49 protein-coding genes and 1 riboswitch (1 of these 50 running past the window's edge) are annotated in these 56,489 nt (G+C 73.8%); of the genes, 20 read left to right on the top strand and 29 right to left on the bottom strand.

The window, feature by feature from the left end; all coding sequences use genetic code 11:
* On the top strand, positions 1-611 hold the 3' portion of the coding sequence (locus AC1Q5D_RS07855) for a gamma-glutamyl-gamma-aminobutyrate hydrolase family protein (RefSeq protein WP_481738024.1). It extends 208 nt beyond the left edge of the window; 611 of the gene's 819 nt are visible here — the last part of the coding sequence; the start codon falls outside the window, past its left edge; it ends in the stop codon at positions 609-611.
* A gap of 93 nt (positions 612-704) precedes the next feature.
* Here the strand turns inward: AC1Q5D_RS07855 and AC1Q5D_RS07850 are convergent, their stop codons facing one another.
* Complete coding sequence (locus AC1Q5D_RS07850) at positions 705-1,427, bottom strand: cache domain-containing protein (RefSeq protein WP_481738023.1); 723 nt, start codon at positions 1,425-1,427, stop codon at positions 705-707.
* A complete protein-coding gene (locus tag AC1Q5D_RS07845; protein WP_481738022.1) occupies positions 1,424-2,188 on the bottom strand; it encodes a FadR/GntR family transcriptional regulator in 765 nt (254 codons plus the stop codon). The genes AC1Q5D_RS07850 and AC1Q5D_RS07845 overlap by 4 nt, the downstream gene beginning before the upstream one ends.
* Before the next feature lie 383 nt (positions 2,189-2,571).
* On the opposite strand from AC1Q5D_RS07845, the gene AC1Q5D_RS07840 reads away from it, so the two are divergent.
* Positions 2,572-3,987, top strand: a complete 1,416-nt coding sequence (locus AC1Q5D_RS07840) for an APC family permease (protein ID WP_481738021.1) — start codon at positions 2,572-2,574, stop codon at positions 3,985-3,987.
* Between the two features lie 61 nt (positions 3,988-4,048).
* Here AC1Q5D_RS07840 and AC1Q5D_RS07835 read toward each other — a convergent pair whose 3' ends face one another.
* Entirely contained in the window at positions 4,049-5,689 is a 1,641-nt protein-coding gene (locus AC1Q5D_RS07835; RefSeq protein ID WP_481738020.1) for a helix-turn-helix domain-containing protein, read from the bottom strand.
* A 139-nt stretch (positions 5,690-5,828) separates the two neighbouring features.
* Between AC1Q5D_RS07835 and AC1Q5D_RS07830 the strand changes: the two genes are divergently transcribed.
* The 3 genes from AC1Q5D_RS07830 (at position 5,829) to AC1Q5D_RS07820 (ending at position 11,259) form a co-directional block, all read left to right on the top strand.
* Complete coding sequence (locus AC1Q5D_RS07830) at positions 5,829-7,883, top strand: hydantoinase/oxoprolinase family protein (protein ID WP_481738019.1); 2,055 nt, start codon at positions 5,829-5,831, stop codon at positions 7,881-7,883.
* 1 nt (position 7,884) lies between these two features.
* Positions 7,885-9,885 (top strand): hydantoinase B/oxoprolinase family protein, encoded by a 2,001-nt coding sequence (locus tag AC1Q5D_RS07825; RefSeq protein WP_481738018.1) that lies wholly within the window; start codon positions 7,885-7,887, stop codon positions 9,883-9,885.
* A 189-nt stretch (positions 9,886-10,074) separates the two neighbouring features.
* Positions 10,075-11,259, top strand: a complete 1,185-nt coding sequence (locus AC1Q5D_RS07820; protein ID WP_481738017.1) for a CaiB/BaiF CoA transferase family protein — start codon at positions 10,075-10,077, stop codon at positions 11,257-11,259.
* Between the two features lie 197 nt (positions 11,260-11,456).
* Here AC1Q5D_RS07820 and AC1Q5D_RS07815 read toward each other — a convergent pair whose 3' ends face one another.
* Positions 11,457-13,091 carry a PucR family transcriptional regulator ligand-binding domain-containing protein gene (locus AC1Q5D_RS07815; protein ID WP_481738016.1) on the bottom strand — a complete coding sequence of 545 codons (1,635 nt, stop codon included), beginning with the start codon at positions 13,089-13,091 and terminating at the stop codon, positions 11,457-11,459.
* Between the two features lie 81 nt (positions 13,092-13,172).
* Here AC1Q5D_RS07815 and AC1Q5D_RS07810 point away from each other — a divergent pair, with 81 nt between their 5' ends.
* The 5 genes from AC1Q5D_RS07810 (at position 13,173) to AC1Q5D_RS07790 (ending at position 20,681) form a co-directional block, all read left to right on the top strand.
* Positions 13,173-14,609 carry an aminotransferase class III-fold pyridoxal phosphate-dependent enzyme gene (locus AC1Q5D_RS07810; RefSeq protein WP_481738015.1) on the top strand — a complete coding sequence of 479 codons (1,437 nt, stop codon included), beginning with the start codon at positions 13,173-13,175 and terminating at the stop codon, positions 14,607-14,609.
* A gap of 175 nt (positions 14,610-14,784) precedes the next feature.
* A complete protein-coding gene (locus AC1Q5D_RS07805; protein ID WP_481738014.1) occupies positions 14,785-15,969 on the top strand; it encodes an acyl-CoA dehydrogenase family protein in 1,185 nt (394 codons plus the stop codon).
* An 18-nt stretch (positions 15,970-15,987) separates the two neighbouring features.
* Positions 15,988-17,628: an aldehyde dehydrogenase family protein gene (locus tag AC1Q5D_RS07800; protein ID WP_481738013.1), complete on the top strand. Its 1,641-nt coding sequence runs from the start codon at positions 15,988-15,990 to the stop codon at positions 17,626-17,628.
* Entirely contained in the window at positions 17,625-18,497 is an 873-nt protein-coding gene (locus tag AC1Q5D_RS07795; protein ID WP_481738012.1) for a 3-hydroxyacyl-CoA dehydrogenase family protein, read from the top strand. The genes AC1Q5D_RS07800 and AC1Q5D_RS07795 overlap by 4 nt, the downstream gene beginning before the upstream one ends.
* A gap of 255 nt (positions 18,498-18,752) precedes the next feature.
* On the top strand, positions 18,753-20,681 hold the full coding sequence (locus tag AC1Q5D_RS07790; RefSeq protein ID WP_481738011.1) for a thiamine pyrophosphate-requiring protein: 1,929 nt from the start codon (positions 18,753-18,755) through the stop codon (positions 20,679-20,681).
* Between the two features lie 7 nt (positions 20,682-20,688).
* On the opposite strand, the gene AC1Q5D_RS07785 is transcribed toward AC1Q5D_RS07790, so the two are convergent.
* From AC1Q5D_RS07785 to AC1Q5D_RS07775, 3 genes are all read right to left on the bottom strand, one after another.
* Positions 20,689-22,821 carry an HNH endonuclease signature motif containing protein gene (locus AC1Q5D_RS07785; RefSeq protein ID WP_481738010.1) on the bottom strand — a complete coding sequence of 711 codons (2,133 nt, stop codon included), beginning with the start codon at positions 22,819-22,821 and terminating at the stop codon, positions 20,689-20,691.
* 537 nt (positions 22,822-23,358) lie between these two features.
* Positions 23,359-23,799: a pyridoxamine 5'-phosphate oxidase family protein gene (locus tag AC1Q5D_RS07780; RefSeq protein WP_481738009.1), complete on the bottom strand. Its 441-nt coding sequence runs from the start codon at positions 23,797-23,799 to the stop codon at positions 23,359-23,361.
* A 32-nt stretch (positions 23,800-23,831) separates the two neighbouring features.
* Positions 23,832-24,347, bottom strand: coding sequence for a very short patch repair endonuclease (locus AC1Q5D_RS07775; protein WP_481738008.1), 516 nt, complete (start codon positions 24,345-24,347; stop codon positions 23,832-23,834).
* A 46-nt stretch (positions 24,348-24,393) separates the two neighbouring features.
* Here AC1Q5D_RS07775 and AC1Q5D_RS07770 point away from each other — a divergent pair, with 46 nt between their 5' ends.
* The 4 genes from AC1Q5D_RS07770 to AC1Q5D_RS07755 all read left to right on the top strand — a co-directional run bounded on the left by AC1Q5D_RS07770 (position 24,394) and on the right by AC1Q5D_RS07755 (position 28,380).
* The gene (locus AC1Q5D_RS07770) at positions 24,394-25,557 is read left to right on the top strand and encodes an App1 family protein (RefSeq protein WP_481738007.1); all 1,164 of its coding nucleotides are present in this window, start codon (positions 24,394-24,396) and stop codon (positions 25,555-25,557) included.
* Between the two features lie 45 nt (positions 25,558-25,602).
* Complete coding sequence (locus AC1Q5D_RS07765; RefSeq protein WP_481738066.1) at positions 25,603-26,034, top strand: acyl-CoA thioesterase; 432 nt, start codon at positions 25,603-25,605, stop codon at positions 26,032-26,034.
* A 362-nt stretch (positions 26,035-26,396) separates the two neighbouring features.
* Entirely contained in the window at positions 26,397-26,966 is a 570-nt protein-coding gene (locus AC1Q5D_RS07760) for a DUF2306 domain-containing protein (RefSeq protein WP_481738006.1), read from the top strand.
* A 327-nt stretch (positions 26,967-27,293) separates the two neighbouring features.
* Positions 27,294-27,409, bottom strand: a riboswitch (SAM riboswitch).
* Between the two features lie 134 nt (positions 27,410-27,543).
* A complete protein-coding gene (locus AC1Q5D_RS07755; protein ID WP_481738005.1) occupies positions 27,544-28,380 on the top strand; it encodes a siderophore-interacting protein in 837 nt (278 codons plus the stop codon).
* 22 nt (positions 28,381-28,402) lie between these two features.
* Here AC1Q5D_RS07755 and AC1Q5D_RS07750 read toward each other — a convergent pair whose 3' ends face one another.
* The 12 genes from AC1Q5D_RS07750 to AC1Q5D_RS07695 all read right to left on the bottom strand — a co-directional run bounded on the left by AC1Q5D_RS07750 (position 28,403) and on the right by AC1Q5D_RS07695 (position 41,214).
* A complete protein-coding gene (locus tag AC1Q5D_RS07750) occupies positions 28,403-29,293 on the bottom strand; it encodes a DNA-3-methyladenine glycosylase family protein (RefSeq protein ID WP_481738004.1) in 891 nt (296 codons plus the stop codon).
* Positions 29,290-30,009, bottom strand: a complete 720-nt coding sequence (locus AC1Q5D_RS07745) for a DNA-3-methyladenine glycosylase I (protein WP_481738003.1) — start codon at positions 30,007-30,009, stop codon at positions 29,290-29,292. The genes AC1Q5D_RS07750 and AC1Q5D_RS07745 overlap by 4 nt, the downstream gene beginning before the upstream one ends.
* Positions 30,006-30,710 carry an alpha-ketoglutarate-dependent dioxygenase AlkB family protein gene (locus AC1Q5D_RS07740; protein WP_481738002.1) on the bottom strand — a complete coding sequence of 235 codons (705 nt, stop codon included), beginning with the start codon at positions 30,708-30,710 and terminating at the stop codon, positions 30,006-30,008. Before AC1Q5D_RS07740 ends, AC1Q5D_RS07745 begins: the two co-directional genes overlap by 4 nt.
* A complete protein-coding gene (locus AC1Q5D_RS07735; RefSeq protein WP_481738001.1) occupies positions 30,707-31,333 on the bottom strand; it encodes a methylated-DNA--[protein]-cysteine S-methyltransferase in 627 nt (208 codons plus the stop codon). Before AC1Q5D_RS07735 ends, AC1Q5D_RS07740 begins: the two co-directional genes overlap by 4 nt.
* The gene (locus tag AC1Q5D_RS07730; protein WP_481738000.1) at positions 31,330-31,836 is read right to left on the bottom strand and encodes an RNA polymerase sigma factor; all 507 of its coding nucleotides are present in this window, start codon (positions 31,834-31,836) and stop codon (positions 31,330-31,332) included. The genes AC1Q5D_RS07735 and AC1Q5D_RS07730 overlap by 4 nt, the downstream gene beginning before the upstream one ends.
* An 85-nt stretch (positions 31,837-31,921) precedes the next feature.
* On the bottom strand, positions 31,922-35,236 hold the full coding sequence (locus AC1Q5D_RS07725; RefSeq protein ID WP_481737999.1) for an ATP-binding protein: 3,315 nt from the start codon (positions 35,234-35,236) through the stop codon (positions 31,922-31,924).
* On the bottom strand, positions 35,233-35,931 hold the full coding sequence (locus AC1Q5D_RS07720; RefSeq protein WP_481737998.1) for a DUF4194 domain-containing protein: 699 nt from the start codon (positions 35,929-35,931) through the stop codon (positions 35,233-35,235). The genes AC1Q5D_RS07725 and AC1Q5D_RS07720 overlap by 4 nt, the downstream gene beginning before the upstream one ends.
* Complete coding sequence (locus AC1Q5D_RS07715) at positions 35,928-37,385, bottom strand: DUF3375 domain-containing protein (RefSeq protein ID WP_481737997.1); 1,458 nt, start codon at positions 37,383-37,385, stop codon at positions 35,928-35,930. The genes AC1Q5D_RS07720 and AC1Q5D_RS07715 overlap by 4 nt, the downstream gene beginning before the upstream one ends.
* Positions 37,386-37,486: 101 nt before the next feature.
* Positions 37,487-38,044, bottom strand: coding sequence for a PKD domain-containing protein (locus tag AC1Q5D_RS07710; protein ID WP_481737996.1), 558 nt, complete (start codon positions 38,042-38,044; stop codon positions 37,487-37,489).
* Positions 38,045-38,509: 465 nt separating this feature from the next.
* Positions 38,510-39,169 carry a DUF6318 family protein gene (locus AC1Q5D_RS07705; RefSeq protein WP_481737995.1) on the bottom strand — a complete coding sequence of 220 codons (660 nt, stop codon included), beginning with the start codon at positions 39,167-39,169 and terminating at the stop codon, positions 38,510-38,512.
* Positions 39,170-39,280: 111 nt separating this feature from the next.
* On the bottom strand, positions 39,281-40,276 hold the full coding sequence (locus AC1Q5D_RS07700) for an aldo/keto reductase (RefSeq protein WP_481737994.1): 996 nt from the start codon (positions 40,274-40,276) through the stop codon (positions 39,281-39,283).
* Between the two features lie 35 nt (positions 40,277-40,311).
* Positions 40,312-41,214 carry a dihydrodipicolinate synthase family protein gene (locus AC1Q5D_RS07695; RefSeq protein WP_481737993.1) on the bottom strand — a complete coding sequence of 301 codons (903 nt, stop codon included), beginning with the start codon at positions 41,212-41,214 and terminating at the stop codon, positions 40,312-40,314.
* Positions 41,215-41,279: 65 nt separating this feature from the next.
* Between AC1Q5D_RS07695 and AC1Q5D_RS07690 the strand changes: the two genes are divergently transcribed.
* Together AC1Q5D_RS07690 and AC1Q5D_RS07685 are read left to right on the top strand one after the other, a co-directional pair.
* Complete coding sequence (locus AC1Q5D_RS07690; protein WP_481737992.1) at positions 41,280-41,741, top strand: MarR family winged helix-turn-helix transcriptional regulator; 462 nt, start codon at positions 41,280-41,282, stop codon at positions 41,739-41,741.
* Between the two features lie 68 nt (positions 41,742-41,809).
* On the top strand, positions 41,810-43,057 hold the full coding sequence (locus tag AC1Q5D_RS07685) for an MFS transporter (RefSeq protein ID WP_481738065.1): 1,248 nt from the start codon (positions 41,810-41,812) through the stop codon (positions 43,055-43,057).
* Here the strand turns inward: AC1Q5D_RS07685 and AC1Q5D_RS07680 are convergent.
* From AC1Q5D_RS07680 to AC1Q5D_RS07665, 4 genes are all read right to left on the bottom strand, one after another.
* The gene (locus tag AC1Q5D_RS07680) at positions 43,054-43,515 is read right to left on the bottom strand and encodes a DoxX family protein (protein ID WP_481737991.1); all 462 of its coding nucleotides are present in this window, start codon (positions 43,513-43,515) and stop codon (positions 43,054-43,056) included. The two genes, AC1Q5D_RS07685 and AC1Q5D_RS07680, sit on opposite strands and share 4 nt — an antisense overlap.
* A gap of 218 nt (positions 43,516-43,733) precedes the next feature.
* A complete protein-coding gene (locus tag AC1Q5D_RS07675; RefSeq protein WP_481737990.1) occupies positions 43,734-44,195 on the bottom strand; it encodes a DoxX family protein in 462 nt (153 codons plus the stop codon).
* A gap of 139 nt (positions 44,196-44,334) precedes the next feature.
* Positions 44,335-46,143, bottom strand: coding sequence for a glutaminase A (gene glsA / locus AC1Q5D_RS07670; RefSeq protein ID WP_481737989.1), 1,809 nt, complete (start codon positions 46,141-46,143; stop codon positions 44,335-44,337).
* 338 nt (positions 46,144-46,481) lie between these two features.
* A complete protein-coding gene (locus AC1Q5D_RS07665; protein ID WP_481737988.1) occupies positions 46,482-46,784 on the bottom strand; it encodes a hypothetical protein in 303 nt (100 codons plus the stop codon).
* 102 nt (positions 46,785-46,886) lie between these two features.
* Here AC1Q5D_RS07665 and AC1Q5D_RS07660 point away from each other — a divergent pair, with 102 nt between their 5' ends.
* The gene (locus AC1Q5D_RS07660) at positions 46,887-48,299 is read left to right on the top strand and encodes a sugar porter family MFS transporter (protein WP_481737987.1); all 1,413 of its coding nucleotides are present in this window, start codon (positions 46,887-46,889) and stop codon (positions 48,297-48,299) included.
* 2 nt (positions 48,300-48,301) lie between these two features.
* Here AC1Q5D_RS07660 and AC1Q5D_RS07655 read toward each other — a convergent pair whose 3' ends face one another.
* The 4 genes from AC1Q5D_RS07655 to AC1Q5D_RS07640 form a co-directional block, all read right to left on the bottom strand.
* The gene (locus tag AC1Q5D_RS07655; protein WP_481737986.1) at positions 48,302-49,090 is read right to left on the bottom strand and encodes an SGNH/GDSL hydrolase family protein; all 789 of its coding nucleotides are present in this window, start codon (positions 49,088-49,090) and stop codon (positions 48,302-48,304) included.
* A 164-nt stretch (positions 49,091-49,254) separates the two neighbouring features.
* A complete protein-coding gene (locus tag AC1Q5D_RS07650; protein ID WP_481737985.1) occupies positions 49,255-49,902 on the bottom strand; it encodes a DUF3105 domain-containing protein in 648 nt (215 codons plus the stop codon).
* Between the two features lie 60 nt (positions 49,903-49,962).
* Positions 49,963-50,664 (bottom strand): DUF305 domain-containing protein, encoded by a 702-nt coding sequence (locus tag AC1Q5D_RS07645; protein ID WP_481737984.1) that lies wholly within the window; start codon positions 50,662-50,664, stop codon positions 49,963-49,965.
* 66 nt (positions 50,665-50,730) lie between these two features.
* A complete protein-coding gene (locus AC1Q5D_RS07640) occupies positions 50,731-51,177 on the bottom strand; it encodes a hypothetical protein (protein WP_481737983.1) in 447 nt (148 codons plus the stop codon).
* Positions 51,178-51,286: 109 nt separating this feature from the next.
* Between AC1Q5D_RS07640 and AC1Q5D_RS07635 the strand changes: the two genes are divergently transcribed.
* On the top strand, positions 51,287-52,012 hold the full coding sequence (locus AC1Q5D_RS07635) for a M50 family metallopeptidase (RefSeq protein ID WP_481737982.1): 726 nt from the start codon (positions 51,287-51,289) through the stop codon (positions 52,010-52,012).
* Between the two features lie 177 nt (positions 52,013-52,189).
* A complete protein-coding gene (locus AC1Q5D_RS07630; protein WP_481737981.1) occupies positions 52,190-53,737 on the top strand; it encodes an SDR family oxidoreductase in 1,548 nt (515 codons plus the stop codon).
* Here AC1Q5D_RS07630 and AC1Q5D_RS07625 read toward each other — a convergent pair.
* The gene (locus AC1Q5D_RS07625) at positions 53,734-54,846 is read right to left on the bottom strand and encodes a cation diffusion facilitator family transporter (protein ID WP_481737980.1); all 1,113 of its coding nucleotides are present in this window, start codon (positions 54,844-54,846) and stop codon (positions 53,734-53,736) included. The genes AC1Q5D_RS07630 and AC1Q5D_RS07625 overlap by 4 nt on opposite strands.
* The gene (locus AC1Q5D_RS07620) at positions 54,843-55,340 is read right to left on the bottom strand and encodes a hypothetical protein (protein WP_481737979.1); all 498 of its coding nucleotides are present in this window, start codon (positions 55,338-55,340) and stop codon (positions 54,843-54,845) included. The genes AC1Q5D_RS07625 and AC1Q5D_RS07620 overlap by 4 nt, the downstream gene beginning before the upstream one ends.
* A 390-nt stretch (positions 55,341-55,730) precedes the next feature.
* Here AC1Q5D_RS07620 and AC1Q5D_RS07615 point away from each other — a divergent pair, with 390 nt between their 5' ends.
* On the top strand, positions 55,731-56,423 hold the full coding sequence (locus tag AC1Q5D_RS07615; RefSeq protein ID WP_481737978.1) for a transglycosylase family protein: 693 nt from the start codon (positions 55,731-55,733) through the stop codon (positions 56,421-56,423).
* The last annotated feature ends 66 nt before the right edge of the window (positions 56,424-56,489 follow it).

The following is a 56,489-nucleotide window of genomic DNA, read 5'->3' as shown; positions in this document are numbered from 1 at the left end:
ACAGCGCGGCCGCCGACGCGGCCGTCGCGCCCGCGGTCGCCGCGGCCGACGGCGTGTTGTTCCTGGGCGGCGGCGACGTCGACGCCCGGCTCTACGGGCACACGGGACCCGTGCCCAACGAGTACGGGATGGACCGGGCGGCCGACGACTACTGCCTCGGCCTGCTCGGGCGCTCCCTCGAGGTGGACCAGCCCGTCCTCGCGGTCTGCCGGGGGTCCCAGCTGCTCAACGTGGCGCTGGGCGGGACGCTGATCCCCGACCTGCAGCCCGCCGACGGGCACAAGGGCGGGCCGGGAGAGCCGCTGTTCACCGACGAAGCGGTGACGCTCGAGGCGGACTCCAAGGTCGCGGCGGCGTACGGGCGCACGCGGGTCACGGTCCGCTCCGGCCACCACCAGGCCGTCGCCCGGGTCGGCGAGGGGCTGCGCGTCACCGCGCGGGCCGACGACGGCGTCGTCGAGGGCACGGAACACACCGGGAAGACGTGGGTCGTCGGCCTGCAGTGGCACCCCGAGGACCGGGACGGGTCCGAGGGGGACCGGGCGCTGATCTTCGGCGCCCTCGTCGCCCAGGCCGCGCTCCGGCGCGGGCACACCGCCCAGCGCGCGTAGCGTCGGCGCGTGCGCCCAGCGCGCGGAGTGTCGGCGCGTGCGCCCAGCACGCGGGGCGTGGGCGCGGCTGCCGCCCCTGCGGGGCGGCCGCCGTCAGCGCATCGAGTCGGCGCCGCCGGCGCCACCCGCGACCAGCAGGGACAAACCCAGGTGCGGGACCGGCAGGGGATGCAGTCCCTGCACGTCGTCCCGGACGCGCTCGCCGACCAGGTACCGGCCGGAGTTGCCGAGGATCACCCGACGGCTGGCGTTGAGGAGCGCCGCGTCGCCGGGAAGCCGGCGCAGCGCGGGCATCAGGAGGGTCTCGAGGTCCTCCACGCGGATGTCGTAGCCGGCGACCCCGGCGAACGCGCCGTCGACCACGAGGGCGGCGGCGTGCGTCAGGATGTAGTCGTCCGCCCCCAGGTAGTCGACGTAGGGCCCCCACAGGGCCTGGCCGCCGCGGGTCGCCGGTCCCGTGAAGTAGGGGAGCCGCTGGTAGTCGTAGAACCGGTCGCTGCCGGGCGTCAGGTCGATGTTGAGCGGCACCGCGCCCTGGGGCGAGCGCACCCACCACGGGAGCGTGTCGGTGCCCTCCTCGAACCGCTGGGTCAACAGCGTCGCGCCGGCCCCCACGGCATACGGGTGCCCGTCCAGGAACCGCGCCGCGCAGGGGCGGACGGAGTCGGTCGACTCCGCCGCGAGGAGGGAGCCGCGGCGGGGCGCGGCCTGGAGCACGGCGCCGACCTCGGCCGCCAACTCGGCGAGCGCGGAGACGGCCGCGGCGAACCAGTCGCGGATCTCGGTGGCCGCGGGGGGCAGGGGACCGGCGGTCATGGGCGCGCCTCCTCGGGGGCGGGGCCGTACCGAAGCACCAGCTTGGTGTCGATGAGGTGGTGGGTGTTGCGGCGGACGTGCTGGAGGACGATTTCCCTCGCCCGGTCGGCCTGTCCGGACGAGATCGCGTGGACCAGCGCCAGATGCTCGGCGGCGACCTGCTCGGGGTCCATGGCGGGCCCGAGCGGGGCCCACAGGACCTGGCCGAGCTCGGCCTGGAGCCGGATCTCGGCATTGGTCAGGCGCGGCGACTGCGCGGCGATCGCCAGCTCGATGTGGAAGCGGCTGTCGGCCGTGGCCCGCGCCTCCGGCGTCTCGGCGAGCAGGATCTCCCGCCCGCGGTCGCCCAGGCGCTCGATCTCCTGCGCCTCGGCCCGCTCGGAGGCCAGACGGACCGTCGCGGCCGCGATGGCGGAGTGCTCGTCCCCGATGTCCCGCAGCTCGGCGATGGACTTGTGGTCGAGCCACTCGCGCAGGGGGTCCAGACCCTGGGTGGGGCGGGCGGTGATGAAAGTGCCGCCGTTGCGCCCGCGGCGGGTCTCGGCGATCCCCTCGTCCCGCAGGGTGGCCAGGGCTTCCCGGACCGTGGCGGGCGAGACCCCGAAAAGCTCGGCCATGGCCGCCTCGCTGGGCAGCCGCTCGCCGACGTGCAGGAGCCCCAGGGAGAGGGAGGTCTTGAGGCGGTGGACGATGGCGTCGGCGCGCTCCACGGCGGGCAGGGACCGGTAGACCTGCGACTGAAACGCGGTGACGATCTCCACCCGGCACTCCCTCCCGCGGGACGGGCGCCCGCACGCTCCATCGTAGGCGCTGGCCCCGCGCGGCCCCGGCGCGAACCGCCCGGGCGCCGAGGCGCGCCGCCCGGCGCATTGGCCGATCCGTCCACCGCACTGGACGCCGCGCACAAGGTGACCCGGGACACGGGGGAGATAGCGTGAGCGCCGACACATTCAGTGAAAGGCTCACCATGGCAGAACCACGCACCGCGGCCGGCGCCGCCCACCCGACGCCGGCTGCCGGTCACGCACACCCCGCGCCGCCGGCCGGCCCGGCCCACCCGTCGCCCGCCCCCAGCGCCGGGGGTTCGTCCAGCGCCGATGGCGCGCTACGGGACCAGCGCCCCGCGGGCGAGGGCGCCCCGCGCTTGAAGAAGGTCCTCGGCCGCTGGGACACCCTGGCCATCGGAGTCGGCGCGATGATCGGCTTCGGCTGGGTCGTGCTCACCGGCGGCTGGGTCTCGACGGCCGGGCCGCTCGGCGCGGCCGCCGCGATGCTGGCCGGCGGCGGGATCATGGCCATCGTGGGCCTGACCTACGCCGAACTCGTCGCCGCGATGCCCAAGGCCGGCGGCGAGCACAACTACCTGCTCCGCTCGATGGGCGCCCGCTGGTCGTTCATCGGCTCGTGGGGCATCACCGGCGGCTACATCACCATCGTCGCGTTCGAGGCCGTCGCGCTGCCGAAGACCGCCCTCTACCTCTTCCCGGACCTCAACCGCGTCCTGCTGTGGGAGATCGCCGGATCGGAGGTCTACCTGACGTGGGCGCTGGTCGGCGTGGCCGCCGCCGTCGTCATCACCTGGATCAACGTCATCGGCGTCAAGGTCGCCGGCGTGGTCCAGACGTTCGTCGTCCTGTTCCTGTTCGCGATCGGCGCCCTCCTGCTCCTCGGCACCTTCACGGGCGGCTCGACGGCGAACCTGGAGCCCCTGTTCAACCACGGCGCCGCCGGCTTCTTCGGCGTGATGATCGTCGTGCCGTTCATGTTCGTGGGCTTCGACGTCATCCCCCAGTCGGCCGAGGAGTGCGACATCCCGCCGCGGCGCATCGGCCGCTACGTCGTCATCGCGGTGCTCATCGCGGCGGCCTGGTACGTCATGGTCGTCCTCGCGACCGCCTCCTCCATGCCCGTCGGCGCGCTCGCCGGCAGCGAGCTGGCGACGGCGGACGCGATGGGCGCGCTGTTCGGCTCGGACCTCATGGCCAAGGTGCTCATCGCCGGCGGCATCGCGGGCATCCTCACGTCCTGGAACTCGCTGCTCATGGGCGCCTCCCGCCTGCTCTACGCGATGGCCTGCTCCGGCATGCTGCCCGCGTGGTTCGGCCGGCTGCACCCGAAGTACCACACGCCCGCCAACGCGCTCCTGTTCATCGGCGGCCTGTCGATGCTGGCGCCGTTCTTCGGCTCGGCCATGCTCGGCTGGCTGGTCGACTCCGGGTCGCCGAGCATCGTCGTCGCCTACCTCATGGTGGGGCTGGCGTTCGTGATCCTGCGCCGCCGCGAGCCGGGCATGGACCGGCCGCTGCGCATCGGCGGGCGCGGCCGCGCCGGCGAGGCCGTCGGCATCGCGTCCGCCGTCCTGTGCGCCGGCCTGCTCTCGCTCTACCTGCCGGGCATGCCCGCCGCCATCGGCCTGGCGCCGTGGGTGCTGTTCGGGCTCTGGTGGGCGCTCGGCGCCTGGTTCACGGCGCGGATCCCGCGCGGGATCAAGCCCGGCCCGGACGCGGAGCACGAGCTCCTCGCCCGGCTGGCGGCCCGCCGCGCCGAGCGCTGGGGGTAGCGCCGGGCGCTGGGGGTGGCGCCGGGGCACCAGGCCCGCGCACCTCGGCGTGCGCGGGCCGTCAGCCCGCCCGGCGGGCCCGGCCGATCTCCGCGTGCAGCGCCAGGTACAGGTTGGCCACGGCCGCCGCCGACCCGATGGATTCCCCGAGCAGCTCGCCGGCCTTCTGGAGGCGGTACCGGATGGTGTTCGGGTGGACGAACAGGCGCGCCGCCGTGGCGTTCACGTCCAGATCCGCCGCGAGGTGGGCCACGACGGTCTCCAGCAGGTCCGGCCGCGCCGCGAGCGGGGCCGCGTAGCGCTCGAGACGGTCGGCGTCAGAGCCGTGGCCACGGCGGGCCAGCAGCCAGCTCGCGGGATCGATGTCCTCCACGTGGACGACGGCGGGGCCGCCGTCGCCCATCCCGTCCCGCGCCAACCGCGCAGCCGTCGCGGCCGACCGCAGCATCCGGGGCGCGGCCGTGAGCGTCTCCCACGCGTCCGAGACCCCGACCGCGAGTCCCTCGCCCGCCGCCGCCTCGAGCCACGCGTCCGCCGCGGCGGCGTCGGCGGCCACCGCCCGGAATCCGGGTGGCGCCGCCGGCCCGCGCCCCGACTCGGCGAACAGCAGGGGCAGGCCGAGTCCGGCGGCCGCGTCGACGAGGCGCGTCGCGGCGGCCCCACCGAGCGGGCTGCCGTCCCGGGTGTCCGCCACGACGGCCCGAAGCCAGCCGTAGGGCTCGAACCCGAAGGGCCGCATCCGCTCCCACGTCCGCGGCTCCCGGGCGGTGTCGATGCCGTCGGCCAGGGCGAGCAGCAGCTCGGCATTCTCGTGGCGGAGGCTTCCCGCAGCGAAACGGGTGATGCCGCTGATGGCCCCGAGGATCCGCAGCGTCGTGTCCAAGAGGTGGGGGCCGGAGTCCTGGATGGCCCCGGCGCCGATCCCGGCCAGGGCGATCACGTAGCCGCGCCCGTCGAGCACCGCCTGGCGCGCGAGCACGGTCCAGCGGCCCACCTGGAACGGCCCTGGAGCGGCGTGGCGCTGCCACTCGGTCCAGACGAGCCGGGTCGGGCCGGCGCCGGTCGACTCGACGAGGCGGCCGCCCTCCTCGTACAGCATGGCGGAGCCGCGACCCAGGCTGCCGAGCCGGTGGACGACGGCGGCGACGGGGTCGTCGGCGGACATAGCCGCGACGAGCGCCTGGGTGGCCCGCTCGGCCCTGACCGACCGGTGCAGCCGCGCGGCGGCCCAGCGCTCGGCGATGTGCGCCTCGATCCGCTGGAAGGGCACCCCCGCCGCCACCGTGAGCAGTGGCAGCCGCCGCGTGGCGCAGGCGTCCGCCAGTGGCTGCGGCACCCGGTCGTGCACTGGCCCCAGGCCCCACAGCAGGGCCGGTACGCCCGCGCGCACGAGCGAGGCGACGAGCGAGTCGGCCCGGGTGCGGCTCGGCCCGTCCGGGGAGAAACCGAGGCCGGTCGTGAGGAGCGCGCAGCCACGGGGCAGCCACGGCGCGGGGTCGGGCAGGTCGCACGAGTGCGCCGCGGCGACCGGCGTGTCCGCCGGCCCGGGGACGACGGCACGCAGCCCCAGTTCGTCGGCGGCCAGTAGCCCGCCGAGCGTCGCGGCCGCGGAGGCGGGGGCACGGCCGTCGTCGAGCGGGCCAACCGCGGGGCCGCCGCCGCGCGACCCGCCGGTGGCCTGCTCGTCCAGCTCTTCGCCCATCGAGAGTCCCTTCCGCCGTTTTGGAGATTCCACAAAGGCTAGCGCGCAGGCTTTCGTTCCCGCCAGAGACGCCGCCCCGCTCCGGCCGGGAGAGTGGGGTGCATCACATCCCTTCCCTTCCTGTCCGGAGGTAGTCCCGATGACTTCAGTCCGAGTCGCCGTCGACGTCGGCGGGACGTTCACCGACGTCTGCGTTTTCGACGAGACGACGCGCGCCATGCGCGTCACCAAGGTCCCCTCGACCCCCGACGATCCCATGCTGGCCGTGCTCGCCGGCGTGGAGCGCGCCCAGGTGGACCTGTCCACGGTGTCCTTGTTCTCCCACGGCACCACCGTGGCCACGAACGCCCTGATCACCCGGCGCTTCCCGAAGGCGGCCATGGTCACGACGCGCGGGTTCCGCGACGTGCTCGAGATCCGCGACGGCACCAAGGACGACCTTTGGGACGCCTACAACGACGTGTCCGGTCCCTACATCCGCCGGCGCGACCGGTTCGAGGTCACCGAGCGGATCGACTTCGCGGGCAACGTCGTCGAGCCGCTCGACGAGGACGAGGCGCGCCGCCTGGCCGCCCTGCTCCGCAAACGCGGAGCGACGACGATCGCCGTCTGCTTCCTGAACTCCTACGCGAACGCCGCCCACGAGGTGCGCATGCGCCAGATCCTCGAGGAGGAGCTGCCGGACGCGACCGTGTGCACGTCGGCGGAGGTCCTGCCGGAGATCTTCGAACACGACCGCTTCAACACGGCCGTCTCCAACGCGGTCCTCGCCCCGCTGGTCACCGGCTACGTGGACCGGCTCGCGGACCGGCTGCGCGACGGCGGCTACCGCGGGGACCTGCTCCTGCTCCACAGTGGCGGCGGGTCGATGACCCCGCCCATGGTGAAGCGGTACCCCGTGCGGCTGGCCGCCTCCGGGATCGCGGCCGGCGCCATCGCCGCCAAGCACGTGGCCCAGCAGTGCGGGTACGACAACGCCGTCGGCCTGGACATGGGCGGAACGTCCACGGACATCGCGCTCGTCTCCGGCGGCGAACTGCGCGTCACCAAGGAGTGGCAGGTCGAATACGGGCACCCGATCGTCTTCCCGAGCATCGAGGTGCTCACGATCGGGGCCGGCGGCGGATCGCTGGCCCACATCGACATCGCGGGGTCCCTCCGCAACGGCCCGCAATCGGCCGGCGCGGACCCGGGACCGGCCTGCTACGGCACGGGCGGCGACCAGCCGACCAACTGCGACGCCAACGTCGCCCTGAACCGGCTCGGCACCAGCCTGGCCGGCGGCGTCAAGACCCTGGACCGGGACCGGGCCCGCGAGGCCGTCCACCGCGCCGTCGCCGCGCCCCTGGGGCTGGCCGACGACGAAGCGGCCCACGCCATCCTGCAGGTGGCCAACGCAAACATGGCCGACGCCGTCCGGCTGATCTCCATCCGTCGTGGCTACGATCCGCGCGACTTCGCCCTGGTGGCCTTCGGCGGGGCCGGCGCCCTGCACGGCGCCGAGGTGGCCCGCGAGCTGAGCATCCCGACCGTCGTCGTCCCCGTCAGCCCCGGCGTCACCTCCGCCCTCGGCTGCCTGCTCGTCGACATCCGGCACGACCTGTCGACGATGTTCACCGCCAAGGCCGCCGACGTCGACCCCGACGACGTCGAGCGGAGCTATGCGGCGCTCGAGGCTGACGCCAGCGAGCGCCTGCGCCACGAGGGCGTCGCCGACGAGAACGCCGTCCTGCAGCGCGTGATCTCCATGCGCTACGAGGGCCAGTGGCGCTCCCTCTCCGTGCCCATGGGCTCCGGGCACGGCGCGCTGGAGGCGGCCGTGCAGACGTTCCACCAGGAGCACGAGCGCGAGTTCAGCTTCCGGCAGGACGACCAGCCGGTCGAGATCTACCAGCTGCAACTGACGGCCGTCGGCAAGACCCCCAAGCCCTCGTTCGCCCCTGCGGAACGGCGCGACGACGCACCGGGAGTGCCGGTGGAGCGGCGCAGCGTCTACTTCGCCGAGACGGGCTGGACCGAAACGCCCGTCTACGAGCGGTCCTCGCTGCCGGCCGGCACCGCGTTCGAGGGCCCGGCCATCGTCGACCAGCTTGACTCGACCACCGTCGTCCCGCCCGGATCCCGGGCCGAGATCGACGAGTGGCTGAACATCCGCATCCACCTGGACCCGACCCCCGCCGCCAAGGAGCGCTGAGATGACCGAGACCCTGCTGACCCGCCCCGGCCGCCCCGGCCCGGCCGCGGCCCCCGCCGCCCTGGACCCGGTGACGTTCGAGGTCCTCAAGAACGCGTTCGCCACGAGCGTCGACCTCATGAGCGAGCAGATCCTGCGCACCTGCTACTCGTTCGTCATCTACTCCCGCGACTTCTCCTCAGCCCTCTGCGACGCCCGCGGTAACACCGTGATGCAGGGCTCGGGGGACATCGCGGTGCACGTGGGCACGCTCCACTTCCAGTGCAAGGCCGTCCTCGAGGAGTTCGGCTCCGACATCCGCCCCGGCGACGTCTTCGCGATCAACGACCCCTACCGGGGCGGGACCCACTTCAACGACGTGTCCTTCATCCGCCCGATCTTCGCCGAGGGCGAGATCATCGGCTTCGCCCAGAACAAGGGGCACTGGGCCGACATCGGCGGCAACGTGCCCGGGTCCTTCGACGTCAACGCCAGCGAGCACTTCGGCGAGGGCCTGCGCATCACCCCGGTGCGCATCTGGTCCCGCGGCGTCTTCCTTCACGACGTGGCGCAGCTGCTGGTCTCCAACACCAGGGCGCCGGAACAGGCCATGGGCGACCTGCACGCCCAATCCGAGGCCACTGCCGTGTGCGAGCGGGAGGTCCTGCGCCTGGTCGAGAAGTACTCCAAGGACACGGTCGTGGAGGCCATGCAGGAGACGCAGGACTACGTCGAGCGCACGGTCCGGCGCAAGCTGGCGTCCCTGCCGCACGGCGAGTGGGAGACCACCGACTTCCTCGATCTCGACCCCGGCCGCGGCGAGGGACTGGTGCCCATCCACATCCGGCTGCGGCTCGACGGCTCCGGGATCCACTACGACCTCACCGGGTCCGCCCCGGCCGTGGAGACCTTCCTGAACTCCGGCTACGGGACCACGTTCTCGGCCATCTACGCGGGCACCAAGACATTCTTCCCGGACGTGCCGTTGAACTCGGGCTTCTACGCCGCCGTGACCGCGGAGATCGGGCCGGAGGGGACCGTCGTCAACGCCGGCTGGCCGCATGCCGTGACCGGGTTCTGTTCCGGCCCGTACGAGAAGGTCATGAACGGGATCTTCGAATTGTGGTCCCGGGTGATGCCGGAGCGCGCCATGGCGTGCGCGTTCAACCTCGAGTACCTGCTGATCGGCGGGAAGGACGCGCGCACCGAAAAGCAGCCCTACTTCATGTGGTACGACTGGATGGCCGGCGGCTGGGGCGGCCGCGCCTCGAAGGACGGGGCGACGGCGACGGCGCCCGTGTTCGGCCCCGGCCTGGCCGTGCAGCCCGTCGAGGGCCAGGAGCGGCTCTCACCCGTGCTCACCACCTGCCACCAGATCGCCGTCGACTCGGGCGGCCCCGGCCGGTTCCGCGGCGGACTGGGCATCGAGAAGGGCGGCACCCTGACGGACGCGGCCGGCACCGTGATGAGCTACTGCTGCGACCGTGCCCGCTCCGTCACCTGGGGCATCGAGGGCGGGCTGCCGTCCATCCCGCACGGGGTGTGGCTCAACCGCGGCACCGACGGCGAGCGGTTCCTGGGCGCGAACTTCTCCTCGGTCCCGGTCGGCCCCGGCGACTCGTTCATCCGCCCCTCCGCCGGCGGCGGCGGGTTCGGCGACCCGCTGGAGCGGCCGGCGGCCGAGGTCCTGGAGGACGTCATCGACGGCTACGTCTCCCTCGAGCGGGCCGCAGCGGACTACGGCGTCGTGATCCGGGCGGTCGACCCCGAGCTCGACGACTACGAGCTCGACGACGCCCAGACCGCGGAGCTGCGGGAGCGGATCCGTGGCGAACGCGCCGGCTGGCTGGAGGCCGACGCCGAGTCGGTCGCCGCGGCCTACCGGGCCGGGGAGATCGGGCACCTCGACGTGATCCGGCGCCACGGCGTCATCCTGGACTGGGGCACGGGCGAACTGCACCCGAACACGACCGAGCAGTACCGGGAGACGATGCGCCGCCGCAGCGCCGCCCACTGGCGGTAAGCGACGGGCGGGGCCGGCGGGCCGACCCCAGTCCCGCCGGTTGCGGCGCCGCCCCGAACGGCCGCGACCCGCACCCCGGCGCGGCCACGGGTTTGGACGAAACGTCCAAGCCCGTGGCCGTTTCCGCCCATCCCTTCCCGCGAGGCGATCCGTAGCGTGGGCCACACCCGACCGAAAGGCACCAGACCCGTGAGCGCACCCACCCCGAACCCCCGCCCGCTCGAGGGCATCCTCGTCGCGGACTTCTCCCGGGTCCTGGCCGGCCCGCTCGCGACCATGACGCTGGCCGACCTCGGCGCCCGCGTCATCAAGGTCGAGCGCCCCGGCGCCGGCGACGACACCCGCCACTGGGGCCCACCCTTCTCTGCTACGGGCGCCACGTACTTCGAGTCCGTGAACCGCAACAAGGAGTCCGTCTGCCTCGACCTGGCGGACCCCGAGGCGCTGGCCGCGGCCCGCGAGCTGGCCCGCCGGGCCGACGTCCTGGTCGAGAACTTCAAGCCCGGGGGACTGGAGAAGCTCGGCCTGGGGTACGCCGACCTCACCGCCGACAACCCCGGGCTCGTGTACGCCTCGATCTCGGGCTTCGGCGACCGCGACGGGGCAGCCCTGCCCGGCTACGACTTCGTCGTCCAGGCCCTCGGCGGGCTCATGGACATCACCGGCGAGGCCGACGGCGAGCCGATGAAGGCCGGCGTCGCCCTCGTCGACGTGCTCACCGCCAAGGACGCGACCGTCGGCATCCTCGCCGCGTTGAACGCGCGCCACGCCCACGGCCGCGGCGCCCACGTAAAGGTCAACCTGCTCTCCAGCCTGCAGGGCGCCCTCGCCAACCAGGCCCAGGCGTACCTCGGGGCCGGGGTCGTGCCCCGGCGCAAGGGCAACGTCCACCCCTCGATCGCCCCCTACCAGTCGCTGCGCACGGCCGACGCCCCGTTGGCCGTCGCCTGCGGGAATGACGGGCAGTTCGGGCGACTGTGCGCCGAGCTGGGCATCCCGGACGCCGCCTCCGACCCGCGCTTCGCCAGCAACCGCGCCCGCGTCGAGCACCAGCCCGAGCTGGAGCAGCTGCTGGAGGACGCCCTGGCCGCGGACACCGCCGCCGGCTGGCAGCGGCGCCTCACCGCGGCCGGCGTGCCCGCCGGCAAGGTCGCCGACATCGGCGAGGGCCTCGGGTTCGCCGAGTCCCTCGGGCTGGAGCCCGTCCTGGAGGTCCACGACGGCGCAGGCGCCGCCGTCGGCCGCCAGGTCCGCCACCCGATCACGTGGGAGCCGGCGTTCCAAGCCCCCGCGGCGGCGCCGCCGGCCCTGGGCCAGCACACCGACGACGTGCTCGCCTGGCTCGGCGCCGCGGTCCCCGGCGCCGTCCGGTAGCGCGCCGCCCGGTAGCGCGTCGAGCGGTAGGCCGTCGACGTGGCAGTGCGCCGCCGCGTAGCGCCTCTCCCGAGCGAGCCGCAGGCGCTTGCGGACGCCGCAGGCCGTTGCGGCGGCCTGCGCCGTTTGTAGGAGCCTGCGGGCCGTGGCGGAGCGCGCCTGCGGGCTGTGGCGGGGCGCGCCTGCGGGCTGGCGCCTCAGTAGCCCGCCCGGCGGAGGGCCAGCCAGAGGTGCGCGGCGACGTCGGGGTTGTCGAGGTCGACGCCCAGCGCCTGACCCGCCACCGCCATGCGGTGCCGCACCGAGTTGCGGTGCACGCCCAGTTCGCGCGCCGCGTCCTCCCAGTGCCCGCGGCGGCGCAGGTACGCCGCGACGGTCCCGGCCAGATCCGCACGGGGGTAGGCCCGCAGCGCCGCGACCCAACCCTCGGCCCGGGCGTCGCCGGACGATTCCGCGGCCACGAGCAGCCCGGCCGGGGCCTGCAACGCCGCCTGCCGCACGCCCGCGACGGCGGAGGACACCAGCGACAACGGCACCTCGCCCGAGGCCGCCCCGCCGGCCCACTCCGGCGCTGCGGCCCGGGGAGGCGCGTCCCCGCCGCCGTCGGGCGCTTCCCGCGTCGTCTCCCCCCGGGTCGCCGCGTCCCGCGTCGCCTCCCCCCGCGCCACCTCGCGCGGCTCCGCGGACTCCAGGCCCAGCAGGGCGGCCTCCGCCGCTCCCTCCTCGGGCGCGGGCGAGGGTGCGGGGGCCGACGCCGGCGGACTGGCATTGACGACGGCCAGCAGCACGTCCCCGTCGACCCGGTGCAGGGCGGCGGCGAGCGGCCCGGGGGCCGCGACGCCCTCGGCGCAGCGGAGCGACCCGGCGCTGCGCAGGGCGGCCGGCGCCTCGCCGTCGGGTCCCAGGCGCAGGGCCACGAGGCGCACCCGCTCCGGCAGCACGCCCAGCCCCACCTCGTCCGCGAGCAGCCGCGCCGCCTCGGTCTGCCCGGCCAGCAGCAGGCGGACCACGGCCGAGCCGAGCGTCGCCGTCGTCCCCGAAACCAATTCGCGCTGCCGCGCCCGGAGCGCCAGCAGCGTGCACACCGTGGAGATGACCTGCCGGTCCGCGGTGCCGAGCGTGCGGCCGGACCCGATGGCGAGGAACCCGTGGGTGCGGTCCGTGCCGGCGATCGGATAGGCGACGACGGCCTGCCCGTGCAGCTCGAACGTCGCCGCCGAGTGCGTGCCCGCGCGGTTCAGGCGCAGCGCCTCCCGGCGCAGGTGCGGCAGCAGCGGCTCGGCGCTCGCCGGCCACACGGTGGGGCGGGTGCCGTCGTCGGCCACGTACGCGGCCCACCCGCCCAGCGCTTGGGCGAGGCCGCGGACGACGGCGGCGGCCGCGTCCGGGCGCATCGCCGCGCGGGTCAGGGACGCCTGCGTGCCCAGGAAGTCGCGCAGGCCGGCGGTGTCGTCGCGCAGCGACAGCCGCCAGTACGCCCGGGAGACGTTCTGGAACGGGACCCCGTCGGGGACGAGGACCATGTCCAGGCCGCCGGCGTCGCACGCTTCCACGAGGCCGGGTGGGACGTCGCGCCCCCAGGGGCCGAGCCCGAGCCCCAGAGCGTGGACGCCGCGGCCGGCGAGCCGGCGCACGTACGCGCGCATCCGCTCCGCTGATCCCGCGAACGGCATGCCGGTGGTGAGCAGCAGTTCGCCGCCGTCGAGGTACGGCGTGGGGTCGTCCAGCTCGGAGACGTGGACGCCGCTGAGGGGCCGGGCCGACGGCGGGGCCCCCGAGGCCGTGGCGAGCTCGGCGCCGAGCTCCGTGGTGAGTTGCAGGAGGGAGATCACCAGCAAATGATCCAACATCCGGACCCGAATTGGATAGATCGTCCAATGACGTGGGCCACGGGGGGACCATAGGTTGGCCGCATGACCACCACCGCCTCGCGCCCCGCCACCGCGGCGGGCACCCCGCTTGCCCAGTCCCGCCACCTCGCCACCGAGGTCCCCGGCCCCGAGTCCCGCCGCCTCCACGAGCAGCGCCGCGAGCACGTGACCGACGGCTTCGGCATCACGCTGCCGGTGTTCGTGGCCCGGGCCGACGGCGGGATCCTCGAGGACGTCGACGGCAACCGGCTCATCGACTTCGCCTCCGGCATCGCCGTCACGAGCGTCGGCGCCGCCCACGCCGGCGTCCGCGAGCGCGTGGCCGCCCAGCTGGAGCGCTTCACGCACACCTGCTTCATGGTCACCGAGTACGAGTCCTTCACCCGCGTCGCGGCCTGGCTCAACGAGCACACGCCCGGGGACTTCGCCAAGCGCACGGCCCTGTTCTCCACCGGTGCCGAGGCCGTCGAGAACGCGGTCAAGATCGCCCGCTCCGCCACCGGACGCCCCAACGTGCTGGTCTTCGACGAGGCCTACCACGGCCGCACCCTGCTGACGATGGCCATGACGGCGAAGGAGAACCCGTACCGCAAGAACTTCGGGCCGCTGCCGTCGGCCCAGGTGATCCGCGCCGCGGGCGCGAACCCGCTGCGGCCCTCGGCGGGGGCGCACGACGGCGGCGCCGCCGGCGCGCCCACCCCGACCGGCGACTCCGCGACCGCGGGGACCTCGGACGTCGCCGCGGCCGCGCTGGCCTCCGTGGAGGCGACACTCGCCGACCACGGCGCGGACACGTTCGCCGCCATGGTGATCGAGCCGATCCAGGGCGAGGGCGGCTTCGTCGTCCCGGCCCCGGGCTTCCTGGCCGGACTGCGGCGCATCGCCGACGAGCACGGGATCGTCCTGGTCATCGACGAGATCCAGGCCGGCATGGGGCGCACGGGCACGCTGTTCGCCTCCGAGCACGAGGGCATCGCCGGCGACATCACGCTCTCCGCCAAGGCCCTGGCCGGCGGGCTGCCGCTGTCCGCCGTGACCGGCCGCGCCGAGCTGATGAACGCGGTCCACGCGGGCGGACTTGGCGGCACGTACGCCGGGAACCCGCTCGCCTGCGAGGCCGCCCTGGCCGTGTTCGAGGCCTTCGGGGACGGGACGCTCCTCGAGGGGGCGCGCCGGATCGAGGCGACCGTCCGCGAGGTCCTCGGGGACCTGCCCGAGACCGTCGCGACGGTGGCCGACCTGCGCGGCCGCGGCGCCATGCTGGCCCTGGAGTTCGCCGAACCTGGGACGCTCGACCCGCGACCGGACCTCGCCGCGGCCGTGTCGGCCCGCTGCCACGCCGCCGGCGTCGTCACCCTGACGTGCGGCACGCACGGCAACGTGCTGCGCCTGCTGCCCCCGCTCGTCATCGGGGACGACCTGCTGCGCGACGGCCTGGCCGTCCTCCGCGGGGCCATCCTCGCCGAAACCGGCGCCTAGCGCCGCACGACCCTGGCGGGCGCCGGCCCCGGCAGTCCCCGCCCGCCGCTCCGGCGGGGCCGGCCCCGGCCGCCGCCCCGGCCGCCGCGCCGGAGTCCGCCCTTCGCTTCGGCGCCGCCCCGCCACCGCCCGCCGGACGCCCACCGACCGCCACCACCCCACCGAGGAGCCACCCATGACCGCCACCGCGCTTCCCACCGGCACCAGCCCGGCCGACCTGATCGACTTCGACGCCCTGCTCACCGGGGAGGAGCTCGCGCTGCGCGCCCGCGTGCGCTCGTTCGTCGACGACGCCATCCGCCCGAACATCGCCCGCTGGTACGAGGACGCACACTTCCCGCTGGAGATCGTCCCGGAGATGGGCAAGCTGGGCCTGCTGGGCATGCACCTGCACGGCTACGGGTGCGGCGGCCGCTCTGCCGTGGAGTACGGCCTGGCCGGCGCCGAGCTGGAGGCCGGGGACTCGGGCCTGCGCACGTTCGTCTCGGTCCAGGGTTCGCTGGCGATGTCCGCGATCCACAAGCACGGCTCCGAGGAGCAGAAGCAGCAGTGGCTGCCGAGGATGGCCGCCGGCGAGGCGATCGGCTGCTTCGGCCTGACCGAGCCCACCGCCGGCTCCGACCCGGCCGGGATGCGCACCTTCGCCCGCCGCGACGGCGGCGACTGGGTCATCAACGGGTCCAAGCGCTGGATCGGCCTGGCCTCGGTGGCGCAGGTCGCCGTGATCTGGGCCCAGACCGACGAGGGCATCCGCGGGTTCGTCGTCCCGACCGACACCCCCGGCTTCACCGCGACCCCGATCGAGCCGAAGCTGTCCATGCGCGCCTCTATCCAGTGCGACATCGAGATGGTGGACGTCCGCCTGCCCGCCGACGCGGTCCTGCCGGACGTCGTCGGGCTCAAGGGCCCGTTCTCCTGCCTGAACGAGGCCCGCTACGGGATCATCTGGGGCTCCATGGGGGCGGCCCGCGACGCCTTCGAGGACGCCCTGGCCTACTCGACGGAGCGCCTGCAGTTCGACAAGCCGCTCTCCGGCTACCAGCTCACCCAGCGCAAGCTCGTGGACATGGCCCTGGAGATCAACAAGGGCTTCCTGCTGGCCCTGCACATCGGGCGCATGAAGGACGCCGGCACGCTGCAGCTGCACCAGATCAGCGTCGGCAAGCTCAACAACTGCCGCGAGGCGATCGAGATCTGCCGCGAGGCCCGCACCATCCTCGGCGGCAACGGCATCACGCTCGAGCACTCCCCGCTGCGCCACGCCAACAACCTCGAATCCGTGCGCACCTACGAGGGCACCGACGAGGTCCACACCCTCATCCTGGGCAACAAGCTCACCGGCACCCCCGCCTTCCGCTAGGCCGAGAGGAGCACGACCGTGCAGAACACCGTGGAAACCAGCACACCCCAGAACACACCGCCCGCACCGGGCCCGACGGCGGATGCCGCCGTCGCGGGACCCGCCGAGGCCGGCGCCGCGGGTGCGGCGCAGTCCGCCACCGCGGCACAGTCTGCCGCCGCGGCGGGCGTACCGTCCGCGGGCGCCGCCGTCGTGCTCCGCCACTACATCGGCGGCCGGTGGCGCGACGGCGAGGGCGCGCCCGTCGCCTCCACCAACCCGGCCCGGCCGGAGGAGACGGTCGCCGCGGGGCGGCAGGCCACCGAGGCCGACGTCGCCGACGCCTTCGCCGCGGCCCGTGCCGCCGCCCGGGACTGGGCGCGCACCCCGATGCACGAGCGGGGCGCCGTCCTGGCCCGCGCCGCCGCCCACATCGACGCGCACGCCGAGGCCTGGGGCCTGGAGCTGGCCCGCGAGGAGGGCAAGACCCTTGCCGAGGGCACGGGCGAGGTGCGCCGCGCCGCCGCGATCCTGCGCTACTACGGCGCCGCGGGCGACCGGGAGGCGGGGGAGGTCTTCGAGTCCCCGCGCCGCGGCGAGCGGATCCTCGTGACCCGCAAGCCGCTCGGCGTCGTCGGCGTCGTGACCCCGTTCAACTTCCCGATCGCGATCCCCGCGTGGAAGATCGCCCCGGCCCTGGTCTACGGCAACACGGTGGTGTGGAAGCCGGCGTCGGCCGTGCCGCTGCTGGCGATGCGCCTGGCGGAGGCCCTGGCCGCGGCGGGGATCCCGGAGGGCGTGCTGAACCTCGTGATCGGGCCTGGCCGGCTGGGCGACGCGATCGTGGGCCACCCGGACCTGGACGGCCTGACGTTCACCGGATCGACCGGGGTGGGCCGGTCCCTGGCCGGGCGGGCCGCGGCCGCCGGCGTGCCGATGCAGGCGGAAATGGGCGGCAAGAACGCCTCCGTCGTGCTGGCGGACGCGGACCTGGAACTCGCCGTCGAGCAGGTCCTCTACGGGGCCTTCCGCTCCACGGGCCAGAAGTGCACCGCGACGTCCCGGCTGATTCTGGACGAGGCGATCGCCGACGTGTTCCTCGGGCGGCTGGGGGAGCGGCTGGACGCGTGGCGCGTCGGCGACCCGACCGACCCCGGCACGCACATGGGCCCCGTCGTCTCCGCGGGGACCGCCGAGGGGATCCGCGCGTCGGTGCGCGCGGCCCTGGCCGAGGGCGCCCAGCTGCTGTACGCCGGGGGAGCGGCCGACGGCGCCGGCACGCACCCGGCCGGCGACGCGTTCGTGGCCCCGACCGTGCTTGGGATCCCCGACGGGGACGCCGGGCTGGCCAACACGGCCTGGCGCGAGGAGCTCTTCGGGCCGGTGCTCGCCGTGCGACGGGCCGCGGGCGCGGCCGAGGCGTTCGCGCTGGCCAACGACGGGGAGCTCGGGCTCTCCTGTGCCGTGTTCACGCAGGACCTGACCCGGGCCCTGGACGCCGTCGAGGACCTGGACGTCGGGATCCTGCACGTGAACTCCGAGTCCGCGGGCGCCGATCCGCACGTGCCGTTCGGCGGCGCGAAGCGCTCCGGGTACGGGCCGAAGGAGCAGGGCGGCGCGGCCCGCGAGTTCTTCACGCACACCACGACCGTCTACCTGCGCGGAGGCAACCCGGCATGACCGCACCGTCCATCGAGAACATCCGCCACGTCCTGGTCATCGGGGCCGGGACGATGGGCCGGCAGATCGCCATGGCCGCCGCCCTGGCCGGCTACCGGACCACGCTGCAGGACATCTCGGCCGACATGCTCGCGGCGGCCCGGGAGGAGCTCGCGGCCTGGGGCGCCGGGTGCGTCGCCAAGGGCAAGCTCGGCCAGGCGGAGGCCGACGCGGCCCTCGCACGCCTGGCCACGGCGACGGACCTGGCGGACGCGGCGTCCGACGCGGACTACGTCATCGAGGCCGCGACCGAGCGGCTGGACGTCAAGCAAGCGATCTTCGCCGAGCTGGGACGGGTCGCCCCGGAGCACGCGGTCCTCGCGACCAACTCCTCGACGCTCGGCTCCTCGAAGGTCGCCGCGGCCACCGGCAGGCCGGCCAACGTCTGCAACATGCACTTCTTCAATCCGGCCCTGGTCATGAAGTGCGTGGAGGTCGTGCGCCACGAGGGGACCTCCGACGCCACCGTGGACGCCACCATGGAGCTGGCCCGCCGGCTCGGGAAGCAGCCCGTCCTCATCACGCGCGAGGTCCCCGGCTTCATCGCCAACCGGCTCATGGGCGCGATCCAGCGGGAGGCCCTGGCGCTCGCGGATTCCGGCGTCGCCAGCATCGAGGACATCGACACGGCCGCCCGCACCGCGCTGGGCCACCCCATGGGCCCGTTTGAGCTGATGGATCTCGTGGGGCTCGACGTCATCGACTTCATCGCGCAGGCCACCTACGCGGAGACCGGCGACGAGGCCGACCGCCCCAACGCCACGGTGGCCGGGCTCGTCGCCGCTGGGAAGCTGGGGCGCAAGAGCGGGGAGGGGTTCTACCGGCACTAGCAGGACGCGGCGCCGCGGGTACGCGACGCGGCGCCAACACGGTGCGGCGTTCGGCCCCGTAACCCGATGCCGCCCCACGATGCCGGCCGCCCCCGCCGCGGGCGCCGCCGTCGTCCGCCGTGCCGCCCCACGACGCCGGCCGCCCCCGCCGCGGGCGCCGCCGTCGTCCTCCCGACTCCCTTGGAACGCACCCACCTGCGTGCTACGCCTAGGCAGGGACCGGCGCGGGATCGCGCCCCGAGGCGAGGAGGGCACATGGCGGAACGGCTGGTGGCGGACGCGATGGTCGAGCGGCTGGAGGCGTGGGGCGTGCGGCGCCTGTTCGGCTACAGCGGCGACGGCATCAACACGCTCCTCGGCGCCCTGCGCCGGGCGGACGACGGCCCGGTGTTTGTCCAGGCCCGGCACGAGGAGAACGCCGCGTTCATGGCGGTGGCGCAGTCGAAGTACGCGATCGCCCAGTTCGGGGCCTCCGCGGACGAGGCTGGCTCCGGCGACGAGGCACGCTCGGGCGGGGCCGGGGACGACACCTCAGCGAGCTCCCCGGAGAGCGGAGGCATCGGCGTCGTCCTGGCCACGCAGGGGCCGGGCGCCGTCCACCTGCTCAACGGCCTGTACGACGCGAAGCTGGACCACGTGCCCGTCGTGGCGATCGTGGGCCAGCAGAACCTGACGGTGCTGGGCTCCCAGTACCAGCAGGAGATCGACCTGCCCTCCGTCTTCAAGGACGTGGCGTCCGAGTTCTGCGAGCAGGTCGCCACGCCCGAGCAGGTGCCGATGGTCCTGGACCGTGCCTTCCGCACGGCGCTGGCCACGTCGTCGCCGTGTGTGGTGATCGTTCCCCACGACGTTCAGAAGAAGCCCGCCGCGGAGCTGTCCGGGGCCCACGCGCAGGTCGCCACGGGCGCGGTCTGGGAGCGCCCGCGGGTCCTGCCGCGGGAGCGGGACCTCGATGCGGCCGCCGACCTGCTGGCCGCGGGTGAGCGGCCCATGCTGTTGGTGGGGCAGGGCGCCCGGCATGCCCGCGCGGAGGTGAAGGCGATCGCCGAACGGCTCGGGGCAGGGATCGCGACGAGCCTGCTCGGCAAACCGTACGTCGACGACTCCCTTCCGTACGTCGCCGGGGTCATGGGACACCTCGGGACCCCGGCCAGCGCGGTGCTGATGAACCGGTGCGACACGCTGCTGATCGTCGGGTCCAACGACCCGTGGACGGAGTTCTACCCGCCGCCGGACGCCGCCCGGGCCGTGCAGATCGATCTCAGCGGGAGGCGGATCGGCAACCGGTACCCGCTCGAGGTGCCGCTTGTCGGCGACGCGGCCGCGACGCTGCGCGAGTTGGCGCGGCGGCTGGACGCGCGTGGGGAGGGGGACGGCGGCGCCGGCGCGGGCCGGGCCTCGTGGCGGGCGGAGGTCGAGCGGGCCGTGGCCGACTGGTGGACGCTCGCCGAGCAGCGGGCCGCGACCCCGGCGGAGCCGCTTAACCCGGAGCGTGTCGTCCGGGAGCTCTCGGGACGGCTGCCCAGCGACGCGCAGGTCGCGCTCGACGTCGGCAGCTGCGTCTACTGGTACGCGCGGCAGCTGAGGCTGCCCGCATCCGTCCCCGCGCAGCTGTGCAGCACGCTGGCGAGCATGGGGTGCGGCGTGCCGTACGGGTTGGCGGCGAAGCTGCTGGCCCCGGAGCGCCCCGTCGTGGTGCTGGCCGGCGACGGCGGCATGCAAATGACCGGGCTGGCCGAGCTCGTGACCGTGGCCGACCGGTGGCAGGACTGGGCCGACCCGCGGTTCGTCGTCTGCGTGTTGAACAACGGGGACCTGGCGGAGGTGACGTGGGAGCAGCGGGAGACCGAGGGCGATCCCCGCTACCACCGTTCGCAGCGCCTCCCCGAGTTCCCCTATGCCGACTACGCCGAGCTCCTCGGCCTGCGCGGCGTCCGAGTCGACGACCCCGAACACATCGGCACGGCGTGGGCGGAGGCCCTCGCCGCCGACCGGCCGGTCGTCCTGGACTTCCACACCGACCCGTCCGTGCCGCTGCTGCCGCCCTATCCCGACGGTGCGGAGAAGCTGGAGGCCATGCGCGCCGGGCTCCGCCAGGAGGACACCGAGGCAGGCCGGAGGGCCTTGCGGCTGCTGGACACGTACGCGGCACAGGAGGAGCGGCTCTTCGGCTCACCGTCCTGAACCCCCGTCACGGATCCGGATCGGGCGGTGCTGTTTCCTCGTCGGTGGGTGTCGGTGGCGGGTCGGTGTCCGGGGGTGGGATCCGGTCCACGTCGAGTTGGGTGACCTGGTTGCGCAGGGCGGCGAGGGAGCGGGCCCAGTCGGCCTCGTGCATCCGGGTCGCCTCGGCGGTTTCGGCGGGTCCGTCCGGGGCGCGGGGGTGGACGGGCTCGGCCGGTGGCGGGGTACCGCGTCCGGCCCAGGGAACCTCGGGCTGGCTGGTGTAGGTGCGCCCGGTGAGGGTGGTGATTTCGAGGGCGCCGTCGCCGAGGGGCCGGGTGGAGAGCAGGCCGGCGGTTTTCAGGGCGTGGTGGCGGCGGCAGAGTCCTTCGAGGTTGTCCACGTCGGTGGTGCCGCCGTCGGCCCAGGCGGTGGTGTGGTCGTGTTCCATGGCGGGGCTGGTGCAGGAGGGGAGGGCGCAGCGGGGCCGGCGCACGGTGAGCACCCGGCGTTGGGCGGCGTTGGGCCGGTACCGGGTGCGTCCCAGTTCCAGGGGAGCCAGCGCGCCCGGCGGCTGCCGCAACCGGTTCCACGGCCCGGCGGACGCCCCGGACCCGCCCGGCGGAAATCCGACCCCGGGCGCCGGGGAATCCGGCCGATCCGGCGGCGAGCCGGTGCCACCCGGCGCCCCGGACCCGCCCGGTGGGCCTCCCGCCCCTTCCGGTGGGCCTCCCGCGCCGATCTGCGGGCCGTCGACATCGACCTGCGGTGTTCGCGTCCCGCTGGGCGGGGCTCCTGTGTTGGCCTGCGGGGCATCCGCTGGGGGCCGTTGGTGCTGTCGGTTGTGGTTGGTGGTGGCGTCCAGGAGGCCGCGTTCGGTGGGGGTGGGCCGGTACTTGGTCGCGGCCATGGCGGTCAGGGCGGTGCCGTCCTCGGTGGCGTAGAGGCGGTCCCAGGTCGGGGCGGTGGCGGCGATCCGCAGGGCGGTGGCCGCGTCGATGGGGCCGAAGCCGACCAGCTCGGCCACTCCCAGCGCCCCGGCGGCCGCGTACGGCGTCGTGCCATCGGCACCGGGGGAAGTGGCCGCGCCCGGATCGCCGGCCGTGGCGGCGGCATCGCCCGGGACGCGCGCGTCGTCGCTGTCGTGGTCGCCGCCGGCCGCCTCTTCGCCGCCAGCGGCCTCGTGGCCGGCCGCCTCGGCGGCGCCCGCGCTCGCGCCGTGGCCGTTTCCGTCGTTGGCGGGGCCTTGGGGGAGGCTGGTGTGGTCCAGGACGATCATGACCTGGCCGGCGATGGTGTCCCATTGGTCGCGGCCGGTGAGCAGGGCGATGAACACGTCGGCGCGGATCTGGGTCAGGGTGCGGGTCTCGGCGGGGTCGGCCTTGATTTCCGCGGCGATGCGCTCGACGCGGTCCATGGCCTCCATCGCGCCCACCGCGGGGACCTGTCCGGTGAGCTCGCACATCCCCTCCCGGTGCGAGGGCACGAAGCGCACGTGCCGCTCGGACTCGTTGCGCCGGATCCGCTCCGCGGCCGGGCCGGGGCCGTAGCGGGCGCGCAGCCTGGCCGCCTTGGACCGGGTCCCGGCCGGGGTGTCCGCCACGGCGTGTCCGAGCAGCTCGGCCTCGAGTCCGGCCCGCCGGCCGGTGTTGGCCGCGTGCTCGGCCCGCGCCGCGACCCGGTAGTCCTCCCACGCCGAATCCGCGGCGTCCCTGGCGGGCGGGGCCGGCGGGTCCGGCTGCAGCTCCTGGCAGGCCCGCAGGATCACCTGCGCGTGCCCCGGGCCGATCGCCCCGACGCCCAGGGCGGTCAGGGTGGCCGGCTGCCCGTGGACCAGGTCCAGGGCCTCCAGGACCCTGCCGGTCATGGTGCCCTCGGGCACCCGGTGCGAGGCCGCGAGCGTGCTGGCCGCGGTGGTGACCGCCCACCCCGTCCACACCGGGTCCTGCCCGGTGACCACGCAGCGCAGCCGGGTGGCCGCGTCCAGCTCGCGCGGCTTGGCCTTGGACCGGGACCGGATCCCGTCCAGCTCCTCGCCCGCCTCGGCCTGGACCGCGGCGACCATGCCCGCCAGCACCACCGCCGAATCCGCGGCCAGCCCCGCGCGCATCGCCTCGATCGCCAGCGAGAGGCACTCGGCCTCATCCGCGGACAAGCCCACGCCCGGGGCCATCCAGAGCCGGCCGTTCAGCAGGCCAGCCCGGCCCGGATCCACCCCCTCCACCGCCACCAACCCCACCGGCGGCGCAACATCCCCAGCATCCGCAGCCACCGGCGCGGCGGCCGGCGCGGAGGCGCCTCCAAGGCGGGGCACGCCAGACGCGGCGGCGGCGCGAGCAGCCGAGGCGGGAGCGGCGGCGGCGCGAGCAGCCCCAGGCGCGGCGGCCGGGGCAGCGGCACCTCCGGGGCGGGGCACGCCAGGCGCGGCGGCGGTCGCCGAGGCGGGAGCGGCGGCAGCGCGAGCAGCCGAGGCGGGGCCGGCAGCGGGAGCGCCCCGCCCAGCGGCCGCCCCGGAACCGCCGGGCACCTCGTCCCGGCCGTCGCCGTCCATCCCACCGCGCTGCAGATCCATACACCCACGCTAGAACACACGTTCGAACCATGGGGCCGGAAAACCGGTAATGTGGACAACCATCCAGAGGCCTGGCCTGTGCAGGGCCGGTCGGCGAGGGGCGGGATGCGCCGGGGGCTGGGCGTGTCAGTACTCCTCGAGCCGCTCCGGTTGGCGCCCCAGCAGGAAGTGCCGTCCGGTGACCTGAAGCGGATCGATCCGCACCCAGAAGTCCTTCGCCGTCGGGATCCAGGGTTCGACCCCCGAGGCGCGGGCCTCTTCGATCTCCGCTTCCGTCTCCATCACGTGGGCCCTCCCGCGCACGACAACCGACCAGGCTTGGTCGCTGAGGATGCCGTCCGCTTCGAAGGCCACGTGCGAGTTGACGGTCAGTCCCGCCAGCTTGTTCCCGGGCGCGGTCCGGAGGTACAGCTTGCCGTTCGCGGCCGCGAAGTTCACGGGAACGATGTCCACGTCCCCCGACACCGCATGCGCAAAACGGCCGTGATGCGTGTGCTCCAACAGGTTCCAGCATTGACCCTCGTCGAGCACCAGGACCGGGTTGCCGTCTTCATGGTTGAACATCATGACTCCATTCTTCTACGAAGCGTAGAACTTTGCTAGGGCTTTTTTGCGTCGGCGCCGCCGTCGTCCGCCGGACCGCCGGGGCGGCCCAGGAACGACTCCAGCCGCGCGAGCACGGCGTCGGGATCCCGCAATTCGCATTCCCACACCGTCATCACCTCCCAGCCGAGCCGCCGCAGCTGCTCGGCGTGGCGCGCGTCGCGCGCCGCGTTCCCCTCCCGCTTCGCGGTCCAGAACGAGCTGTTGGACGACGGCGAGCGGCGGCCGACGGCGCAGTCGTGCGCATGCCAGAAGCACCCGTTGACGAAAACCACCCGCCGCCGGGACGCGAAGACGAGATCCGGCTTGCCCGGCAACTTGCCGCCCGGCAGGCGCACCTCCGGGGCAACCCGGGCCGCCGCCCGCGCCGCGGCGCCGCCGACCCGCCCGTGGAGCCGGAAGCGGTAGCCGGCCGCGTGGGCCATGCGCCGCACGGCCAGCTCCGGCCCCGTGTCCTTGCCGCGGATCCGGGACATCAGCTCCGAGCGCTGCTGCGGGGTGAGCCGGTCCATGGGCCGATTCTGACAGCGGCCCCGCCGACGTGAAAGACTGGGCGCCATGGCACTGAGCATAGGAGCGCGGGGGGACCGGACGGTGGCAACGGAGGCCGATCGCGAGCACGTCGGAGTGCGGCTCGAGGACACCTTCCACGCGGTGCGGGTGCGCCGCGCTCGGGCGCGCGGCATGACGCCGACCGTCCTGCCGTTCCGCGGCTACGGCCTCGGCGGAGAGGACGGCTGGGTCCGCCTCTTCGCGAGGATCATCCTCACCCGCCCGGGCGCGCTGACGAACGGCCTGCCGAAGTCGCAGGTCATCGCGGACGGGGTGCGCGGCTGGCGCAACTTCATCTCGCCGGTGGTCCCGCACGCCGAGGTCGTCGCCACCGTCGGCGGGCTGCAGCACACCGTCGCGGCGGACCGCGGGGGCGTCCTGGACGTCCGGATCCCCGCGGAGCTCTCGCCCGGCTGGCACACCGTGACCCTCACCTCCGGCGACTCCGAACCCGCCGAGGCGAAGGTCTTCATCGTGGACCGGGACACCGACTTCGGGATGGTGTCCGACATCGACGACACCGTCGTCGTCACCGCCCTCCCGCGGCCGCTGCTGGCGGCCTGGAACTCCTTCGTCCTCTCCGAGCACGCCCGCCTGGCCACGCCCGGGATGGCCGTGATGATGGAGCGGCTCATGCGCGGCCGCCCCGGCTCCCCGGTCCTCTACCTCTCCACCGGCGCGTGGAACGCCGCGTCCACACTCTCGCGCTTCCTCTCCCGGAACCTGTACCCGGAGGGCGCGCTCCTGCTCACCGACTGGGGCCCGACGGAGAACCGCTGGTTCCGGTCCGGCATGCAGCACAAGGTGGACCAGCTGCGCCGCCTCGCGATCGAATACCCCGACATGCGCTGGGTCCTGGTGGGCGACGACGGCCAACACGACCCGGAGATCTACGCCGAGTTCGCGAAGCGCTACCCGCACAACGTGCGCGCCATTGTGATCCGGCAGCTGACCCCCTCGGAGGCCGTCCTGGCCGGCGGCCGCTCCGTCGCCACGATCGGCGCGACGCCGGGCGTCCCGTGGATCTACGAGCCCGACGGCGCGCGGATCGTCGCCGAACTGGAGAAGATCGGCCTCGTTTCCGCCGAGGAGCAGCACCTCGGGCGTGGGGAGATCCAGCGCGAGCGGGAGCAGAAGCAGGCGCGCGGCGAAGAGGCCAAGGGGGAGTAGCCCGTGGCGAACGACGGCGGCGCCCGCCTGCGCGTGCGCGTCCCCATGCGCTGGGGCGACATGGACGCCTACGGGCACATCAACAACGTGAACCTGGTCCGCATGATGGAGGAGGCCCGCATCGCCGGGTTCGGGGTGCCCGGCGGGACCGGCAAGCCCGGCACGCAGCCGGTCGTCGACCTCTTCTCGGCGGTGCCCGAGGGGACCCAGGTCCTCGTCGTCGAGCACCGGGTGCGCTACGTGAAGCCGCTGGACTACCGGAACGTCCCGGCCGAGGTGGACCTGTGGCTCGCGCGGATCAAGGCCGCCAGCTTCGACGTCTGCTACGAATTCCGCGATCCCGTCGACGGCGACCTGTGCGTCAAGGCGGCCACGACGCTGGCCTTCTTCGCGACCGAGGACGAGCGGCTCCTGCGCATCCCCGCCGACCGGCGGGAGGCGATGCGCGCCTTCGAGGACGGGCCGGTCTTCGCCTGAGCGTCCGGGCTCCCCGGGCGATGGCCCGGCGCCGGCGGGCTCCGGCGCCGGCGGCCGCCGGCTCGGTTCTGCTCGCGGCCCGGTTCTGCCGGCGGCCCGGTTCTGGCGGCGGCCCGGGGGCCGGGCCGTCCACTGCCCGACCCCCGATACCGCCGCATCGGCCCGGCCCGGCCGTTCACTGCCGGGCCGTGGCCGCCCTCGGTACGGCGCGAGGGAGAGGTCGATCCCGCGCCGCACCCCCTGAGACCGGGCTGCAGCCCGATCGTGACGCTGTTTCCGCAGGAATTTTTCGGACCGATGCCACGGGCCATCGCTGACCGATGTCACGGGTGCCCCGGCCGTCGCGTTCCTAGGCTTGGGGCATGGAACCCTGGACCCCCGCCATCGCCGTCCACGCGCTCGCCGCGGGCTATTCCCTGGTGCTCGGCGCCGTGCAGCTGCTGCGTCCCAAGGGCGGCCGCGCGCACCGCGTCATCGGGCTGAGCTGGGTGGCCGCGATGTACGCGGTCATCGTCACCTCGTTTTGGATCCGGAGCCTCACCGGCGGGTTCAGCTGGTTGCACGGGCTGTCGCTGTTCACCGCAGCCACGGTCGGAATCGGGCTCTGGGCGGCCCGCACCCGCAGGATCCCGGCGCACCGCGGATTCATGGCCGGCAGCTACTTCGGCATCGTGGGGGCGTTCGTCGGCGTCGTCGCCGCCCCCGAGCGCCGCATCCCGCAGCTGGCCCTCACCGACCTGCCGTTGCTGCTCCTGTGGGCGGGGGCGATCGCGGCGGCGGCCGCGTTCACGGTTGGCGGTGCCCTGCGCCTGCGCCCGACTGCCCCGCGGCCCCCGGGCCGTCCAGCCGGCGCGCGAGTTCCCAGAACCCCGGGGCGAGCTCCGGGTCGTGCCACAGGCCGCACGGACCGGGCGGTTCCTCGGCGAGGCTGACGTAGGTGCGTCCCGCCCGCCGGGCACGGTCGGCTGGAAGACCCAGCAGGTTGGAGCGCTCGTGCCAGAGGGGCTCGCCGCGGGCGGCGAGCCGGTGGGCGACGGCGAGGGCGTCGTGCGTGTAGCGGACGACGGCGGGGCCCCCGGACGGATGGAGCACGAGCCGCTGGCGGGGCACGTCGGCGAGGACGGCGACGGGGGTCCACCCGCAGGCATCGGCCAGGCGGCGGCGCAGCCGCAGCGGGTGCACGCGGTGGCCGGGGTGGTAGTGGACGCAGTGCTCGTCGGCGCCGTGCGGGGCGGGGAAGCCGGACAAGATCGATCCTTCCGTTGCTCTTGCCCGCGCCGGTTGGCCGCAGGCCGCTTCGTCATCCGAACCACCCGTGAACATGGGGTTGGTGCGCGGCCGGGTCGGAGCCCGTGCGTGGCCGCTGCTCGTGAAGCTGGGTCCATCCTAGCGTCTCGCGGCTTCGCCGGGGGCGTACGGGTTTGCTTTGGCCCCGCGCGGTGCGGTTCGCTGGGGAGAACCGTGCCGTGCGCCGGGCATGGGCCCGGCCGTCTAAGGAGCTGAAACCGCATGAGTGCCGCGCCTGCCCGCCCTGCCCGCCCCCAGGTCGTCCTGGAGGTGGTGCGGACGCGCCGGCTGGGCGAGCACATGGTCCGCGTGACGCTCGGCGGCGAGGGCTTCGCGGCCTTCCAGGACAAGGACGCCACGGACAAGTACGTGAAACTGCTGTTCGCGGATCCGGCCCTCGGGCTGACCCCGCCGTACGACCTGGACGCGCTGCGTGCCGAGATCGGCCCGGAGCGGCTGCCCGTGCGCCGCACCTACACGGTGCGCTCCGTCGATCCCGCCGCGGGGACCCTGGACATCGACTTCGTCGTCCACGGCGAGGACGGCATCGCCGGGCCGTGGGCCGCTTCGGCGAAGCCCGGCGACGTCGTTTGCTTCTCCGGCCCGGGCGGGAAGTACGTTCCGGAGGCCGGGGCGGACTGGCACCTGCTCGCCGGCGACGAGGCGGCCCTGCCGGCGATCGCGTGCGCCCTCGAGGGCATGGACCGGAACGCGCAGGGGGTGGCGATCATCGAGGTGGCCGGGCCCGAGGACGAGCAGAAGCTCAAGGCCCCGAAGGGGATCGAGGTCCGCTGGTTGCACCGCGGCGGGCCGTTCACGCCGGAGTCCACGAAGCTGGCGGCCGCCGTCATGAAGGAGCCCTGGCGCGGGGGCGACGTCCAGGTGTTCGCGCACGGGGAGCGGGAGGTCATGAAGAACCTCCGCAGGTACCTGGCCGACGAGCGGGGTGTTGACCGCCGCCGCCTCTCGCTGTCCGCCTACTGGGCGTTCGGGCGCGCCGAGGATACGTTCCAGGCCGAGAAGCGCGAGCCGATCGGGCAGATTTTCCCGGGCAGCTAGGAGCCCGTCGGCGGCCTTGGGGTCAGGCCGGTAGGTAGGCGCTGGCCGTCCAGAGGTAGAGGACGGCCCGCGCGCGGTGGGGCCGCCAGGGCTCGGCCCGGGCCTCGGCGGTCCGGGCATCGACGCCGCCCAGGGCGCGGCGGAGCACGAGGTCCCCGGCCGGGAACGCGTCGGGGTCCCTGATCGCCCGGACGGCGAGGTAGTCCACCGTCCACGGGCCGACACCCGGAAGGGCCAGCAGGTCCGACCGTTCGAGCGGGAACGGGGCCGGCGCCACGTGTGGCAGCGGGCAGGCGGCGAAGGCCTGCGCGACGGCCAGCAGCGTCCTGGCCCGCGCCCGGGGGATCCCGACGGCGGCCCTCAACTCCTCCGGGTCCGCCGCAGCGAGGGCCGAGGGCGCCGGGAACAGGGACAGGCCCCCGGGACCGGGCGTGCCGTAGGCGGCGACGAGCCGCCCCACGAACGTGCGCATGGCGGCCAGGGACACTTGCTGTCCCAGGACGGTGTTGGCCGCCGCAGCGAAGTGGTTGAGCGCGCCCGGCACGCGCAGGGCGGGCCGGGCGGCCACCAGGGGCGACAGCAGGGGATCCGTGGAGAGCTCCGCGTTGGCCGCGGACGGGTCGCGGTCGAGGTCCAGCCAGCCGCGGAGGACTCTGGCCACGGCGGCCCCGGCCGGAGTGTCCACCGCCGCGGCGTCGCCGGGGTTCGTGTTCCCGAGGTGCCACACCGCGTGGACGCCATCGGCCTCCGGGCGGACGGTCACGGCGGCCGGGCCGGATGGCGTGGAAACGGACACCGTGTGTGTCCCCGCGGCTGCATCGTGGCGTTCCAGCCCCGGAATGGCGTGTGCCCCGAGCAGGGCCAGCAGCGCCTCGGCATCCAGCCCACCGGCCGCGGGCAGGAAGATGCTCACCGCGCCCAGAGGCCGGACACCCCGCGGCGGTGGCTGCCGACGAGGTGGGTGTCGATGATCCCGATGGCCTCCATCAGCGCGAACATCGTGGTCGGCCCGACGAAGGCGAAGCCCTTCTTCCGCAGCGCCTTCGACAGGGCGATGGACTCCGGGGACGAGGACGGGACTTCGTCCAGGCTGGCCGGCTCGGGGGTCGACTCCGGCCGGAACGACCACACGAATTCCGCCAAACCGCCGTCGGCCCGCAACTCAAGCGTGGCTCGGGCGTTGGTGAGGGCGGCAAGGATCTTGGCCCGGTTCCGGACGATGGACGCGTCGGACATCAGCCGTTCGACGTCCTCCTCGCCGAAGCGTGCCACGGCCTCGGGGTCGAAGTCCGCGAAGGCGCGGCGGAAGGCCGGGCGCTTCTTCAGGATTGTGGCCCAGGATAGGCCAGCCTGGAACGCCTCCAGGGTGATTCGCTCGTAGACGCCCTGTTCGTCCCGCACCGGCACGCCCCACTCCGTGTCGTAGTACGCGCGCATCAGCTCATCCCGGGCTGCCCACGCGGGACGGGCCAGCCCGTCCTCGCCGACGACAAGGCCGGCGGAGCCACCCGTCGGCGGGGCAGTGCCGGGGCCGGAGGCGTTGCCGGTGTCCTGAGCGGGAGCAGGAGCGGGTGCCGGGGTCGGCGCGGCTGACCCGACGTTGGACGGGGCGGTGGGGTCCGGGTTCATGGTCGTCCTTCCGGGGTCGTGGCCGGGAATCCGGTGCAGCGCAGCGTGAGGTTGATCCGGCCGGTGTCGAGGCCGCAACCGGGAGGGGCAGTGCCGGGGAGCACGCGGACGACGCCGTGGTAGGCCAGCCGCGACGGGCCGCCGAACACGAACAGGTCCCCGGAGCGGAGCTCGACGTCCCTGTAGGGCTTGTTGCGGTGTTCCGTGTTGCCGAACCGGAACACGCACGTGTCCCCGACGGACAGGGAAACGACCGGGGCGAGGCTCGTCTCGTCCCGGTCCTGGTGCATGCCCATGCGGGCGGACTCGTCGTAGAAGTTCGCCAGGACCGCGTCCACCGCATAGCTGCCCGGGTCGACGCCGTAGGCGCCGTGTGGCCCGTAGGCGGCGGCGACGGCCTGACCTCCGGCCCGGACCAGCCAGTCCGGCACGGGAAGGACGCGCTCGCCGTTGACGTCGGTGGCTTGGCGGCTGTACCGGTTCGGCTGCCAGTGCCAGCCCAGACACACGGTCCGCACGCTCATGGGGTGGCCGCGGACGACGGCGGCCCGAGCCGGCACGGGGCCCGCGGCCCAGTCCCGGAACCGGTCGACCAGCCAGTGTTGCTGGCGCGCGTCCAGCCACCCGGGCACGTGGACCGCCCCGGGCGCGATCTCCTCGCGCGGCCGTTCGAGCAGCTCGTCGCCGAACAGCTGGCTCACGCGGCGCGCTCCAAGCGCAGCAGCGACTCCTTCGCCTCCAGGCCGCCGAGGTAGCCGCCGAGGCTCCCGTCGCTGCGCAGCACCCGGTGGCAGGGAACGACGATGGGCAGCGGGTTGGTCGCGCAGGCGGTACCCACGGCGCGCACGGCCCGGGGCCGCCCCGTCGCCGCCGCCACCTCGGTGTAGGTGCGTGTGGCACCGTAGCCGATGTGCGGGAGGTACTCCTGCACGTCCCGCCGGTAGCCGGAGGCCAGCGACCGGTCGAGTGGCAGGTCGAACGCGCGGCGTGAGCCGGAGAAGTACTCCTCGAGTTGGCCGGCGGCGGCGTCGAGCCGCGACGCCGCCGGCAGGATCCGGGGGCCGAAGCGCGCGGCGAGGGCGTCGAGGACGGCGTCGTGGCCTTCGGACTCGAACGCCACCCGGACCAGGCCCGCTTCGGTCGCGGCGAGCAGCAGCCGCCCGACAGGGGAGTCCACGACCTTGTAGGAGAGGTCGAGGTCGCCGGAGGCCTCGGCCGTGAGCGCGAGCTGTGCGGCGAGGCGGTCGATCGCCCCGGGCGCCGGATCGAGCGCGGGGCCGAGGTCGATGGGGCGGTCGGCGAAGACGAGGTCGGCGGCGGTCATGGCAGGGCTCCTTGCGGCAGGGCGGGGGAGAGGGTGCGGCGCAGGCTTCGGATCCCGTCGGCGGCCGCACGGCGGGCGGCCTCGGGGGTGCCCCCGAGGATGGCTGCGACCTCGCGGTACGGCAGGCCGGCCACGTGGTGGTAGGCCACGGCCTGGCGCTGCTTCGGCGGCAGTGCGGCGAGGGCCCGCCACAGGTCGGGGTCCGGGTCCTCGGGGATCCCGAGCGTGGAGGGGGCGTCTGGGACGGTTTCCGTGGGCCGGGGCCGGCGGGCGGCGGCCCGTACGACGTCGACCGCCTTGCGGTGGGCGATGGTCACGAGCCAGGCCTCGATGTTCGTCCCGGGCGGCAGGGAGGGGTAGGCGCGCAGGGCCGCCAGGAACGTCTCGCTCCAGGCGTCCTCGCTGTCGTGCGTGGGGCCGAGGACGGCACGGCACACCCGCAGGACCGTGGCGCCGTGGCGCCGGACGATCCGCTCGAACGGGGGCGGGTGGTCCGGTTGCATCTCCATACACTGTAGACGCGTGGGGCGGCCGAGGCGTGAGGTCCGGCCCCAGCGGTGGACGAACGTCCGCCGGGGCCGGCGCGGTCTACCGCAACACGATGTCCGTGGCGACGGCGGGCGACAGCCCGGTCTCCACGAACCCGGACACGTTGGAGCCGGGGTGCTTGACGATGTCCGTGATCGAGCCGAGGTGCCGCGACAGGTCGATCTTGTCTTCTGGCGCCGCCAACAGGAGCTGGAAGCCGAACTCCTGCAGCGCGTTGATGCCGGCCGCCGCGTACTCGGAGTTGGCCTGGATGAACGCCTCGTCGATCATCACGGTCCCGTAGGTCGTGAAGCCCTGCAGGGCGAAGCCCAGCTGGTAGGCAAGCGCCGCGCCCATGATGAAGGACGTGAACCGCTGGCCCTCGCCGCCGGAGAGCGTGCCCGGCTCCAGACCCGTCTCGACCTCGCCGCCCGGCTTGTGCTCGTTGCAGGAGACGGTCACGTGCTGGCGGACGTCCAGCACGGTGTCCCGCCAGGCGGCGCGGGAGGGGTCGTCGAGCGCGTCGACGAGGGCCTCGAGGGAGGCGTAGCTGGCCGTCAGCTCGTCCGCGCCGCGCCGGGTGTACGCGTTGCCGAGGGCCTCCTTGAGCACGCTGCGGAACTCCCGGGCCTCGTCGGGGACCGCCGTGGCGACCTCCAGCCGGAGGTGCGAGCCCTGCTCGAACGGCACGCCCGCGAGGATCTGGTTCAGCGGCAGGATGCGCTCGCCGATGGCCCGGCGCTCCTCCTCCAGCAGCTGCAGCAGGTCGGAGAAGCGCTCGTAGGAGCGGTTGGAAAAGTACTCCCGGAACTCCTCCTCGCGCTGCGGCAGCCCCTCCTGCACGATCGCCCGGTAGAGCGCGACGTAGTGCTCCGCGGCGTCGACGCCCGTGCCGACCGAGGCCGTGGCCGAGGGGCCGAAGTCGCGGGCGAACTGCTTGAACGTGTCCGTCAGCGCGGTCTCGGTCGCGTACAGGGACTGGCGCAGCTCGGCGGCCTCCGCGCCGAGGGCCAGGGCGACGGCGGAGACCGCGGCGTCCAGTTCCGCCACCGTGGCGGCGCCGTCGCCGGCCAGCAGGCCGACCAGCTCCCCGCGGGCGCGCATTTCCGCGGCGGCGTCCGGGTCGGGGACGACGGCGGCCGCCCCGGTCGCCTCGAGCTGCCCGCGCGCGTCCGCGAGCCGCCGCTCGAGGGCCCCGGTCTCGCTCCGGAGCACCGCGAGGCGCCCGACGGCGGCCTCCAGCTCCTGCCGGGCCTCCCCGAGCGCCGCCCGCAGCGCGGCCAGGTCGGTCCCCGTGCCCATGGCCTCGGCCAGCCGGGCCTCGAGGCCAGCGACCTCGGCGGCCTGCGGCGTGGAGTCGAACTCGGCGAAGCCGCGCGTGTCCGCGGCGAGGCGGCGCAGCAGGGCCAGCTTGCCGGCCAGCTCGTCCTTGGAGCGGCTGCGCTCGGCCGCCAGCTCCTCGGCCTCCCGCTCGTCGTCCGCCAGCCGGTCGGCCTTGGCCGTGAGCTCGGAGATCTTCTCCTCGTTCGTGAACCCCAGCAGGTAGTCGGCGGCGGCCACGGCGCGGGTGTCGCGCTCGAAGGCGCCGCGGCCGGCCTTGATGGTCCCGGCCAGCGACAGCGCCTTGTCGTGCGCGTGCAGGCCGGCGTCGGACTCCACGCACGCGAACGCGAGGTCGGCGGCGATCTTGCCCCGCAGCCACGCCCCGCCGTCGGACTCCTTGAACTCCAGCTTCGTGACCAGGTCGCCGGGGCCGGGCGCCGCCTCGCGGGGCGGCTGGGAGATGTCGACCCAGCGCAGCCGGCCCACGTTCTCGAGCGAGTCGATGGCGGCCGTGACCTTGCGCAGGTCCTCCCCGCGCACCAGCAGGGTCGTCGCGAGGGCGCGCAGCGCCTTCTCGGCGGCCGGCCGCCACGCGGCCTCGCCGGGGGCCATGTCCACGAGCTCGCCGCCGAACGGCAGGTCCTCCGGCGCCAGCCCGGTGGCCGAGCAGATCCGCCGCCGGGCCGCGGCGGAGACACCGTCGATGTTGGAGCCGCGCCGGGCGTAGGAGTCGATCTCGGCGCGCAGTTTCCGGCCCCGCTCGCGCGCGGCCATCGAGGCGGCCATCGCCTCGTACTCCAGGGTGCGGGCGTCCGCCGCGACGCCCTCAAGCGTCTCGGCCGAGACGGCGGCCTGGCGCCGGGCCGCGCCCAGGCCCGCGGAGGAGAACACGAACGCCACGCCGGCCCGCTCGAAGTCCGCCCGCAGCCCCGCGGCGAGCGCCTCGCGCTCCCCGAGCCGGTCCCGCGCGGCCGCCAGCTCGCGCTCGAGCTTCTCGACGGCCTGCCCGCCGCGCGCGTCGTGCTGCTCCGCCAGGGAGCGGACGCGCTCCTCGAGGACCGTCTTGGCCTCCGCGGCCGCCGCGATCGCGCCGCGGTGCTCGGCCAACTCCGCCGTCAGGCGGCCGGTCGCCTCGCCCAGCAGCTCGGCGGCGAGCTCGTGGCGCAGTCGGGGCAGCTGCTCGTCGGCCAGGCGCGCCGTGTGGGCCAGCCGCTCGGTCAGCTCCCGGTGGCGGGCGTGCTGGTCCGGCACGAGCTCGAGGGCGTCGCACTGGGCGCGGGCCTCCTCGAGCTGGCGGTGGATGGCGCGCAGGTGGGAGAAGTCCTCGACGGCGTGGGCCGCGGCGGCCAGCGTCGTCGGCACCTCGAGGACCTCGTCCCGGAAGAACCGGTTGACGCCGCGGTCCAGGCCCTTGCCGTTCTGCAGGGTGCGCAGCAGGGAGAACGCCTTGTCGTTGTCGATGCCGAGGCGCCTGCGGAAACGCTCCGCGAACGTCTTGTGCGTGTCGAACGCCTCGAAGCCGGGCAGGGTGCGCTGCAGGCTGGAGGGGGAGAAGCGGCGCGGGCCGTGCTCCTCCAGAGCGGCCGTGTCCAGCGCGGCGTCGCCGAGGACGTAGTGCTTGCCGACCTGCCCCTCGAGGCCGTTGGCGGGCAGGTCGAACAGGGCGGCGATGGTGGTGGTCCCGCCCAGCCCGTCCTCGTAGACCAGGGCGATGGCGCTCCACGTCGCGCCCGGCCGCTGGTAGACGGTGCCCGCCGCCGTCGTGAACCGGCGCCCGCGCATGTAGGAGTACGTGGTGCGGCGGTCCTTGCGCGTGGAGGCCTCGTGCGCGGACTCGTTCAGGCGCGGGGCGGCCTGGAAGATGTGCCCGATCCCGTCGAACAGCGTGGACTTGCCGACGCCGGGGTGGCCGGTGAGCAGGGTGCCGTTGCGGTCCACGTAGAGGCTGTGCCGGCCGTGGAACGTGCCCCAGTTGACGACCTGGATGCGGGTCAGGCGGTGCTGGCCGGGGTTCGTCGCCTCCCCGAACGGCAGGGTGAACTCGATGCTCACAGGGTCTCCTCGTCGGTCTCGGCGGGCTCGTCCCCGGAGCCGCTGCGCTCGATGGCGGCGATGTAGGCGGGGATCTCGTCGATGGACTCGAACGGCAGCGCCAGGGCCAGCGCGGGGGAGACCCGGTACTCGTCGTCGAGCTCGGTCGGCAGGATCAGCTTCAGCCCGAGCAGCCGGGCCAGCGACGCGTCGGTCAGCTCCTCGAGCCGCTTGTCGTCGACGGCGCCGGGCTGCGCGTGCTCCTCGAGGATCTCGCGGGCCGCGGCCCGGGTGACGGTCGCGTCCGTGCCCGTGCCGGTGTGGCGGTCCAGGAGCAGCCGCAGGCGCAGGGCCAGCAGGGTCTCCTCGCGCTTGAGCGGGCGGCGCGGGGCGATCGCGGTCGTGTGCGGGGCCTCGACGTCGACCGGGACCAGCAGCGCGATCTTCCGCTCCGTGTCCACCTCGAGGCGCAGGAACAGCTCGGAGACGAACGCCGCGATGTCGGTGCGCCGGTCGAGCACCAGCTGCCACAGCCGCGCGTCGGCCGTCCCATCCAGGTACGGGCCGCGCAGCAGGCGCACCAGCGCCTGCCGCAGGGGCAGCCCGAAGCGGCCGGTGTCCCCGTCGAAAAGCCGCCGCTCGGCCGGAAGGTGGGCTCCGCCGTCGTCCTCCCGCGCCTGCGCGGCGCGCGGTGCCTGGCTGGTGTCGGTGCTCATGCGGGGTCCTCCGTGAACGAGATGACGGGCAGGTGGGCGGTGCGTTCGCTGCCGTCGACCTGGGTGAAGACGATGGTCTCGGCGCGGGTCCCGTCGGGGACGGCGCCCGTGGTGCGGGCGGCCTCGACGAGCCAGCGGACGCTGTTGAGGTGGCGGTCGGTGTCCTCGAGTTCGCCGAAGACGGCGGCCAGCGTGGGCGCGCCGCCCGCCCGGGTGCGGGCGCGGACGACGGCGGCGCCCAGCGCCTTCGGATCCGCCTTCGGCGTGCTGGGCGTCCGGTGGATGTCGGCCTGGCTCAGGGCCGGCGGGTCGGCGAGCCGGGGCGGGGCGACATGCTCGGCGGGGTCGAAGATGCGCAGGCCGGCGAGGGTGGCGAAGTCAGGCGCGTAGAGCCCGACCGGCGCGGCGGGGGTGCGGGCCCGCAGCGCGGGGGATGCGGCGACGGCGATTTCGGCCTTGCGGATGGCCCGGCGCAGCAGCATCGATTCGCGGAACGCGTCCGACTGCACGTACGCGTGGAGCGACTCGGAGAGCTTGCCGTAGCTGGCGTGGACCTCTCCGGCCTGGCGGCGGAGCTCGCGCAGCAGGTTGGCGAGGGTGTGGCGCTCCTCGGCGGTGAGCTCGTCGGCGAAGCCGCGCTCGAGGACCTCGGTGACGGCCTGGCGGAAGCGGGCCTGCCGGGCCGGGTCGTTGAGGAATTCGGTGAAGCCGCGGAACGTCTCGCCTTGGGCGGTGCTGCGCAACTGCCGGTCCCCTTCGAGGACCTGCCCGACGGCGACGCCCTTGGCCATGGAGGACTCCATGATCTCCTGGCGGACGTGGTGCAGCATCTCGCGCACGCCGTCGCGCATCCGCTTGAAGTCGGCCGGGAGGCTGGCCGCGAGGTCGAGGACGGAGCGGGCCGCGGCGACGGCGCCCTCGCTGGGGAGGACGTCGGGGGAGGTGCCGGCCTCCAGGGAAGCGATGCGTTCGCGGCGTTCGGCGATTTCGGCCTCGAGCTGGCGGATGCGGGCGGCGGGGTCCGGGTCCGTCTCGTGGGCGAGCGTCTCGATGCTGGTCAGAAGTGTGTTGAGGCGGGACGAGTTGAGGTTGGTGCGCGACCCGGAGAAGCCGTCGAGGAAGGTGAGGACGCGGGCGGTCTGCGCGGTCGGCTCGTAGTGGAACTGCCCGTCGACGAGGGGGCGCGCCAGGTAGCGGGAGCGGACCCACGAGTCGGCGTACTGGGAGGGGCCCCACTGTTCATTGAGGGCGGCGCCCTCGGCGCGGAGGCGCTTGAGGAACGCGTCGAGCGCGGCGTGGAAGGGTTCGAGGGCGACCCGCGGGCGGGCCTGCGTGAACTCGGCGCGGAGGAAGGCGAGCGTCCACGGCGCGGTCGAGAGGAGTTTCCACGCGGGGGAGGAGCGGAAGTCCTGCTGCTCCTGCCAGAGGGCGGCGGCGTGGTCACTCGGGTGCATCGGCTACTTCCAGGGCACGGTGGCGCCCATTCGGGGGACGGGGCGGGGCCGGTCGGGCCCGACCTACGATTCTAGGCCACCGCCCCGGCCCGCCCGTGCCGCTACTCCCCGAAGGGCGAGCCGCAGCCGGGGCCTCCCGGGTTCTCGCTGCAGTTCATGTCCACGAGGATCTTCTTGGTCCGCCAGACGCTGATTTCCGCGGGATCGCTGGGCACGCCAGCCGTCCCGGCGACCGCGAGCCAGGGGCCGCCGTCGACCGAGAACTGCCCGGTGTAGATGGTGGTGAGGCCTACCGGGTAGTCGCCGGTTTCGGCGTAGACGTGGCTCGTATCGGTTTCCGTCGTGAGGGGATCGCCGGTGACCGGGCCGCCGGGAACGTTGGTCATCCGGGCGGTTCCGTCGCCGTAAGTCCATTCGTAGGCGACGGGCGTGGCCTTCACCCTGACTGCGGAGCCGAGGAGCTCGGTCGTGAGCGTTTGCGTCTGCGATTCGGCGTAGATGTTCGTTTGGGCGTTGCGCAGGGAGAACCCGTTGAGGTCCATGGCGATGGTTGAAGCAGGGATCGGAAGCCGACGGAACTCGCTGACGGTCAGGACGATCGCCTCTGGGGCACGGGAGATCGGGTCAGAATCGACGGCTGGAGCCTCATCGAAAGACAAGCAACCAGTTTGGCCGGTGTCGACGGGATCGGACTTTGGAGTGGCACGTTCCACGAACCGCACATAGAACTCTCCGGACGGGCATTGTGTAGCGGTAGCCGTCGCGCAAGATAAGTCGATATTCCCGCTCTTAGTGTCCGCACAATAAAGCACAGGTCTCGTGATGGGACCCTTCTTTTTGGCGGCCTTGTTGCCGGTTGGGCGGGTCGGCGTGCTCGGATTTGGCGCCTCTTTCGTTTCTTGACCTCCATTAGAACTAGAACTGCGAGTGCCACCTTCGGCCGTCGCCTCAATGGCGTCTCCGACTGTCGACATGTCCAACTCCGGGGTGTTCGACCCCTTACCCGTGATGGGGATAACGAGTGACGCCCCCGCGGATAATCTTGGCGCCGTACTGAGCGCTTCAGGGACAAGCGTTAGGCTGAATGAGGCCAACAATGCAAGAGCGGCCCATGAAGGTGACATCTATGCACCTGTCACCACGGCTGATTCGACCGTCCAACCGTGCTTTGGATGATGAATCGCATGAAATTCGAGCGGCACTTCTTCTGAACTAATCGGCGCGAATTTTGAATATTCGCCTTCTTCCGAATAGAAACGCCCAGGTTCTTGGACCATCGTGAAAGCACTTTGGTAACGGCCGAACTTGTCCTTGGCTAAGTGGGTGAAGAAATCTTTAGGCGCCGTCTGCCCGCCTAACTGCCACGTCCGCTTTTGAGCTAGCAACTTAGCGGTCTCGATTCGCTTGTCGCAAAAGATGCACGATTCTTCGGATATTGCCTCAAGTTCCGAGGTGTCCCCAGTCGCAATCGCATAGTTCTGCACCTCGAACCAGTACTCGACGAATGCCTCATATCCCTCCTTCGAGAACTCCTTCGCCTTCGCCGGCATCTTCGGCTCCTCCAGGTTCTTGGCCGGGGAAGTCGAGGTTGCCGGTTGCGGGGTCTTGGGCGAAGGCGACGGTTCGGGCCGCGCGGACGACGAAGCGGCCGGGGACGACGCAACAGCACCGGGGGAGGACGACGACGAGCCGGGATCGGCCGAGCTGCCAGCGCACCCACTGAGTGCCAGGCACCCCAGCGCCGCGAGCGCCACCCCCGAGCGGATTCGGACAAGCTGGTTCACGCGCATGGCATCCCATCGGTCGCGATTGACAGTTCGAGTAAATCGATCCTATCGCGAAAAGAGGGCCCGTGGACATTGTCCACAGGCCCTCTTCGGGGTCGGTCCGGAGAGCTACGCCGCGGCGAACTCCTCCGTCTGCACGCTCGCCTGCTGCTCCGGGTTGTACCGCGGCCCGGCAACCGTCGACTGGTTGATGATCGAGTCGACCTCCGCAACCGTCTCGGCGTCCAGCTCCAGCTCCTCGGCCCCGAAGTTCTCCTCCAGATGCTCAGGGTTCGTCGTCCCGGGAATCGCGACGATGTGCTCGCCCTGCGCGAGCACCCAGGCCAGGGCCAGCTGCGCGGGCGTCGCGCCGAGTCGCTCCGCGACCGCAGCGAACGGCTCCAGCAGCTCCAGGTTCCGCGGGTAGTTCTCCCGGGAGAACCGCGGCATCCGGTGCCGCATGTCGCCCTCGGGCAGGGACCACGGATCATCCAAGCGCCCCGTGAGGTAGGCGCGGCCGAGCGGGCTGAAGGCCACGAACGTCGTCCCAAGCTCCCGGCAGGCATCCAGCACGGCCAGCTCGGGGTTGCGCGTCCACAGCGAGTACTCCGTCTGCACCGCGGCGATCGGGTGGACCCGGTGGGCGCGGCGCAGTGTTTCGGCCGAGACCTCGGACAGGCCAATCGCACCGATCATCCCGTCGGTCACCAGCTCCGACAGGGCGCCGACGCTGTCCTCGATCGGCACGTCCGGGTCCGTCCGGTGCAGGTAGTACAGGTCGATCTGGTCCGTGCCCAGCCGCTGCAGCGACGCCTCGGCCTGGACCCGGATGCTGGCGGGCCGGCAGTCGATGTCGGTACCGTTACCCCGCTTGACCAGCCCGCACTTGCTCGCCAGCAGGTAGTCGTCGCGCCGGTTGCCCACCGCCGCGCGGATCAGCTCCTCGTTGGACCCGCCGCCGTACATCGTGGCGGTGTCCAGGTGGTCGACGCCGGCGTCCAGGGCCCGGCGCAGCAGGTTGGCGGCCTCCTGCGGGGAGGGGAAGTTCGAGTAGCCGTGGTTCAGGTTCATGCATCCGAGGCCCAGCGGACGCACCCGGGACCCGGCGAGAAGGCGCTTATCCATAGGCTCTTGTGTAGCACGCGGACGGGTCGGGCGGCCTACAGCGGCTCCCCGAGCTCCTCGAGCAGCCGGGTGAGATCCCGCACCGTCGATCCCGGGACGGGCAGCAGCGGCAGCCTCGGCTCGCCCGCCCCGACCCCGGCGGCCCGCGCCAGCGCGTACAGGTTGCTCAGTTTTCTCAAGCCGGTGAACTCGCGCATGAGCGGGGCGAGCGCGTCGCGCAGCCGCGCCGCCCCGGCGGCGTCCCCGGCGACGACGGCGGCGCGCAGTGCCCCGAAGTGCGCCGGAAGCAGGGCCGCCGGCCCCGAATGCCACGCGTCCCCGGCGAACCCGGCCTCGGCGATCAGCGCGTCCCCGGCCATGCCGTGGGCGAAGCCGGGCGCCGCGGTCCGGCGGAGATCCTCGTGCCGCCGCGCGAACGTGTCGGTGTCGGCGACGACCTCCTTGAGGGCGACGATGTTGGGCACGCGGGACAGCTCGGCGGCGAGCTCGAGCGAGAACGCGAAGTTCGTCGTTCCGGGGTTGGAGTACAGGCACACCGGCAACGTGGTCGCCTCCGCGACCAGCCGGCACTGCGCCGCGACCTCCTCCTCCGTCAGGGGCACGTAGGAGACCGTGGAGACCAGCACGCCGTCGGCCCCGTACGTCTCGGCGTCCTGCACGTGGCCCAGCAGCTCCCGCGTCGAGACGGCGCTGACGCCCGCATACACCGGCAGTCCTGGATTCGCGGTCCTGACGGCCTCGACCCCGGCCTCGAGGACCTCGCGCCGCTCGGCGGCGTCGAGATACGCGAAGCTGCCGGAACTCCCGAGCAGTGCGATGCCGTCCACGCCGGACGCTGCGAGGGACGTCAGGTGCCGGTCGAGTTCAGGGAGGTCGACCCCGCCGTCGTCGTCAAAGGGCGTCACGGGGTAGGCGATGAGTCCGCGGAAGTCAGCCATGCCGCGAGTATGCCATGCCCCGCCCGAAGGTTCACCGAGTTATATAAGTAGGTTATATTCAGGCCATGCCCGACGACCTCGGAACCACCCTGGCCCGCCTCATCTCGGCCACCCATTTCCTGTCCCGCGTGGCGGGCAGCCGCGCCGGGCGCGGGTTGTCGCCGTCGCACTACCGGGCGCTCGCGCTGCTGCGCGAGCACGGCGGCCTGCGCATCGGCGAACTGGCCGGTGCCGTCCGGGTCAGCCAGCCCGGCATGACCAAGATCGTCGGCCAGCTCGAACGCGACGGTGGCGTGGAGCGCCGCCCGGACCCGGCGGACTCGCGGGCCACGCTCGTCGAGATCACGGCCGCGGGCGCCCAGCAGCTCAGGGACCGCACCGCCGGCCTCGCCAAGCAGGTCAGCGGCGACTTCGCCGACCTCACCGCGGCGGAGCGGGACACCCTGCGCGCCGCCGTCGACATCCTCGAACGCCACACCGCCTCCATGCGCACCTCGCGCTCCTCGCCGGAAGGACCACTGCCGTGACACCGAGTCCCCGCCAACCTTCCACCGAACCGGCGCCGGCCGAGGCGGCGCCGGCCGCGGCCCCGGGCATCACCGCCGCCGACCCGACCGAGGCCGCCAATGCGCCCGCAGCGTCCCTGTGGCACCAGCCCCGCGCCGTCTGGGCGGTCGCGTTCGCGTCGGTGGTGGCGTTCATGGGGATTGGGCTCGTCAGCCCGATCCTGCCGGCCATCACGACCGAACTCGGGGCGACCCCGACACAGACCTCGCTGCTCTTCACCAGCTACCTCGCCATTACGGGGACGGCCATGTTCTTCACGAGCTGGGTCTCGACGCGGATCGGCGCGCGGCGCACCCTGCTCCTGGGCCTGGCCATCATCGCGGTCGCCTCGCTGTGCGCGGGGCTGAGCGGCAGCGTCGACGGGATCATCGCCTTCCGCGCCGTGTGGGGCCTGGGCAACGCCCTGTTTATCTCGACGGCGCTGGCCACGATCGTCGGCGAGTCCAGCGGCGCCGCCGGGGCGATCATCCTCTACGAGGCCGCCCTGGGCGTGGGCATCGCCGTCGGGCCCCTCGTCGGCGGCCTGCTGGGCTCGATCGCCTGGCAGGCGCCCTTCTACGGCACCGCCGTGCTGATGGCGACGGCGTTCGCCGCCGTCGCCACGCAGATGCGCGGCGAGGCCAGCCCGGCAGCGCGTTCTCCGCTCGGCGCGCCGTTCCGCGCGCTGGCGCGTCCCGGGATCCTCGTGCTGGCGCTGGTGGCCCTGTTCTACAACATCGGCTTCTTCACGATCATGTCCTGGACGGCGTACCCGCTCGGCTTCGGCGCGCTGGGGATCGGCGTCGTCTTCACCGGGTGGGGCATCGGCCTGGCCCTGACCAGCGTGTTCGGGGCGCCGGCCCTGACGCGCCGCTGGCCGGCCATGCGCGTGGTGTGGGTGACGCTCGCGGTCCTGGCCGCGACGCTCGTCGCGTTCGCGCTCTGCGTGGACTCGGTCCCTGCGCTCGTGGCGCTCATGGTCCTGGCCGGGCTGGAGCTCGGCGTGATGAACACGGTCCTGACGGAGGCCGTCATGGAGGCGACGGACGTGCCGCGGGCGGTGGCGTCCTCGGCCTACTCCGGAGTCCGCTTCCTCGGCGGCGCGGTGGCCCCGCCGGCCGCGGCCGCCCTGGCCGCCGCCTTCACCGCCGGCACGCCGTACTGGCTCGGCGCGTCCGGCGTCGCGGTCTCCATCGTGCTGCTCCTGGCGTTCGGCCGCGTCGTGGCGCCCACGGGGCCGGCCCGCGCGGCGACGGCCCGCGACGGGGCCGAGGCGGTCACGCTCGGCGATGCCTAGGCCAGCCAGACCGTCCCGCGCCGGCGTCCGAAGGCCGGCCCTCCGATCGAGAACGGCCCAGGGCCGAGCAGGGCGCAGGCAAGCGCGCCGGTGCCGAGCGCGAGGACCAGCTCGAAGCCGTTGTCCGCGACGAAGATGCCGTTGGGCCAGTGGATCAGGATCATCGACGCCATCATCTCCAGGAACAGGAGGACGCCGACGAAGCGCGTGAGCACCCCGAGGATCAGCAGGACGCCGCCAGCCAGCTCGAGCGTGGCGGCGACGACCGCGGCGATCTCGGGGAACGGGACGCCCATGTCGGCGAACGAGGCCTGCGTGCCCGGGATGGTGAACTGGAAGAACTTCTGCCAGCCGTGTGCGGCGAAGAGGAAGCCGAACACCAGCCGCAGGATGAGTTGGGTGGCGGCGGTGGCGCCCCCGGTGTGGCGGGTGATCGGCGAATACGTTTCGGTGTCCATGCTGGACTCCTGGGTGGGGCCGGTACCGGTGGTGGGGCGGCTGGCGCCGCCCGGACGGTGGATCAGGCGCTGGCGGCGGGCGGACCGCCACGCCTTAAGTCTAGGCCGGGGGGCCGGAATCTCTGAGGGTGGGCGGCGGGCGGACGGCAACGGCCCGGGAACGACGGCGGCGCTGCGCGCGGTCGTTCCCGGGCCGTGTGGCTCGGCTGGGGTCTTGCCTAGGCGAGCCAGGCGGTCTTGGCGGAGCGGCCGAAGATCGCGTGGTCGAGGGACAGGCGGCCCGGGCCGACGAGGGCCAGCGCCGCGGCGCCCGCGCCGAGGGCCAGGACGAGCTCGAAGCCGTTGTTCTCGATGAAGACGCCACCCTGGAGGTGGACCATGAAGATCGCGCCGATCATCTGCAGCGTGAGCAGGGCGGCCAGGGGGCGGGTGAGCAGGCCGAGCATGATCGCGATGCCGCCGACGAGCTCGATCGTCGCCAGGACGGGGGCGACGAGCTCGGCCGCCGGGACGCCCATCTGGGTGAAGGCGCCCTGGGTGCCGGGGATCGTGTACTGGAAGTACTTCTGCCAGCCGTGGGCCGCGAACAGGAAGCCGATGGCCACGCGCAGCACGAGGCGCGCGGTGGTGGAGGTGGTCGCGGTGGTGGCCGCGTCGTTGCTGAAGGTCGTGGTGGTCATGGTCGCCTCTCGGTCGGGGAAGGCCGGGGTCTGGCCGTGGTTCCCACCAGCATGACAGGAAATTGGTTGAAGTTTCAATATGAGTGACGATGATCACGGCCTCCGGCGTCGTGTGCGGAGGGCCGGGACGCGCGGCGGATCATTCGCGGACGCGCACCGCCGCCTCCCGCAGGTTCTCCTCGACACGGGTATAGGCGTCGCGGGCCACGGCCTTCCAGAAGCGCAGCGCCAGGCCCGGGTTCTCGGCCTCGATGGCCGCGATGGCCTCCGCCGTCAGCACCTTCAGCCGCACCTTCCCCTGGGCCCGGACCCGGATCGACTGCCCGTCTCCGCCCAGGGCGATCTCGCCGAAGGTGGAGCCGGCCCCGAGGGTGGCGTGCCTGAACCGCTGGCCGCGCTGGCGGCTGCTCGTGGCGACCTTCCCGGAGAGGATCAGGTAGATCCCGCCGAACCGCTGGCCGACCCGACGGATGACCTCGCCGTCGTCGTACTCCCGGTCCTCCATCCGTGCGGCGAGGTACTCGACCTCGTCGTCGCCCATCGGCTCGAACGCCGGGAAGTCGCGCACGGCGACCTCCTCCGGCACGCCGCTGCGGTCGCCGTAGAGCGCGACCAGCCACTCCTCGGCCCACTCGATGGCGTCGGTCGGACGCTCGAATTGGGGCAGGTCCCGCCCGGTGGCGGACAGGGCCGCACCGAGCGAGCCGTCGGTGTCCACCAGGGCCAGCGCGCGCCGCTCCTTGCCCATCGCCTCCGCCAGCCGGCGGAGCATGCCGACGGCGGCGTCGTTGACCTCGTCGACCCGGCGCACGTCGAGGATGACGAGCTCCACCTCTTCCGGGAGGGCGGACACGGCCCGGGTCACCGACTCCGTCCCGGCGAACAGCAGGTCCCCGTGGAGCTCGAACACGTGCGCGCGGTGCCCGTTCGCGGCCAGGACGGCCGCCGACTCGTCGTTGCGCCGCACCCCCGACGGCGCCTCGGTCACGTCGTAGCTGTCCCGGATCGCCGACCGGCCCAGCCGGGCGGCCCGCACGAAGTGCAGCTGCATGTCCTCGGCCATCCGGCGCGACGCCGCCACTCCGCGCACGCTGGTGCCGTGCCCGTCCAGGGGAGGGGAGTAGACGGCCAGCCCCAGCTGCCCCGGCAGGACGGCCAGCAGCCCGCCGCCGACGCCGGACTTCGCGGGCATGCCCACCGTGGACGTCCACGCGCCGGCGTCGTCGTACATCCCGCACGTCAGCATCACGGACAGCACGCGCTGAACCGAGTCGATGCCCAGGGCCTGCTTGCCCGTCACCGGGTTGCGGCCGCCGTTGGCGAGCGTCGCGGCCATCACGGCCAGGTCCCGGGCCGTCACGAGGACCGAGCACTGCCGGAAGTAGTCCTCCACCGGCCCGTTCGGGTCCGACTCCACGATCCCCGAGCTGCGCAGCAGGTTGGCCAGCGCCCGGTTGCGGAATCCGGTCTTCGACTCGGACTTGTACACGGCCTCGCTGATCTCCAGGGGGCGCCCGGCCGCGTCGGAGTACGCGGCGAGGATCCGGCCGAACCGGTCCCGGCCGCCGCCGCCCTTGATCAGCGAGGTCGCGGCGATGGCGCCGGCGTTGATCATCGCGTTCTTGGGCCGTCCCGTGTCGCGGGCCAGGGAGATCTCGTTGAACGCCTCGCCCGACGGCTCGACGTCGATCTTCTCGTCGACGGCGTCCAGCCCGTGGTCCTCGAGGGCGAGCCCGTACGTGAACGGCTTGGAGATCGACTGGATGGTGAACTCGTCGTCGGCGTCCCCGACCTCGTACACGTAGCCGTCCACGGTGGCCAGGCAGATCGCGAACCGGCCCGGGTCGGCGTCGGCCATCGCGGGGATCCCCTGGTAGGGGTTTCCCTCGGTCAGCCCGGAGAGTTCGGCGTGCAGGTCCAGCAGGTACTGCTCGATCGGGGAGCGCATGGGCTACAGCCTAGCGAGGGGGCGGACGACGGCGGGGCCGGTCCCCAAGCCGGCCCCGCCGCGGTGTGTCCTTCCGCGCCCGCGGAAGGAGGGAGGCCGGCCGGCCCGATGCCGTCCCCCTGGTGCGTGGGCCGGCCGGTCTCCCGATGGGATGCCCAGCGTGGGGAGCGTGGGCGCGGCCGTTCCCCCCTGTGGCCGGCGGTTCCCCCCGGGTGCCGGCCCCGCGCCCACCGTCTCCCGACGACTGAACGGTTCCAGCCCACCGCGGGGGTCCGACAGTTTGGTGCACGGGCCTCCACGCGGGTTGGTGCACGGCCCTCCGCGGGCGGGGGCCGCCGCTACCGGCGGCGCGTGCCGAGCACCAGCGCCGCACCGGCCACGGCCCCGGCGACCGAGTAGACGGCGGGCCAGGCGCCGATCTTCTTGGCGAGCGGATGCGACCCGCCGAACGCGGCGACGTACAGGCCCGTCAGCGCCGCGGCCCTCCCGGGGCCGGTCTGGCGGTTGACGACGGCGAAGGCGCCGGCGCCCGCCGCCGCGAGGACGGCTCCGCCGAGCTGGCGGTTGCCGGTGTCGCGGGCGGTCTTGTAGCCGCCGACCAGACCGGCGGTCGTCAGCAGCGGGGCGTAGAGGCGGGACATGGCGCTCCTGTGGGCTCGAAAACGGGTTTCCCCAGCGTAGCCGTGTCCCCCTCCCGCGTGGGCCCCTGCCGGATGACGCTACCCGGGCGTAGCATGACCGCCATGTCAAGCACGCATTTGGAAGAAGGCACCCCGACGCGGGTCATCATGGTCGCGGTCGTCGCGGCGCTCGGCGGGTTCCTGTTCGGCTTCGACAGCGCCGTGATCAACGGCGCGGTCGACGCGGTCGGCAGCGAGTTCGCGCTCAGCCCGGTCCTGCTCGGGTTCACCGTCTCCTGCGCCCTGCTCGGCGCCATGGTCGGGGCCTGGTTCGCCGGCCCGATCGCGGACCGGCAGGGGCGCGTGCGGGCCATGGTGGTGGCCTCGGTCCTCTTCACGGTCTCCGCGGTCGGGTCGGGGCTGGCCATCGGCGTCGTCGACCTGATCATCTGGCGATTCATCGGCGGCGTCGGGGTCGGCATGGCCTCCGTGCTCGCCCCCGCCTACATCGCCGAGGTCTCTCCGGCCCACAGCCGCGGGCGCCTGGCCTCGCTGCAGCAGATGGCCATCGTCATCGGCATCTTCGTGGCGCTGCTCTCCGACGCGTTCATCGCCGCCGTCGCCGGCGGGGCGAGCGAGGTCACGTGGCTGGGCATGCAGGCCTGGCGGTGGATGTTCCTCGCCGAGGTGGTGCCGGCCGTGCTCTACGGCGTCCTGGCCCTGATGATCCCCGAGTCGCCGCGCTACCTGGTGGCCCGCAACGAGTTCGCCAAGGCCGGGGCCGTGCTCAGCGAGGTCGTCGGCATCAAGACCAAGGAACACATCGAGGAGAAGATCGCCCAGATCAAGGCGACCATCAACCTCGAGGAGCGCCAGGGCCTCCATAGCCTCGTCGGTGGCAGGGGCTGGCTGCTGCCCATCGTGTGGGTCGGGATCCTGCTCTCGGTCTTCCAGCAGTTCGTCGGGATCAACGTCATCTTCTACTACTCGACGTCCCTCTGGCGGTCGGTCGGCTTCACCGAGACGGACTCCTTCACGATCACCGTCATCACCTCCGTGACGAACATCGTCGTCACCATCGTGGCGATCGCGCTCATCGACAAGATCGGCCGCAAGCCCCTGCTCCTGGCCGGCTCCGCGGGCATGACGCTCTCGCTGGGCCTGATGGCGCTGTCCTTCAGCCAGGCGGTCGGCTCCGGCCGCGACGTCACCCTGCCCGAGCCGTGGGGCGTGGTCGCACTGGTCGCAGCGAACCTGTTCGTCGTCTGCTTCGGCGCCAGCTGGGGGCCGGTGGTCTGGGTGCTGCTGGGCGAGATGTTCTCCAACCGGATCCGCGCCGTCGCCCTCTCCGTGGCCGCCGCGGCGCAGTGGCTCGCGAACTTCATCATCACGACGTCGTTCCCGAAGCTCTCCGAGATCAGCCTGGTCCTCGCATACGGGCTCTACGCGTTCTTCGCGCTCCTGTCGCTGGTGTTCGTCGCGAAGTTCGTCCGCGAGACCAAGGGCCGCGAACTCGAGGACATGCGGGACGCGTAGCCCTACGGCTGCCCGGCGGGCCCGGCCGGGGCGGGCGCGGCGCCGTCGTCCGCCCCGAGCGGCGGCTCCGCCGCCGTCGGCACCCCGGCCAGCTCGGCCAGGAGGGCGGTGCCGAGGACCTCGGCGCCGGCCAGGCTCGGGTGCACGCCGTCGTAGGCCATCCCCGGCGCGTAGTGGCCGGGGCTGGCCTCGGCCCGCAGCCCCGCGCCCGCGTCCACCCACTCCCAGCCCTGGCGGGCGACGAAGCCCGCGAGCCAGTCGTTGTACGCCACGGTCTGGGTCTCGAAGCCGTTGCGCGGCGGCACGGAGGAGACCAGGACGCGCGGGGCGCCCACGGTCGCGGCGATCCCGCGCAGGTTCACGCCGATGCGCTCGAACGGGACGCCCGCGTAGATGTCGTTGGTGCCCGCCAGCAGGACCAGGACGTCTGCGTCCTGCGGCCGCGCGCCCTCGAGCATCTCGGAGGTGGTCGCGCCGCCGACGGCCCAGCCGCCCGTGAACGCAACGCCGGCGTCCTGGGCGAAGTTCACCCAGGACCGCTCGCCGACCACCCGGCGGCGGACGTCCCGCGGATACGCGTGGTCGGCCGTGATCGAGTCCCCGATGACCGTGAACGTGGTGGCCCCCGAGCCCGCCGCGACCGGTGCCGCCGGATCCGCGAGTGGGGGCCGGTCGGCCGGCCCGGGGCCGCGGAACCCGGCCAGGACGACGACGGCGGCGGCCGCGAGCGCCACGCACGCGGCGATCGCGGCGGACAGGCGGCGGGGGAGGCGGACGGGTCGGGACGGCAACTTCGGTGGCTCCCACGGGGACGAGGTTGGCGGGCCCCTTAAGCCTAGGAACCCGCGCCGCGCGACGTGCCGGGGCGGCGGTTGCGATCCGGACACGAAGGTTGCAATCCGGCTACGGCAGGCGCCCTGGCGCCGCCGCTACGGCCGCCGCCCCGGCGCCGCCGCTACGGCTGCAGGCCGCCCGTGCAGGCCGCGCCCGGCTCCGGGGTCTGCTCGCCCTGGCGGTACTTCTGGATGAACGTGCCGATGCGCGGGTCGTCCGCGGACTCGACGGACAGCTGGGCGCCCCACGCGCTGAGCTTGATCGGGGCGTCCTGGCCCTCGTAGGGGGTCAGGAGCATGTACGTGCGCTCGCCGACGGTCTCCTTCAGGGCCTGGACCTGCTCGGCCGGCAGGTCGGGGCTGTAGCTGATCCAGACGGCGCCGTGCTCGAGCGAGTGCACGGCGTTGACCTCGGGGACCTGCTGGTCGTACACGCCGCAGTTGAGCCAGACCGCGTTGTGGTCGCCGCCCGTGCCGGGCTGGGTCTGGTACTGGACCTGGCCCTGGACGTGGTTGGAGCTGGCGAACTCCTGCTCCTGCACGCCCTCGATCGGCTGCGACGCGGCCTCGCGGAGGGCGGACTGCTCGCGGGCCTGGCCGCCGATGACGATCGCGGTCGGGATGGCGATGGCCAGGACCGCCGCTGCCGCGATGACGACGGCCAGGATCTTCGAGCGGCGCGCCTTGCGCTGCTGCTCGGCCAGCATGGCCTGGGCCTGCTGGCGCTTGGCCGAGCGGTCGGCGCCGCCGGAGGTGTTCTTCTTCTGCATGGTCTCTTCCGTTCTCCGGGCGCGGCCGCTGCCGGCCCGGGCCATTGTCGGTGGGGGAGGTTAGCCGAGGCGTTCGAGCAGGCCGTCGATCGCGTTGATCTCCGACTCCTGCGCGACGACCATCTTCTCGGCGAGCTCGAGGACCTCGGGGTGCCCGGCGCGGGCGAGCGCGGCCTCGGCCATCGCGATGCCGCCCACGTGGTGCTCGCGCATCAGGGTGAGGTAGAGGCGGGCCGCCTCGTCGCCGCTGGCCCCGCGGAGGCGCTCCAGCTCCTCGGGGGTGGCCATGCCCATGGACTCCATGGAGTGTCCGGCCGCCACCTCCGCTCCGGACCGGGGCCCGTGGGAGGAAGCGGAATGGCCGGAGTGCGAGGACGACTCCTCGACGACCATGTCCTCCATCCAGGCCATGCTCGGGCGGTCGCCGGTCTGGGGCAGGCCCCAGAGCTCGAGCCACGCGAACATCTGGCCCGACTGGTTGGCCTGGGTGGTGGCGATGTCGTACGCGAGCGAGCGGACCTCCTCGTTGTCGGTCCGGTCGCGCACGACGATCGACATCTGCACGGCCTGGTTGTGGTGGGTCTGCATGTCGCGGGCGAAGCCGGCCTCGGCGGAGAGTTCGCTGGGGGCGTCGCCGCGCGGGGCGAACGCGGAGCCCAGGAGCCAGCCGCCGACGCCGACGGCCACCACGAGGGCGGCGATCGCGGCGGCAAGCCAGCGGTTCGGGTGGGTGGTTGTGTCGGTCTTCGTCGCAGGGTTCAAGGGGAGACGCTCCGGGTTGTCGGTGGCGGCGTCCGGGGGGACGCCAGGCGGGAGGTTGCCTGGCGCCTAGGTGCGGCTGATCGACAGGGCGTGCAGGTCGGGCCGGAGCGTCCCGGGATCGGAGGGGTGGGGCCGCTGCGGCGCGGCGGCTGCCGCGACGGTGGGCCAGCGGAGGTCGGCGTCGGCGGGCGGGCCGCCCGCGGGCCCCACGGGCGTGAAGCCCGCCGGCTCGCCGCAGGCGGCGAAGAGCGGCGGGTGGGACGGGCACTGGCCGTCATCGGCCGCGGAGGGTGCGGTGCCGTCCGCGGTTGAGGACGACGGCGGCGTCGCCGCGCCGGACCGGCCCGCGGGGACGGGACCGGCCTCGGCCGCGGCGGAGGGGCCGGGGACCGGGGCCGCGTCGGCCGGTCCGGCCGTCCCGAACAGCGACAGGAGGCACCCGGCGGCGGCCAGCGCGCCCGCGAGCGCGACGGCCACGGCATGCCGCAGCCGCGCGGCGGGTCGTGGTGCCATGGGCCTCCTCCTCTCGGTCGGGCGCGGGAAGTACCGCCTTCAAGGGTATCGGGAGTTGCCTGTGAATCCGCTTGGAGGACCGGGTGGCGCGGGACCGTAGGGTGGGGACGTGCTTGATCGGTGGTGGGCCGCGATCGCGGCGGGATGGGAGCGGGGCCAGCCCCTGGAGGCGTCGCCGGTCGTGCTGGCGGCGGTGCTGGCGGGCGCGCTCCTGGTGTCCGTGCCCGCGAGGGCCTGGCGGGTCTTCGGGCTCTTCGTGACGTACGTGCACGAGCTCGGACACGCCCTGGCGGCGCTGGTGACCGGGCGCTTCGTGCGCGGGATCCGGCTGCGGCTGGACCACTCGGGCGAGATGCTCAGCCGCGGCCGGGGCCGGTGGGGGCTGCTGTGGTCCGGCTTCTGGGGCTATCCGGCGCCCGCCGTCGCGGGGGTGCTGCTGATTGCCGCAGCCTGCACGGGGTGGGCCGGCGCGGCCCTCTCGGCGACGGCGCTGCTCCTGCTCGCCGCCCTCGTGTTCATGCGCAATCCCACCGGAGTCCTCGTGGCGGTCAGCTGCGCCGCCGCGGCCCAGGCGGCCGTCCTCTGGCTTCCGCAGGCGTCCGTGGCCCACGTCGCGGCGGCCGCCGGGATCGCCCTCGGGGTCGGCTCCGTGCGCGACTGGTTCAAGGTCGCCGCCGTCCACGCCCGGCGCCGCGACGTCCGCTCCTCCGACGCCTTCATCCTCGCGCGGACCAGCGGAGTGCCGGCCGTCCTGTGGCTGGCCGGATTCGCCGCGGTCATCGGCGGCTGCGCCGGGCTCTCGGCCTGGTTCCTGTGGGGCAGCACGGCGGCCTAGCGGAACGCCGCCGCACCGTCAGGACCCGCCGGCGCCCACGGCCGGCGTCCAGGGCGGGCAGCCACGGCCGGGGCCCGCGGCGGCCGCCCGGACGCGGGCTCGCCGCCCGGTGGAGACAGGGACCGCCCGGGCAGCTAGCGTGGCCACAGGAAGCCGGCCCCGGACCAGGGAGTGCCCATGGGCGTGTTCGAGTTCACCACCATCCTGCCCCACCCGCGCGAGGACGTGTTCGCGTGGTTCGAGCGTCCCGGCGCCCTCGACCGGCTGACCCCCGGCTTTTCCGGCCACGTCGTGCAGCGGCCGGACCGCGGGCTCGAGCCGGGCTCCACGGCGGTCGTCGCGGTGGGCGCCCCCGGAGGCCTCGGGCTGGGCCTCTCCGGCCTGGCCGGGACCGTCACCGGGGCGCTCGGACTGCGTCCGGCGCAGGGGCCGGCCCTGCGCTGGACCGCCAGGCACACCGCGCTGGACCGCGGGCACGCGTTCACGGACCGGATGGAGTCCGGCCCGCTGGCCGCATGGGAACACACGCACCTGTTCACCGACACCCCGGTCGGGGCGGCCACCGGCACGCGGATGGTCGACCGGATCGAGTACGAGCTCCCCGTCGTGGGCGGCCTGCCCCGCCCGCTCCCGGGGTGGACCGGCCAGCGCTTCGAGGCGGAGCTGAGCCGGATCTTCACCTACCGGGAGCGCCAGCTGCTGGACGACCTCGACTTCCACGCGGCCCACTCCGGCCCGCCCCGGACCGTCGCCGTCGCCGGGGCGTCGGGCGCGGTCGGGACGCAGGTCGCCGCCCTGCTCGGCGGCGGCGGACACCGCGTCCTGCGCCTGGTGCGGCGCCCGGCCCACGGCCGCGACGAGATCTCCTGGGACCCGGACCGGGGGGTGCTCGACCCCGACGCCCTCGTCGGGTGCGACGCCGTCGTCAACGTCGGCGGGTCGCCGCTGGGCCGCTTCACGGCGGCGAACAAGCAACGCATGCGGGACAGCCGCGTCAAGGGGACCGCGCTGCTCGCGCGAACGCTCGCGGACCTGGCCGGCGACGGCCGCCAGCGCGCCCTGGTCAACGCGTCCGGCATCGGGATCTACGGGGCCCGGCCCCACGAGTCCGGCCCGGTCGGGGGCGCGGGCCGCGCGGGGGCCGACGGTACCGGCGGGTCGGGGGCCGACGCGGCCGAACCCGTCCCGCTGACGGAGGACGCGCCGCACGGCGGGGATTTCATGGCCCAACTCTGCGTCGAGTGGGAGGCGGCGACCGGTCCGGCCCGGCGCGCCGGCGTCCGCACGGTCAACGTCCGCACGGGCATCGGCCAGTGGCCCGGCGGGGCCATGCTCCAGCGGTTCCTCCCCGTCTTCGAGGCGGGTCTCGGCGGTCCGATCGGGCACGGCCTGTGGCACAGCTGGATCGCGCTGGACGACATTGCCGCCGTGTACGCCCACGCGGTGCTGGACGACGCCGTCGAGGGCCGGCTCAACGCCGTCGCGCCGCACCCGGTGACGTCGGACGAGTACGCGCGCACCCTCGGGCGGGTCCTGGGCCGCCCGGCGGCGGTCCCGCTGCCCGCCGCGGCGCCGCGGGCCCTGCTCGGCACCGAGGGGGCCCGGGAGCTCGCGGAGGCCAGCCAGCGCGTCTCGTCCGTGGCACTCGAGGCCACCGGCTACGTCTTCAGGCACCCCTCCTTGGAGGGGTGCCTGCGCCACGTGCTGGGGCGCCAGCCGGGCTAGCCGCGCGAGTCCCGCTTCCCGGGGGACCCCCCGGCGCCGTCGCCCCCGCCGTCGTCCCCGTTCCCGGAGCCGCCGGCCGCCGCGCCGCCCTTCCGTCCCTCGTCGCGCCACCAGCCGCGCCGGTCCTCCCACTCCTCGTCGCCCGGGTCCTCCTCGAACAGCGCCTGGGGCAGCTCGTCCACGGGAACGACCACGAGGTCCCTGACCTTCCAGTCGAGGTCGTCGCACATCCGGCGTGCCTCGTTCAGCTGCTCCACGGTCACGGTCCCGTTGCGGGGGACGACGAAGGACTCGAAGTGGAAGACGTGGCCCATGTCCCGGGCGCGGCTGGCGGCCCGGTCGATCCACGGCAGCGTCGCGAGCCGCGCGTCGACCTCGGCGACGAGCGGGTGCGGGCGCTTCAGGTCGGCCGTCATGGCGCGGCGGTCCATGAGGTCAAGGATCGCGGCGCGGAGGTTCTTCGTGCCGTCGTGCACGATGCTGACGGACACGAGCAGCGCCATGGCCGAGTCCATCCACCACAGCCCGAGGCCCACGCCCGTGACGCCGATGATGGAGGCCGCGTTGGTCTGCCAGTCGGCCTTGTTCATGTCGGCGTCGGCGTGCAGGACCTTGTCGTGGAGGACGGGGGCCAGCTTGAGCTTCATGCGGCCGAGGACCACCGGGGGAGTCGCGATGAAGAGCATCACGGCGATCATCAGCCAGCCCAGCCACACCGTGTTGCCGAAGAGCTCGAGGGTGCCGATCGTCGGGTGCTCGACCCTGACCAGGGCGCTGGCGGACTCGAAGGCCAGCAGGGACCCCACGGCCGTGAGCGCCACGGCCGCCACCAGGTGCCCGACGCCGGCCGATCGGTGGTACCCGTAGGGGTGCTTCGGGTCGCTGGGGCGGCGTGCCACGAGCAGCGCCACCAGGAACGCGATCTGCGGGACGAGGGAGAGCATGTCCTCGATCCACGCCGTCTTCATCACCTGCGAGTTGCCCATGACCAGCGCCACGAGGACGATGCTCACGCTCAGGAACGCGATGCTGATCCACTCGAGCTTCACGGCCTTGCGCAGGGCCTGGGCCTGCTCGTCGGGCAGGTCGGTGCGGCCGAAGTGCCTCATGGGGTCGCAGCCTCCCGGTCCAGGTAGCGCTCCAGCTCCGCGAGGAAGCCGTTCTCGCCCAGCGGGACGAGGAAGACGAGCTTGTGGGTGCCCCCGCCGTCGGCCGGGACCTCCGTGTAGGCGCGGGTCTTGCCGGCCTTCTTGGTCCACGGGGTCTTCGACGTGATGCCCCCGGCGACGAGGTCCAGGCTGCCCGCCTCGAGTCCCCGCACGAGCGCCTCCTCGCTGCCGACCGTCCACTCGATCCGTGCCCCGATGCTCTCGGCGAAGCCCCCGATCAGTGCGGGCTCGCTGCCGCCGACTGTGCCGCCGTCGACCGTCACCAGCGAACCGTTCGGCGAGACGCCGACGCGGAGCACTCCGTTCGTGACGCGCTCGAGCGTTCCCTCGGGGTCCCTGGGGATGCCCAGCCCGCACCCGCCGAGCACGAGCGTGCCGGCCACGGCGAGTGTGAGGAACATCACCAACTTCCGGAATCGGGTGAATGCACTCATGCCGTGAGGCTACCCCCGGTTCGCGGATCGCGTGGGGTGGCCCGCGGCGGAGGCGCACGTCAGGCCCGCGCGGGACGGTTTCCGGGCGCGGCGCCCCGCCCGCCACGGGAGGACGACGGCGGCGCCGCGAGTGCGTGGTCCGCCCGGGCGGGCGCGCCCCGCGACGCGCGCGGGGTTTGCAGCGATTTGACTTCCGCCCCCGCCGTTGCCGTACCGTGATCTGGTAACGGTTTGGTAACGCGCCCTCTTGGGCGGTTCCGAACGGCGGAGCGGCCCGTATCCGATGGATCGTCCACGGGTCCGCCTGACTTGAAGTCGATAGTCGACGCCGGACGATCGCGCACCGAAGGCCGGGGACGGCCCGAGCGTTGGGATGGCCCCTGGAGAACTGTGATCCAGAAGAACCACAACACCAAGCGTTTCACCCGGGCCGGCGTCGCAGGCGGCGTCGCCGCCCTCGCCCTGACGGGCGCCGCGGCCGGCCTGACCACCGCCCCCGCTTCTGCCGCCCCCGTGTCCACGTGGGACGCCCTCGCCCAGTGCGAGTCCGGCGGCGACTGGTCGATCAACACCGGTAACGGCTACTACGGCGGCGTGCAGTTCAGCCTGAGCACGTGGCAGGCCTTCGGCGGCACGGGCATGCCGAACGAGGCCTCGAAGTCCGAGCAGATCCGCATCGCGGAGAAGGTCCTGGCGACCCAGGGCTGGGGCGCCTGGCCGGCCTGCTCCGCGGAGCTGGGCCTGTCCGGCACCGAGGGCGTCACCGCCGCCGACGCCGAGGTCGAGGCCCAGGCGGCCGAGACCGAGGTCCAGGCCCAGGCCGACGTCGAGGCGGAGGCCGAGGTCTCCGAGCCGAAGCACCGCGCCGAGGGCCCGGCGTCCACCGAGAAGGCCTCCTCCGGCCACGGCAAGCACGTCGCCTCCTCGGGCGAGGAGCACACGGTCGAGGCGGGCGAGACCCTCGCCAAGATCGCCGATTCCCACGGCACCACGTGGCGCGCGCTCTGGGAGGTCAACGACGACGTCGTGGCCGACGCCGACCTGATCTACGTCGGCCAGGTCCTCGAGATCCCGGCCGAGTAGGCCGCGGCCCCGGGGGGGGGGGGGGGGGGGGGAGGGGGTGGGGGGGGGGTGGGGAGAAGAGGGGGG

The sequence above is a fragment of the Arthrobacter paludis genome (assembly GCF_056782315.1).
Note: the sequence above shows the minus strand (reverse complement) of the source record. Positions and strands in the feature narration are given on the sequence as shown.

Bases quoted from the DNA above. Each gene is read 5' to 3' on its own strand.
- AC1Q5D_RS07850 (WP_481738023.1), bottom strand. From the start codon at position 1,427: ATGACCGCCGGTCCCCTGCCCCCCGCGGCCACCGAGATCCGCGACTGG.
- AC1Q5D_RS07835 (WP_481738020.1), bottom strand. From the start codon at position 5,689: ATGGGCGAAGAGCTGGACGAGCAGGCCACCGGCGGGTCGCGCGGCGGC.
- AC1Q5D_RS07830 (WP_481738019.1), top strand. From the start codon at position 5,829: ATGACTTCAGTCCGAGTCGCCGTCGACGTCGGCGGGACGTTCACCGAC.
- AC1Q5D_RS07825 (WP_481738018.1), top strand. From the start codon at position 7,885: ATGACCGAGACCCTGCTGACCCGCCCCGGCCGCCCCGGCCCGGCCGCG.
- AC1Q5D_RS07810 (WP_481738015.1), top strand. From the start codon at position 13,173: ATGACCACCACCGCCTCGCGCCCCGCCACCGCGGCGGGCACCCCGCTT.
- AC1Q5D_RS07805 (WP_481738014.1), top strand. From the start codon at position 14,785: ATGACCGCCACCGCGCTTCCCACCGGCACCAGCCCGGCCGACCTGATC.
- AC1Q5D_RS07795 (WP_481738012.1), top strand. From the start codon at position 17,625: ATGACCGCACCGTCCATCGAGAACATCCGCCACGTCCTGGTCATCGGG.
- AC1Q5D_RS07790 (WP_481738011.1), top strand. From the start codon at position 18,753: ATGGCGGAACGGCTGGTGGCGGACGCGATGGTCGAGCGGCTGGAGGCG.
- AC1Q5D_RS07780 (WP_481738009.1), bottom strand. From the start codon at position 23,799: ATGATGTTCAACCATGAAGACGGCAACCCGGTCCTGGTGCTCGACGAG.
- AC1Q5D_RS07775 (WP_481738008.1), bottom strand. From the start codon at position 24,347: ATGGACCGGCTCACCCCGCAGCAGCGCTCGGAGCTGATGTCCCGGATC.
- AC1Q5D_RS07770 (WP_481738007.1), top strand. From the start codon at position 24,394: ATGGCACTGAGCATAGGAGCGCGGGGGGACCGGACGGTGGCAACGGAG.
- AC1Q5D_RS07765 (WP_481738066.1), top strand. From the start codon at position 25,603: ATGCGCTGGGGCGACATGGACGCCTACGGGCACATCAACAACGTGAAC.
- AC1Q5D_RS07760 (WP_481738006.1), top strand. From the start codon at position 26,397: ATGGAACCCTGGACCCCCGCCATCGCCGTCCACGCGCTCGCCGCGGGC.
- AC1Q5D_RS07755 (WP_481738005.1), top strand. From the start codon at position 27,544: ATGAGTGCCGCGCCTGCCCGCCCTGCCCGCCCCCAGGTCGTCCTGGAG.
- AC1Q5D_RS07745 (WP_481738003.1), bottom strand. From the start codon at position 30,009: ATGAACCCGGACCCCACCGCCCCGTCCAACGTCGGGTCAGCCGCGCCG.
- AC1Q5D_RS07735 (WP_481738001.1), bottom strand. From the start codon at position 31,333: ATGACCGCCGCCGACCTCGTCTTCGCCGACCGCCCCATCGACCTCGGC.
- AC1Q5D_RS07730 (WP_481738000.1), bottom strand. From the start codon at position 31,836: ATGCAACCGGACCACCCGCCCCCGTTCGAGCGGATCGTCCGGCGCCAC.
- AC1Q5D_RS07720 (WP_481737998.1), bottom strand. From the start codon at position 35,931: ATGAGCACCGACACCAGCCAGGCACCGCGCGCCGCGCAGGCGCGGGAG.
- AC1Q5D_RS07715 (WP_481737997.1), bottom strand. From the start codon at position 37,385: ATGCACCCGAGTGACCACGCCGCCGCCCTCTGGCAGGAGCAGCAGGAC.
- AC1Q5D_RS07700 (WP_481737994.1), bottom strand. From the start codon at position 40,276: ATGGATAAGCGCCTTCTCGCCGGGTCCCGGGTGCGTCCGCTGGGCCTC.
- AC1Q5D_RS07695 (WP_481737993.1), bottom strand. From the start codon at position 41,214: ATGGCTGACTTCCGCGGACTCATCGCCTACCCCGTGACGCCCTTTGAC.
- AC1Q5D_RS07690 (WP_481737992.1), top strand. From the start codon at position 41,280: ATGCCCGACGACCTCGGAACCACCCTGGCCCGCCTCATCTCGGCCACC.
- AC1Q5D_RS07680 (WP_481737991.1), bottom strand. From the start codon at position 43,515: ATGGACACCGAAACGTATTCGCCGATCACCCGCCACACCGGGGGCGCC.
- AC1Q5D_RS07675 (WP_481737990.1), bottom strand. From the start codon at position 44,195: ATGACCACCACGACCTTCAGCAACGACGCGGCCACCACCGCGACCACC.
- glsA (WP_481737989.1), bottom strand. From the start codon at position 46,143: ATGCGCTCCCCGATCGAGCAGTACCTGCTGGACCTGCACGCCGAACTC.
- AC1Q5D_RS07665 (WP_481737988.1), bottom strand. From the start codon at position 46,784: ATGTCCCGCCTCTACGCCCCGCTGCTGACGACCGCCGGTCTGGTCGGC.
- AC1Q5D_RS07660 (WP_481737987.1), top strand. From the start codon at position 46,887: ATGTCAAGCACGCATTTGGAAGAAGGCACCCCGACGCGGGTCATCATG.
- AC1Q5D_RS07650 (WP_481737985.1), bottom strand. From the start codon at position 49,902: ATGCAGAAGAAGAACACCTCCGGCGGCGCCGACCGCTCGGCCAAGCGC.
- AC1Q5D_RS07640 (WP_481737983.1), bottom strand. From the start codon at position 51,177: ATGGCACCACGACCCGCCGCGCGGCTGCGGCATGCCGTGGCCGTCGCG.
- AC1Q5D_RS07630 (WP_481737981.1), top strand. From the start codon at position 52,190: ATGGGCGTGTTCGAGTTCACCACCATCCTGCCCCACCCGCGCGAGGAC.
- AC1Q5D_RS07625 (WP_481737980.1), bottom strand. From the start codon at position 54,846: ATGAGGCACTTCGGCCGCACCGACCTGCCCGACGAGCAGGCCCAGGCC.
- AC1Q5D_RS07620 (WP_481737979.1), bottom strand. From the start codon at position 55,340: ATGAGTGCATTCACCCGATTCCGGAAGTTGGTGATGTTCCTCACACTC.